The sequence below is a fragment of the Catellatospora chokoriensis genome (assembly GCF_011297315.1).
GTDB lineage: Bacteria > Actinomycetota > Actinomycetes > Mycobacteriales > Micromonosporaceae > Catellatospora > Catellatospora citrea.
Genome location: NZ_JAAOTI010000030.1, coordinates 1 through 56,099, shown reverse-complemented (window position 1 = coordinate 56,099; position 56,099 = coordinate 1). Strand labels below are relative to the sequence as shown.

General features: G+C 72.1%; 50 protein-coding genes (1 of these 50 running past the window's edge). 22 read left to right on the top strand and 28 right to left on the bottom strand.

The annotated features are described in order from the left end of the window. The 5 genes from HAV39_RS33990 to HAV39_RS33970 form a co-directional block, all read right to left on the bottom strand. Window positions 1-1,057 carry the 5' portion of an adenylosuccinate synthetase gene (locus tag HAV39_RS33990; protein ID WP_239120598.1) on the bottom strand. Its footprint begins 161 nt before the window's first position, so 1,057 of the gene's 1,218 nt are visible here — the first part of the coding sequence; the start codon lies at window positions 1,055-1,057; the stop codon falls past the left edge of the window. Next, complete coding sequence (locus tag HAV39_RS33985) at window positions 1,054-2,022, bottom strand: hypothetical protein (RefSeq protein ID WP_191843277.1); 969 nt, start codon at window positions 2,020-2,022, stop codon at window positions 1,054-1,056. The genes HAV39_RS33990 and HAV39_RS33985 overlap by 4 nt, the downstream gene beginning before the upstream one ends. Before the next feature lie 10 nt (window positions 2,023-2,032). Continuing rightward, complete coding sequence (locus tag HAV39_RS33980; protein ID WP_191843276.1) at window positions 2,033-3,016, bottom strand: molecular chaperone DnaJ; 984 nt, start codon at window positions 3,014-3,016, stop codon at window positions 2,033-2,035. 22 nt (window positions 3,017-3,038) lie between these two features. Next, on the bottom strand, window positions 3,039-3,770 hold the full coding sequence (locus HAV39_RS33975; protein WP_191843275.1) for an NUDIX hydrolase: 732 nt from the start codon (window positions 3,768-3,770) through the stop codon (window positions 3,039-3,041). 183 nt (window positions 3,771-3,953) lie between these two features. After that, window positions 3,954-4,745 carry an alpha/beta fold hydrolase gene (locus HAV39_RS33970; RefSeq protein ID WP_191843274.1) on the bottom strand — a complete coding sequence of 264 codons (792 nt, stop codon included), beginning with the start codon at window positions 4,743-4,745 and terminating at the stop codon, window positions 3,954-3,956. Between the two features lie 77 nt (window positions 4,746-4,822). Between HAV39_RS33970 and HAV39_RS33965 the strand changes: the two genes are divergently transcribed. Continuing rightward, window positions 4,823-6,058, top strand: a complete 1,236-nt coding sequence (locus HAV39_RS33965) for a threonine/serine exporter family protein (protein ID WP_239120605.1) — start codon at window positions 4,823-4,825, stop codon at window positions 6,056-6,058. A 176-nt stretch (window positions 6,059-6,234) separates the two neighbouring features. Here the strand turns inward: HAV39_RS33965 and HAV39_RS33960 are convergent, their stop codons facing one another. Both HAV39_RS33960 and HAV39_RS33955 read right to left on the bottom strand, forming a co-directional pair. Further along, a complete protein-coding gene (locus tag HAV39_RS33960) occupies window positions 6,235-8,715 on the bottom strand; it encodes a DEAD/DEAH box helicase (RefSeq protein WP_191843272.1) in 2,481 nt (826 codons plus the stop codon). Between the two features lie 15 nt (window positions 8,716-8,730). After that, complete coding sequence (locus tag HAV39_RS33955; RefSeq protein ID WP_203736256.1) at window positions 8,731-9,255, bottom strand: PadR family transcriptional regulator; 525 nt, start codon at window positions 9,253-9,255, stop codon at window positions 8,731-8,733. Window positions 9,256-9,334: 79 nt separating this feature from the next. Here HAV39_RS33955 and HAV39_RS33950 point away from each other — a divergent pair, with 79 nt between their 5' ends. After that, complete coding sequence (locus HAV39_RS33950; protein ID WP_191843270.1) at window positions 9,335-10,174, top strand: alpha/beta fold hydrolase; 840 nt, start codon at window positions 9,335-9,337, stop codon at window positions 10,172-10,174. Between the two features lie 32 nt (window positions 10,175-10,206). Here the strand turns inward: HAV39_RS33950 and HAV39_RS33945 are convergent, their stop codons facing one another. Continuing rightward, on the bottom strand, window positions 10,207-11,424 hold the full coding sequence (locus tag HAV39_RS33945; protein ID WP_191843269.1) for an MFS transporter: 1,218 nt from the start codon (window positions 11,422-11,424) through the stop codon (window positions 10,207-10,209). Window positions 11,425-11,482: 58 nt separating this feature from the next. On the opposite strand from HAV39_RS33945, the gene HAV39_RS33940 reads away from it, so the two are divergent. Next, window positions 11,483-12,481 (top strand): ArsR/SmtB family transcription factor, encoded by a 999-nt coding sequence (locus HAV39_RS33940; RefSeq protein WP_373311764.1) that lies wholly within the window; start codon window positions 11,483-11,485, stop codon window positions 12,479-12,481. 60 nt (window positions 12,482-12,541) lie between these two features. Here HAV39_RS33940 and HAV39_RS33935 read toward each other — a convergent pair whose 3' ends face one another. The 4 genes from HAV39_RS33935 to HAV39_RS33920 form a co-directional block, all read right to left on the bottom strand. Then, window positions 12,542-12,796, bottom strand: a complete 255-nt coding sequence (locus HAV39_RS33935) for a hypothetical protein (RefSeq protein ID WP_120320190.1) — start codon at window positions 12,794-12,796, stop codon at window positions 12,542-12,544. Window positions 12,797-12,919: 123 nt separating this feature from the next. After that, window positions 12,920-13,492 (bottom strand): TIGR03086 family metal-binding protein, encoded by a 573-nt coding sequence (locus HAV39_RS33930; protein WP_191843268.1) that lies wholly within the window; start codon window positions 13,490-13,492, stop codon window positions 12,920-12,922. A 29-nt stretch (window positions 13,493-13,521) separates the two neighbouring features. Continuing rightward, entirely contained in the window at window positions 13,522-15,537 is a 2,016-nt protein-coding gene (locus HAV39_RS33925; protein WP_191843267.1) for a PIG-L family deacetylase, read from the bottom strand. Window positions 15,538-15,539: 2 nt separating this feature from the next. Then, the gene (locus HAV39_RS33920) at window positions 15,540-17,255 is read right to left on the bottom strand and encodes a stealth conserved region 3 domain-containing protein (protein ID WP_223124443.1); all 1,716 of its coding nucleotides are present in this window, start codon (window positions 17,253-17,255) and stop codon (window positions 15,540-15,542) included. 237 nt (window positions 17,256-17,492) lie between these two features. On the opposite strand from HAV39_RS33920, the gene HAV39_RS33915 reads away from it, so the two are divergent. Next, complete coding sequence (locus HAV39_RS33915; RefSeq protein ID WP_223124442.1) at window positions 17,493-18,320, top strand: inositol monophosphatase family protein; 828 nt, start codon at window positions 17,493-17,495, stop codon at window positions 18,318-18,320. 145 nt (window positions 18,321-18,465) lie between these two features. Here the strand turns inward: HAV39_RS33915 and HAV39_RS42370 are convergent, their stop codons facing one another. Continuing rightward, on the bottom strand, window positions 18,466-19,635 hold the full coding sequence (locus HAV39_RS42370; RefSeq protein WP_203736257.1) for a nucleoside 2-deoxyribosyltransferase domain-containing protein: 1,170 nt from the start codon (window positions 19,633-19,635) through the stop codon (window positions 18,466-18,468). A 48-nt stretch (window positions 19,636-19,683) separates the two neighbouring features. Here HAV39_RS42370 and HAV39_RS33905 point away from each other — a divergent pair, with 48 nt between their 5' ends. Continuing rightward, entirely contained in the window at window positions 19,684-20,316 is a 633-nt protein-coding gene (locus HAV39_RS33905) for a nucleoside/nucleotide kinase family protein (protein WP_191843264.1), read from the top strand. A 62-nt stretch (window positions 20,317-20,378) separates the two neighbouring features. Continuing rightward, window positions 20,379-20,810 carry a CBS domain-containing protein gene (locus HAV39_RS33900; protein WP_191843263.1) on the top strand — a complete coding sequence of 144 codons (432 nt, stop codon included), beginning with the start codon at window positions 20,379-20,381 and terminating at the stop codon, window positions 20,808-20,810. Between the two features lie 54 nt (window positions 20,811-20,864). Here the strand turns inward: HAV39_RS33900 and HAV39_RS33895 are convergent, their stop codons facing one another. Together HAV39_RS33895 and HAV39_RS33890 are read right to left on the bottom strand one after the other, a co-directional pair. Then, the gene (locus tag HAV39_RS33895; RefSeq protein ID WP_191843262.1) at window positions 20,865-22,508 is read right to left on the bottom strand and encodes a solute symporter family protein; all 1,644 of its coding nucleotides are present in this window, start codon (window positions 22,506-22,508) and stop codon (window positions 20,865-20,867) included. Between the two features lie 67 nt (window positions 22,509-22,575). Further along, window positions 22,576-22,932: a DUF485 domain-containing protein gene (locus HAV39_RS33890; RefSeq protein WP_191843261.1), complete on the bottom strand. Its 357-nt coding sequence runs from the start codon at window positions 22,930-22,932 to the stop codon at window positions 22,576-22,578. Between the two features lie 282 nt (window positions 22,933-23,214). Between HAV39_RS33890 and HAV39_RS33885 the strand changes: the two genes are divergently transcribed. Further along, window positions 23,215-25,263, top strand: coding sequence for a PBS lyase (locus HAV39_RS33885; RefSeq protein ID WP_191843260.1), 2,049 nt, complete (start codon window positions 23,215-23,217; stop codon window positions 25,261-25,263). 49 nt (window positions 25,264-25,312) lie between these two features. Here HAV39_RS33885 and HAV39_RS33880 read toward each other — a convergent pair whose 3' ends face one another. Together HAV39_RS33880 and HAV39_RS33875 are read right to left on the bottom strand one after the other, a co-directional pair. Beyond that, window positions 25,313-26,095: a LytR/AlgR family response regulator transcription factor gene (locus HAV39_RS33880; protein WP_191843259.1), complete on the bottom strand. Its 783-nt coding sequence runs from the start codon at window positions 26,093-26,095 to the stop codon at window positions 25,313-25,315. After that, window positions 26,092-27,327 (bottom strand): sensor histidine kinase, encoded by a 1,236-nt coding sequence (locus HAV39_RS33875; RefSeq protein ID WP_239120600.1) that lies wholly within the window; start codon window positions 27,325-27,327, stop codon window positions 26,092-26,094. The genes HAV39_RS33880 and HAV39_RS33875 overlap by 4 nt, the downstream gene beginning before the upstream one ends. Window positions 27,328-27,367: 40 nt before the next feature. On the opposite strand from HAV39_RS33875, the gene HAV39_RS33870 reads away from it, so the two are divergent. The 4 genes from HAV39_RS33870 to HAV39_RS33855 all read left to right on the top strand — a co-directional run bounded on the left by HAV39_RS33870 (window position 27,368) and on the right by HAV39_RS33855 (window position 31,045). Further along, on the top strand, window positions 27,368-28,078 hold the full coding sequence (locus HAV39_RS33870; protein WP_191843324.1) for a hypothetical protein: 711 nt from the start codon (window positions 27,368-27,370) through the stop codon (window positions 28,076-28,078). An 80-nt stretch (window positions 28,079-28,158) separates the two neighbouring features. Beyond that, entirely contained in the window at window positions 28,159-29,091 is a 933-nt protein-coding gene (locus tag HAV39_RS33865; RefSeq protein ID WP_191843258.1) for a phosphotransferase, read from the top strand. Between the two features lie 51 nt (window positions 29,092-29,142). Further along, window positions 29,143-30,654 (top strand): sodium/solute symporter, encoded by a 1,512-nt coding sequence (locus tag HAV39_RS33860; RefSeq protein ID WP_191843257.1) that lies wholly within the window; start codon window positions 29,143-29,145, stop codon window positions 30,652-30,654. A 10-nt stretch (window positions 30,655-30,664) separates the two neighbouring features. Beyond that, entirely contained in the window at window positions 30,665-31,045 is a 381-nt protein-coding gene (locus HAV39_RS33855; RefSeq protein ID WP_120321961.1) for a hypothetical protein, read from the top strand. A 529-nt stretch (window positions 31,046-31,574) separates the two neighbouring features. Here HAV39_RS33855 and HAV39_RS33850 read toward each other — a convergent pair. Continuing rightward, entirely contained in the window at window positions 31,575-31,994 is a 420-nt protein-coding gene (locus tag HAV39_RS33850; protein ID WP_191843256.1) for a hypothetical protein, read from the bottom strand. 250 nt (window positions 31,995-32,244) lie between these two features. Here HAV39_RS33850 and HAV39_RS33845 point away from each other — a divergent pair, with 250 nt between their 5' ends. Then, window positions 32,245-32,961, top strand: a complete 717-nt coding sequence (locus HAV39_RS33845) for a hypothetical protein (RefSeq protein WP_191843255.1) — start codon at window positions 32,245-32,247, stop codon at window positions 32,959-32,961. A gap of 113 nt (window positions 32,962-33,074) precedes the next feature. Here HAV39_RS33845 and HAV39_RS33840 read toward each other — a convergent pair whose 3' ends face one another. From HAV39_RS33840 to HAV39_RS33830, 3 genes are all read right to left on the bottom strand, one after another. After that, window positions 33,075-33,542, bottom strand: coding sequence for a DUF1877 family protein (locus HAV39_RS33840; RefSeq protein WP_191843254.1), 468 nt, complete (start codon window positions 33,540-33,542; stop codon window positions 33,075-33,077). Window positions 33,543-33,986: 444 nt separating this feature from the next. Next, complete coding sequence (locus HAV39_RS33835) at window positions 33,987-35,162, bottom strand: hypothetical protein (protein ID WP_191843253.1); 1,176 nt, start codon at window positions 35,160-35,162, stop codon at window positions 33,987-33,989. A gap of 255 nt (window positions 35,163-35,417) precedes the next feature. Further along, window positions 35,418-35,894, bottom strand: coding sequence for a MarR family winged helix-turn-helix transcriptional regulator (locus HAV39_RS33830; protein WP_191843252.1), 477 nt, complete (start codon window positions 35,892-35,894; stop codon window positions 35,418-35,420). Window positions 35,895-36,142: 248 nt separating this feature from the next. Between HAV39_RS33830 and HAV39_RS33825 the strand changes: the two genes are divergently transcribed. From HAV39_RS33825 to HAV39_RS33815, 3 genes are all read left to right on the top strand, one after another. Beyond that, entirely contained in the window at window positions 36,143-36,982 is an 840-nt protein-coding gene (locus HAV39_RS33825; protein WP_191843251.1) for a DUF4262 domain-containing protein, read from the top strand. Then, window positions 36,975-37,874, top strand: a complete 900-nt coding sequence (locus HAV39_RS33820) for a hypothetical protein (protein ID WP_191843250.1) — start codon at window positions 36,975-36,977, stop codon at window positions 37,872-37,874. Before HAV39_RS33825 ends, HAV39_RS33820 begins: the two co-directional genes overlap by 8 nt. A gap of 154 nt (window positions 37,875-38,028) precedes the next feature. Then, window positions 38,029-39,195, top strand: coding sequence for an endonuclease (locus HAV39_RS33815; protein ID WP_191843249.1), 1,167 nt, complete (start codon window positions 38,029-38,031; stop codon window positions 39,193-39,195). A gap of 4 nt (window positions 39,196-39,199) precedes the next feature. On the opposite strand, the gene HAV39_RS33810 is transcribed toward HAV39_RS33815, so the two are convergent. The 5 genes from HAV39_RS33810 to HAV39_RS33790 form a co-directional block, all read right to left on the bottom strand. Next, a complete protein-coding gene (locus HAV39_RS33810) occupies window positions 39,200-39,880 on the bottom strand; it encodes a DUF1345 domain-containing protein (RefSeq protein WP_191843248.1) in 681 nt (226 codons plus the stop codon). Between the two features lie 36 nt (window positions 39,881-39,916). Then, entirely contained in the window at window positions 39,917-41,398 is a 1,482-nt protein-coding gene (locus HAV39_RS33805; RefSeq protein ID WP_191843247.1) for a GGDEF domain-containing protein, read from the bottom strand. A 147-nt stretch (window positions 41,399-41,545) separates the two neighbouring features. Then, window positions 41,546-43,897 (bottom strand): glycoside hydrolase 5 family protein, encoded by a 2,352-nt coding sequence (locus HAV39_RS33800; protein WP_191843246.1) that lies wholly within the window; start codon window positions 43,895-43,897, stop codon window positions 41,546-41,548. A 150-nt stretch (window positions 43,898-44,047) separates the two neighbouring features. After that, window positions 44,048-45,478, bottom strand: coding sequence for a GH1 family beta-glucosidase (locus HAV39_RS33795; RefSeq protein WP_191843245.1), 1,431 nt, complete (start codon window positions 45,476-45,478; stop codon window positions 44,048-44,050). A gap of 39 nt (window positions 45,479-45,517) precedes the next feature. Then, entirely contained in the window at window positions 45,518-46,540 is a 1,023-nt protein-coding gene (locus HAV39_RS33790) for a LacI family DNA-binding transcriptional regulator (protein WP_191843244.1), read from the bottom strand. Window positions 46,541-46,934: 394 nt separating this feature from the next. Here HAV39_RS33790 and HAV39_RS33785 point away from each other — a divergent pair, with 394 nt between their 5' ends. The 4 genes from HAV39_RS33785 to HAV39_RS33770 all read left to right on the top strand — a co-directional run bounded on the left by HAV39_RS33785 (window position 46,935) and on the right by HAV39_RS33770 (window position 51,733). Further along, window positions 46,935-48,245 (top strand): ABC transporter substrate-binding protein, encoded by a 1,311-nt coding sequence (locus tag HAV39_RS33785; RefSeq protein WP_191843243.1) that lies wholly within the window; start codon window positions 46,935-46,937, stop codon window positions 48,243-48,245. Window positions 48,246-48,381: 136 nt separating this feature from the next. Next, window positions 48,382-49,344 carry a carbohydrate ABC transporter permease gene (locus tag HAV39_RS33780; protein ID WP_191843242.1) on the top strand — a complete coding sequence of 321 codons (963 nt, stop codon included), beginning with the start codon at window positions 48,382-48,384 and terminating at the stop codon, window positions 49,342-49,344. Between the two features lie 14 nt (window positions 49,345-49,358). Continuing rightward, complete coding sequence (locus HAV39_RS33775) at window positions 49,359-50,258, top strand: carbohydrate ABC transporter permease (protein ID WP_191843241.1); 900 nt, start codon at window positions 49,359-49,361, stop codon at window positions 50,256-50,258. Continuing rightward, window positions 50,255-51,733: an MGH1-like glycoside hydrolase domain-containing protein gene (locus HAV39_RS33770; RefSeq protein ID WP_191843240.1), complete on the top strand. Its 1,479-nt coding sequence runs from the start codon at window positions 50,255-50,257 to the stop codon at window positions 51,731-51,733. The genes HAV39_RS33775 and HAV39_RS33770 overlap by 4 nt, the downstream gene beginning before the upstream one ends. A 468-nt stretch (window positions 51,734-52,201) precedes the next feature. Here the strand turns inward: HAV39_RS33770 and HAV39_RS33765 are convergent, their stop codons facing one another. Beyond that, a complete protein-coding gene (locus HAV39_RS33765; protein WP_191843239.1) occupies window positions 52,202-52,951 on the bottom strand; it encodes a DUF2071 domain-containing protein in 750 nt (249 codons plus the stop codon). Window positions 52,952-53,160: 209 nt separating this feature from the next. Next, entirely contained in the window at window positions 53,161-53,937 is a 777-nt protein-coding gene (locus HAV39_RS33760; RefSeq protein ID WP_239120601.1) for a pirin family protein, read from the bottom strand. 94 nt (window positions 53,938-54,031) lie between these two features. Between HAV39_RS33760 and HAV39_RS33755 the strand changes: the two genes are divergently transcribed. From HAV39_RS33755 to HAV39_RS33745, 3 genes are read left to right on the top strand one after another with little or no spacing between them, the layout of a single operon-like run. Next, entirely contained in the window at window positions 54,032-54,487 is a 456-nt protein-coding gene (locus tag HAV39_RS33755) for a MarR family winged helix-turn-helix transcriptional regulator (RefSeq protein WP_191843237.1), read from the top strand. Window positions 54,488-54,540: 53 nt separating this feature from the next. Beyond that, the gene (locus HAV39_RS33750) at window positions 54,541-55,353 is read left to right on the top strand and encodes an Fpg/Nei family DNA glycosylase (RefSeq protein WP_191843236.1); all 813 of its coding nucleotides are present in this window, start codon (window positions 54,541-54,543) and stop codon (window positions 55,351-55,353) included. Further along, a complete protein-coding gene (locus HAV39_RS33745) occupies window positions 55,350-55,889 on the top strand; it encodes a DUF1697 domain-containing protein (RefSeq protein WP_191843235.1) in 540 nt (179 codons plus the stop codon). The genes HAV39_RS33750 and HAV39_RS33745 overlap by 4 nt, the downstream gene beginning before the upstream one ends. Window positions 55,890-56,099: the final 210 nt, after the last annotated feature.

The window sequence follows — 56,099 nt, the reverse complement described above, 5'->3', positions numbered from 1 at the left end:
CGCCGGGCACGATCCGGTCCAGCCGCTCGTACGACAGGCACATCTTCAGCTCGTGGCGTTCGGCGACGTCGGTGTGGGTGACGGCGAGCGCGTCGACGCCGCCGCACACCTCGACGGCGTAGCGGTGGGCGACGGCGTCGAAGTGCCCGGCCCGCCACGCGCCCTGCCATCGGCCGTGCGCGTTGTGCCGCTCCGGCAGGGCCGCGGTGAGCCGCGGATCCTCGGTGACCAGCGGTCCGGCGCCGTGGCGTGTCGTGTAGGTGCGCACCACGCCCAGGCGCAGGGCGGCACCGTCGCCGGTCTCGGCCAGCAGCGTCTCGGCGTTGTCGAACGTGGTCGTCGACCAGGTCGTGTACGGGTGGAAGCCGCGCCACTCGTCCAGCAGGACACCCTGGGCGCCCTCGAACACGCACGGGCCGCGCAGCGCCTGCCGGGACGAGGAGACCAGCCGGATCGCGGTCCCGAACCACCGGAACGCCTCGGCCACGGCGGCGACGGGTGGCGCGTCGAGCGGACCGAGTTCGGCGGTGAGCGCGTCCCGGACCGCGTACAGCTTGCGCGCGAGCGTCGCCGGGGACGCGGTGTCACCGGCGCGGACGGCGAGGTCGGGGTGGGTGAGCGCGAAGGCGGCCGTCTCGCCGACGCCCATGCCGCAGGACCCGTGCCGGTCGTCACCGCGGGCGGTTTCCCGGGCTCGGTTGGCGGCCCGGTGCCACGGTGTCGTCAGCAGCGCCCGACGGTCGACGGTGAGCAGCTCGAACGGCGCCGCCACGCCCAGTTCGACCAGGTGGGCGGCTTCGGCGGCGAGCGCCAGCGGGTCGACCATCATGAACCGGGACAGGTGGGTGCGGACCCCGTGCAGGGTGCCGGAGCCGAACTGGGCGAACGTGTGGTGACGCCCGTCGGGCGTCACCACGTTGTGGGCGGCCTGCGCGCCCCCGTTGAACCGGATCACGGTGGTGACCGGGCGGGTCGCGCAGAGCCAGTCCACGATCGTGCCCTTGCCGGCGTCGCCGTAACCGAGGTCGACGACGATGACATGGCGGGGTTCGGTCACAGCCGGGTCACCGGGGTGGCCCGGCCGCCGCCGAAACCGGCCGGCAGCGCCGAGCGCACCAGCGCGCCGCGGGTGGTGCCGAGCGGGGCGAGCGCCTTGCCGACGGTCGGGCCGGCGGCCGACCCGGCCTCGGCGAGGTCGACCAGCCCGGAGTCCAGGTCGGTGGCATCCTCGCCGAGCCCGACGGTGAGCGCGATGGTCTCGCAGACGGCGTCGAGGTCGTCGAGTTCGATGACGTGCTGGCCGAGCAGCTTGCGCCAGTGTCCGAGGATCTCGGCGTCGCCGGTGTAGCTGGCCTGCGCCGGCATGATGAAGTACACGTCGTAGCTGCGCTGCAGCTCGGCGACGATCGCCGCGGTGCTGATCGGTTCGGTGATCGTGTCGCCGATGACGCGGCGCACCTCGTCGGGCTTGACCTTCTGGTACGCCATCTCGTCGCCGATGATGAACAGGTAGCCGCGCCGGCCCCGCGCGACGGCGTCGAGCGCGGTGTGCCGGGCCATGAAGTACATGGCGAGCTCGTAGGACTCGGTGCGCTGCCCGCCGCCGCCGCCTTCGAGAAGGATCCGGCCGAGGTCGTCGTCCGTGCGGTTGTCGGACTCGAACTGCCCGATCTGCAGCGGCGCGCGGTCGCAGGTGGCGTCACCGATCGCGCCGAAGAGGATCTGCGGGTCGGTGCAGTAGCCCTTGCGGATCAGCAGGCCGAACAGTTCCGGCAGCTTGGTCTGCAGCACGCGGGGCACCGCGCCCATCGACCCGGTGACGTCGAAGAGGATCGCGATCGGCGTCGACCGCGGGTGCTGGTCGCTGTCGCGGCTCTCCCGCACCGTGACGCCGTGCGGGTTGAGGGCGTCGTGCACGGTGCGCGCGCCGGAGTCGCTGTAGGCGAAGGCGCTGGCGCCGGTCGCCGCGCGGTAGCCGGCCGCGGCGGCGTAGACGTCGGTGGACCATCGTCCGCTTCCCATGATCTGCTCCTTAGAGGGTGAAGGGCCGGAAGGTGCGGGGCCCGTAGAGGGCTTCGAGCAGCTCGTCGAGTTCGGCGAGCAGCCGCCACGCGTCGTGCGGGCGGGCGTTCGGGTGGGGCAGGGTGCAGCCGTGGGCGAACCGGGCCAGCGCCGGCGGTGTCCGGTCGCCCATCAGCCAGGTCATGCACCGGGTGGCGAGGTGGATGTCGGTCGCCTCGCTTGCCGGGCGCCTGCCGGCGACCTCCGGCGGGTAGAGGTCGCGGTACTCCGTGACGATCGCCGGGACGGTCCGGTCCGGCTCGGTCACGCTGTAGCACCAGTCGACGAGCACGAGGCCGTGCTCGTCCGGGTGGATCAGCACGTGATCGGGGACGACGGCCCCGTGCACGACCCCGGCACGGTGGGCGTACCCGACGGCGACGAGCAGCCGCCGCCACATCCAGGCCGCGTCGCGGGGGTCGACGCCGTCCGGGTAGGACCGCCTCACCCGCGCGAGGGTCACGAACCCGCCCTGGTGCGCGAGGATCGTGGCGGTGCGCTGCGCGCCGCTGTCGGGGTCGCGGTGCGTGAACGAGTCGATCAGCCTTGGGGCGTACGCGCCGTGGCGTGCCTCGCCGTGGCTGCGCAGCCGGGTCAGGGCGCGTGCCTCCCGGCGCATCAGGTCGCTGTCGGCGGGATGCCGGGGCAGCTTCAGCAGTGCGGCGCCGCCGTCGACCAGGTAGAGATCGGCGATGTCGCCCGCATACGCCGGCGACCCGATGCGGTAGCTGCCGCGACGCGTGGTCATGGTGGTGCCGCCGCGATGCGCGGCCCACAGATCCGCCAGCCGGGCGAAGGCGTGCGTCGCGGTCGCGGTCGAACCGGCCGGTGCGGCATCCGGGTGCAGGACCTTGGCAAGCGTGCGGTACGCGTGCCCGCTGTCGCCGCCGCCGAACAGGTCACCGGGGGAGCGCGCCGCCAGCACACGGGTGACCGCGTCGTCGAAGCCACTCATGCCCGCTCCTCGCTGCGCTCGCTCATGCCCGCTCCTCTGGGGTGGGCCGCAGCAGCGCCGGGTGCAGGATGCGGGCGTCGCCCGCCCGGAACAGCTTGGACCGGGGGCCGCCGCGCTCGCCGCCGCGCTCGGTGGTCGTGCCGGTGGCCTCGACGAAGCCGGGCACGGAGAGCACCTTGCGGTGGAAGTTGCCCGCGTGCGGCTCCTCGCCCCAGACCGCCGTGTAGACGCCGCGCAGCTGCGCGATCGTGAACTCCTCGTCGACGAACGCGGTCGCCAGCGGCGAGTATTCGAGCTTGGCGCGGGCGCGTTCGAGCCCGGCGGCCAGCACCGCGTCGTGGTCGAAGGCGAGACCGGTCGCGTCGTCGACCGGCACCCAGCGGGCCGCGGCGGCGTCGCCGCCGACGGTGGGATCGGGCAGCCGCGGCGCGAAGGCGAGGTAGGCCACCGACACCACCCGCATGCGCGGGTCGCGGCCGGGGTCGCCGAAAGTGGCGAGCTGTTCCAGGTGGACGCGGGGCAGGATGCCGGTCTCCTCGGCGAGTTCGCGCAGCGCGGCCTGGTCGAGCGTCTCCTCGCGGACGAAACCGCCGGGCAGCGCGAGGCGGCCGGCGTAGGGCTGCTCGCCGCGCTCGACCAGCAGCACGTGCAGCACGCCGTCGCGGATGGTGAGCGTGACGACGTCGACCGTGACCGCGACCGCCGGGTAGTCCCGCGGGTCGTAGCCGTCGAGGAACTCGCGCTCGGAGACCATGTCACGTCCTTCTCAATCAGAGATTAACTCAATCTGAGAATGACTGTAAAGCCGAGTTCGGCCACTGTCAACGGAACGCCGTTTCGCGGACGTCCGACGTCCCGTCCAAGATGGATCGGGCTGCGCGCGACCGGGCTCGACGCGGAGGAGGCGGTTTCTCGCCTGGCGACGTGAAGCCGGGAGCTACGCGGCGGGCGCCTGGCCGTCCAGGTAGGCGCTGATCGCCGTCGCCGTCGCCGCGGGCTGGTCGAGGTGCACGTCATGGCCCGCGTCGAGCACGGTGACCAGGGTGGTGTGCGGTCGCTGCGTCATCCGGGCCACCTCGGCGTCGGTCATGATGCCGCGCTCGCCCCGCACCACCAGCACCGGGCCGGTGAGGCTGTCCCAGGCCGGCCACGCGGGCGCGCCGACGAGCGTGGCGATCGAGTCCACCATGGCGTCCCGGGCGAACCGCGGCCACAGCCCGCCGTCCCGCTCGACCAGGCCCGCGGCCCAGCCCGCGCCGACCGGCCCGCCGCCGAAGAACTCCGCGGCCTGCTCCCGGGAGGCGAACGGCACCGGCCACGAGTCCAGCCAACCGCCGATCTCCGCGGGCAGCTCCGGCCCGTCGGCCTCCGGACCCGCCTCGATCATCACGAGTCCGCGCACCAGGTCCGGCCGCGCGGCGGCGGCCAGCATCGCGGTGTGCCCGCCCAGGGACTGCCCGACGAGCACCGCCGGCGCGAGCCCCAGCTCCTCGATCACGAACACGACGTCCTCGGCGTACGCCGCCCGCGACAGGTCCGCGGGCACCGGCTGGCCGGGCACGTGGGCGCGCTGGTCGACCGCCACGCACCGCAGCCCGGCCGGCAGGCAGCGCCGCAGCTCGGCGAACTCCCCGGCGTGGCCCGCCAGGCCGTGCAGCAGCACGATCGCGGGGCCGTCGCCGCCGGAGTCATGGCAGTCCACCCGGACCCCGTCGCGTACCACCTGCATGTGTGTGTCCCCCCGTCCCACGGTCCGCAACGGGCCTTCTCTGCCGCGCCGCGGTGATCCATACTGCCGCAGTGACCATGCCGCCCGACAACCTGCTCGAATTCCTCCGCAAGTGCGGGGTCGCCCTGTGCCTGGCCGGGGAGACGGCCAACCGCATCCCGGACGAGCTGGTCGCGATCGCGGACGCGTACGGCGTGGGCGATGTCGAGTTCCTGGTCGTGCCGACCGGCGTGTTCGTCCGGGCCGGCGCCGAGGGCGGCGGGGTCACCGTCGACTTCGCCAACGCCGACGGGCCGCCGCTGCGCCTGGACCAGGTGGACCGGCTCTACACACTGTTCGAGCAGGTCAAGGCCGATCCGATCCCGCCCGCCGAGGGCATCGCGCGGGTCCAGGACATCCTCGACGCCCCGCCGCGCTTCGGCGCGGTGATCACGGTGTTCGGCCACGGCGTGCTCACTGTCGGCATCGGTCTGCTGTTCGTCCGCGACGGCCGGGCGCTGCTCAGCCTGGCCCTGCTCGGGCTGCTGGTCGGCGTGCTGCGCCTGCTGGCCGAGCGGGTGCAGGTGCTGTCGCTGGCGCTGCCGGTGGCGGCGGCGATGCTGGTCACCGTGCTGGCCTACCGGTACAGCCCGGAACTGGGCGCGGACCCGGCCAGCCTGCTGATCCCGCCGCTGGCCACGTTCCTGCCCGGGGCGGCGCTGACGCTGGGCGCGCAGGAGATGGTCACCCGGTCCATCATCAGCGGCGCGAGCCGCCTGGTCTCCAGCGTGTACGTACTGCTCCTGCTCACCTTCGGCATCTACGCCGGGATGCAGATCGCCGGGCCCGCGCAGGCGATCGCCGCGAGCGAGCCGCCGCTGGGCGTGTGGGCGTCGTGGGTCGGCGTGCTCGTGTTCGGCGTCGGCATCTACCTCAACAGCTCCGCGCCGCCCCGCTCGCTGCCGTGGCTGCTGGCCACGCTCGTCCTGGCGTACGGCGGCCAGTACCTGGCCGGCCAGGTCGGCGGCGGTGTGTTCGCCGCGTTCGTCGGCGGGCTGCTGATCGTGCCGCTGGCCAACGCGGTGCAGCGGCTGCACGGCCCGCCCGCGCAGGTCGTCTTCCTGCCGTCGTTCTGGCTGCTGGTGCCCGGCGCGCTCAGCCTGGTCGGGGTGACCGGCCTGACCGGCCTCGTCGAACTCTCCGGCACCGGCCGCTCCAACCTGGTCACCGCGTTCCTCACCGTCGTCGCGGTATCCCTCGGCGTCCTCGTCGGCTCCAGCCTCCTCTCCAACGTCACCGCCACCTCCCGCCTCCTCACCTCCCGCTCCGCCTGACCCGCACCTGGGCCACCGCCGTGTGCGCGGCCGCGCCGACGAGCGACCCGTCCCTAATAGACGTTGGCCTATTACATCGACTGAAACGAGATCAAAGTCGATGTGATAGGCCAACGTCTATGAAAAAGCGGGCGGGCAGGCGGGCAGGCGGGCCGCGCTCGGCGGACCGGGTCTGGTCAGCTGCCGAGTTGGCCGACGTCGGTGATGGTGACGATCGCCTGGCCGTGCTCGTCGGAGGCGGCAAGGTCGACCTCGGCGCTGATGCCCCAGTCGTGGTGCCCGTCGGGGTCGTCCAGGATCTGGCGCACCTTCCACACGTCCTTGCCCTGCTCGATGATGATCCGCGCCGGCCCGCGGGCGTCCGGCCCGATGCCGATCTCGTCGTACAGCTCGAAGTACGGCTCCAGCGCCTCGCGCCACGCCGCGCTGTCCCAGCCGTCCGCGGCGTCCAGCTCGCCGAGCGCCTCCCAGCGCCGGCGGGCGGCCAGCTCGACCCGGCGGAACAGGGCGTTGCGCACCTGCACCCGGAACGCGCGCACGTTGCGGGTGACCGCGGGCGGGGCCGCCTCGACCGGGGCGTCACCGGGGTTGCTCAGCTGCTCCCACTCGTCGAGCAGGCTGGAGTCGACCTGGCGGACCAGCTCGCCGAGCCACTCGATGACGTCGTGCAGCTCCTCGGTCTTGCTGTCCTCGGGCACGGTCTGGCGCAGCGTGCGGTACGCGTCGGCGAGGTAGCGCAGCACCAGGCCCTCGGAGCGGGTCAGGCCGTAGAAGCTGATGTACTCCGTGAAGGTCATGCCCTGCTCGAACATGTCCCGGACCACGGACTTCGGGGACAGCCGCTGGTCGTCGACCCACGGGTGGCCCTTGCGGTAGGACTCGAAGGCGACCTCCAGCAGCTCCTCCATGGGCTTGGGCCAGGTCACGCCTTCGAGCAGCGCCATGCGCTCCTCGTACTCGATGCCGTCGGCCTTCATCTGCGCGACGGCCTCGCCCTTGGCGCGGTCCTGCTGCGCGTAGAGGATCTGCCGCGGGTCCTCCAGCACCGCCTCGATGATCGACACGACGTCCAGGGCGTAGCCGGGCGCCTGCACGTCGAGCAGCTCGATCGCGGCCACCGCGAACGGCGACAGCGGCTGGTTGAGCGCGAAGCCGAGCTGCAGCACGTCGGTGACCCGGATGCGCCCGTCGTCGCCCTGCTCCACGATGCCCGCGGTGCGCAGCGCCCGGTAGATCATGATGGCGCGGCGGATGTGCCTGCGGCGCGCGGTCGGCGTCTCGTGGTTGTCGGTGAGCAGGTGGCGCATGTTGGCGAAGGCGTTGCCGCCGCGCTCGATCACGTTGAGCACCATGGCGTGGCTGACGTTGAAGCTGGAGGTCAGCGGCTCGGGCTCGGCGGAGACCAGGCGTTCGAAGGTGGGCTGTGCCCAGCCGACGAAGCCCTCCGGCGGCTTCTTGCGCACCAGCTTCTTCAGCTTCTTCGGGTCGCCCGCGGCCTTCGCGGCGGCCTTCTCGTTCTCGACCACGTGCTCGGGCGCCTGCACGATGACCGTGCCGAGGGTGTCGTATCCGGCCCGCCCCGCCCGTCCCGCGATCTGGTGGAACTCACGTGCCTTGAGCAGCCGCATGCGCTGCCCGTCGAACTTGTTCAGGCCGGTGAACAGCACGGTGCGGATGGGCAGGTTGATGCCCACGCCCAGGGTGTCCGTGCCGCAGATGACCTTCAGCAGCCCGGCCTGGGCCAGCTGCTCGACCAGGCGGCGGTACTTGGGCAGCATGCCCGCGTGGTGCACGCCGATGCCGTGGCGCACCAGCCGCGACAGCGTCTTGCCGAAGCCCGCGGTGAACCGGAAGGTGCCGATCAGCTCGGCGATGGCGTCCTTCTCCGCGCGCGTGCACATGTTGATGCTCATCAGCGCGCTGGCCTGCTCCAGGGCCGCGGCCTGGGTGAAGTGCACGATGTAGACCGGGGCCTGCTTGGTGGACAGCAGCTCCTCGATGGTCTCGTGCAGCGGCGTGGTGACGTACGAGTGGATCAGCGGGACGGGCCGCTCGCCGGAGCTGACCACGGCGGTGGGCCGCCCGGTGCGCCGGGACAGGTCGTCGACGAACCGGGTGACGTCGCCCAGCGTCGCCGACATGAGCACGAACTGCGCGTCGGGCAGCTCGATGATCGGCACCTGCCACGCCCAGCCCCGGTCGGGCTCGCTGTAGAAGTGGAACTCGTCCATGACGACCTGGCCGACGTCGGCGTCCGCGCCGTCGCGCAGGGCGAGGTTGGCCAGGATCTCCGCGGTGCAGCAGATGATCGGCGCGTCCGGGTTGACCGCGGCGTCGCCGGTCATCATGCCGACGTTGTCCGGGCCGAACGCGGCGCACAGCGCGAAGAACTTCTCGGAGACCAGTGCCTTGATCGGCGCGGTGTAGAAGGTGCGCCGGTTCTCGGCCAGGGCGGCGAAGTGCGCGCCGAGCGCGACCATGCTCTTGCCGGAGCCGGTCGGCGTGCTCAGGATCAGGTTCGCCCCGGAGACGATCTCGATCAGCGCGTCCTGCTGCGCCGGGTACAGCGAGATGCCCTGCTCGGCCACCCAGCCGGAGAAGGCGTCGAAGAGGGAGTCGGGATCGGTGTCGCGGGGGAGGTGATCAGTGAGCGTCATGGTCCGTAAATGGTCTCACGTCGCGAGCTCTGCCAGCGCCTCGCGTAGCCACGCCCGCTCCGCCCGGCTGGTGGCGCGCGCCACGGTGAGCATGCCCCGGCGGAACAGGTCGGCCTGCTCGTCGGCGCGCTGGGGCCGGTCTCCGGCGTAGAAGAAGCTCGCCGGGGCCTCCAGGAAGTCCAACCGCCGCCGCAACACGCGCGCCTGCGCGGCGGGGTCGCCGAGCCGGCCGAGGAAGGCCAGCAGCACGTTGAACCGGGTGCTGTCGGTGATGTCCAGTTCGCCGGGTTCGGCCAAGCGCCGCAGCAGTTCCGCGCGTCCGGGGCCGGTGAGTTCGAGGGTGTGCCGCTGGGCCGCGGCACTGCCCGCCTCGCGGCGGCGGACCAGCAGCCCGGCCTTCTCCAGCCGGGTGATCGCGGGGTAGAGGCTGCCGTCGCTGATCGGCCGGGCGTGCCCGGCGAGCTGGGCGATCCGGGTGCGCAGCTCGTATCCGTGCAGCGGCTGCTCGGCCAGGAAACCCAGGATGGCGAGTTCGATCACACCGCTCATTCTGCCTTGCCTCGTTTCGAGGTATCCACTACCTTCATGCCTCGAAACGAGGTACGCCGAGGAGGATGTCATGGAGATCGAGGGCGCATACGGGACCCGGCTGCACGTGACCGAGTTCGGCGGGACCGGGCCGGGCATCCTGCTGCTGCACGGGCTGACCGACCACGCGGGCACCTGGGCGTCGACGGCGTCGTGGCTGACCGCGTACGGCCGGGTCGTCGCCTACGACGCCCGCGGCCACGGCACGAGCGAGCGCCCCGACGGGCCGTACACCCGCGACGCCTACGTGGGCGACGCCGCGGCCGTGATCGAGCGGCTCGGCCTGGGCCCGGCGCTGGTGATCGGCCACTCCATGGGCGGGCTGACCGCCTGGCAGCTCGCCGGGCGACGCCCCGACCTGGTGCGCGGCATCGTCGTCGGCGACATGTCCCCGGTCACCCCTGTCGACGCCGTACGCGGCTGGCGGGACTGGCTGGCGAGCTGGCCCGTGCCGTTCGCCTCGCTCGACGAGGTGCGCGCCCACTTCGGAGCCGACCGTCCGGCGCTGGGCGAGGTCTTCGCCGAGGTGATGCGGCACGACCCGGACGGGTGGCGGCCGCGGGCGCACACCGAGCACGTCCTCGCGACGGTCGAGCACTGGGCCGCCCGGGACCACCGTCCGGAGCTGGCCCTGGTCACGTGCCCGGCGTTGGTCGTCGCGGGCGGCCGCAGCGACAACCCCGTGCCCGGCCAGCGCGAGGCCGCCGACCTGCTGCCGTACGCCACGTTCGCGCTGCTGCCCGAGTCCGGGCACGTCCTGCACCGCGAAGACCCCGCCGGCTGGCGGGCGGCGGTCGAGCCGTTCGCCGCCGTGCTTTGCGGCCGCGACGGTGGCCGGGCTCGGCTGACCTCGGGCGGCGGCTCCGCCTGACGGCCGCTCGGCCGACCCCGACCGAGCGCCCGCTACCCCGCCGTCGCGGTGGCGGGAGTGGACAGCGTGCGCCGCAGCGCCAGGGTGGCGGCGAGCGAGACCGCGCCGCACAGGGCGATCACGGTGGCGGGCGGCAGCGCCTCGCCGAGGGCGCCGCCCGCTGCCGCGCACAGGCCCTGCATCGTCATCGTGCCGGTCAGGGCCAGGCCGAACGCCTGGCCTCGGGACGCCTCCGGGACCGCGTCGAGAAACCTTCGGGCCAGACCCAGCTGGTACGCGACGCCGAAGCCGGACGCGGCCAGCAGCGCGGCGGCGGCCACGGGACCGGGGGACAGGGCGAAGCCGAGCAGCGGCGCGCCGAGCAGCAGCGCCAGCGGGGCGGCCAGCCGTTCCCGGCGGTCGGGGGTGAGCAGCCGCCCGACAACCAGGTTGCCCGCGAGCATGCCCGCCGCGACGGCGGTGAACAGCAGCCCGGCCGCGTCCGGCAGCCCGGCCTCGGCGGCGTACGGGACCAGCACGCCCTCCGCGCCGACCACCAGCGACGGCGGCAGCCACTGCGCCAGCAGCAGCGACCGGACCTCGGGCCGGGCCAGCAGGCTCCGGTTGACCCGCCAGGTGGCGGCCACGGCCCCGCCGCCCGAGCCGCCGCGGCGCGGGTGGTCGGCCAGCCGGAACCGGATCAGTGCGGCCGACAGCAGGCAGGTCGCCACGGTGATCCACATGGCGCCGGCGGCGTCGACGGCGGCGATCAGGACTCCGCCGACGGCGAAGCCGAGCACCTGGGTGCCGCCGGCGGACACGGCGAACGCGGCCCGGCCGAGCACGTAGTGGTCGCCGTCGAGCAGGTCGGGCAGCAGCGCGGTGCGGGCGGCGGAGGCGACGGCGCTGGGCACGCCGGTGACGAACACCAGCGCCAGCATGGCCGGGGCGGGCAGCACGCCGATCGCCAGCACCGCCCCGACGACGGCGCGCAGCAGGTCGTAGCCGACCATCACGGCGCGGGGCGGCCAGCGGTCGGCGTACGCGAGCAGCAGCGTGCCGCCGATCGCATAGGGCAGGAAGCCGGACACGTACGCCAGCGCGGACAGCAGCGCCGAGCCGGTTCCGGCGTAGACGAGCACGGACAGCGCGAGCATGCGTACTGTCTCGCCGACCAGGAACAGCGTGTAGCCGGTGAACAGCACCCGGAACTGGCGTACGGCGAAGACCTCGCGATAGGTGGCCCGCGCAGGCGCGGCGGTGACGGTCATGCCCGTCAGCATCGGGGTGCGCGCCCGGCCTGGCTAAGCTTTCGCGAGGAGGCGAAACATGCTGGCCATCGACGTGGGCCCGGTCGACGTGGCGCACACCCGCTACGCGATCTCGCCGCTGGGCGAGGCGATGCAGGCGCTGCGGGTGGCGGCCGGGGCGCAGGCGGCGGGGGTGCTCCGCCCGTGGGCAGACCGCATCGCACCGCGCTACCAGCGGCTGCGCCGCGAGGCGCCTGCGGTCGGGGCGCTGACCGCGCTGATGCGGCGCGGCGCCTACAACGCCGACTTCATCCACCCGCCGCCCGCCGGTCCGGGCGTCGACTTCGCCGCCGAGCTGGCCGCGGTACGTGCCACGCCGCTGCCCCGAGCCCGGCTGGAGCTGGCCCGCAACCTGGTCGGCCTGCGCCCGCCGAGCCGCCACGTGCGGCAGGTGCTCGACGCGCCGGACGTGGTCGGCCGGCTCGCCGACGCGATCGAGGCGGCCTGGCACGCGCTGGTCGAGCCCGACTGGGCGCGGCTGCGTACGGTGCTGGAGCGCGACCTGGTCCGCCGCGCCGGGCACCTGGCGATGTACGGGTGGGCCGCGGCGCTGTCGGATCTGGATCCACGGGTGAGCTGGCGTTCGGACGGGTTCGCCGGGACGATCGAGGTGCGGACCGGTTCGCGGACGGAGTGGGAGCGGCACCGCCTCGGCGGCCGGGGACTGCTGCTGATGCCCACCGTGTTCGGCTCGCTCATCACGTACGTGGAGCCGCCGTGGCCGTACGCGCTGGTGTATCCGGCCCGGGGGATCGCGGACCTGCTCGGGCCCCCGGCGGCCGAGGCTGGCGGACCGAGTCTGGGCAGGCTGGTCGGCCCGCACCGGGCTGACGTGCTGCGGGCTCTGGCCGTGCCCGCGACGACTACGCAGCTGGTGCGCCAGCTGGGCCTGAGCCTGGGCGCGGTGGGCGGGCACCTGGCCGTGTTGCGTGACACCGGCCTGGTCAGCCGCACCCGGACCGGCCGCGCGGTCCGCTACGAGCGCACCCCGCTGGGCGACGCCCTGTCCGGGACATGACAGAGCCGACCGCGGACACGCGGGTGGCGGGCCGGGTCGCGGCCCGCCACCCGGCCGGGGCTACCGCTTGGGCTGGTTGTGCTTCGGCTGGTTGCCCTTCTTGGACTTCATCGAGGTGGGCGAGTTGCCCGCCTGCTCCTTCTTCTGCGGCATCGTCGCGGTTGCCGCGGCATGTTGTTCATGCTCGGACTCGTCGTGGTTCATGGAATGCGCGTTCATGCCACCGGCCGCCTGGTGCTGCGCGGTGCCCGCGTGCGGGGCGTCCTCGTGACGGGCTTCGCGCGGGTCGCGGTCGGGTCGGTTGTTCTTCGCCATGCTGCCGTGCCTCCTCGGGCTGGGGCCTCAGCGCCCTGCTGACACCCACGGCCCACGCTAGAAGAGCGGCCGCGGTCCTTGCGGCAGAATGGACATACTAGGCATACCGGTCGGTAACGAAGGTCAGCCTGCGTCCCGCCCCAGGTAGGCGGCCAGTCGGTCGGCTTCGGTCGCACCCGCCGGGGCCGCTCGTTCCGGCCCGAACGGGCCGCCGTCGCGGGGCAGACCCTCCAAAAAGGACCGCCAGCTCGTGAGCACGCGAGCGGCCAGCTCAGGGGAGAGGTCGGTGCTCACGCCGAGGGCGCGGGCCAGGTCCCAGCCGTGCACGGTGAGCTCGTTGACGACGTGCTGCACGGTGACCGCGCCCGGCTGCGGCCCGATCGGCGTCGGCGCGACCTCGGTCAGGTAACCCGGTCGGCCGAACGCGGCCCGGGCCCGCGCCGCGTGCTCGCCGAACGCGGCCACCGGGTCGGGGTAGTCGGGCTCGTCCTCGGGCGGTGGCGCGCCCTCGGCCAGGGTCGCGTACCGGTCGCCGACGAACGCCAGGTGGCACAGCAGCCGCCGGACCGTCCAGCCCGCGCACGGTGTCGGGTCGTCCATGCGCCGCGCGGTGACCGTGCCCGCCAGCGCGCCGACCTCGGCGGTGATCGTGTCGTACGCGGCCAGCGGGTCGTCCAGCGTCAGATAACCGTCCATACCCCGATCCTGCCCATGCCCGGTGACATTCACGCCTGCGCGGGGCGCAGCGTGCCGGGGGCGGGCGCGCCCTGCCAGCGGGTGTCCTTCGCGGTGCCGTCGAGGGCGCACGTCCACAGCCTGCCGTCCGCGCCGACGGTCGCCGCCCAGGCCCGCCCGCGCGAGTCCACGGCGACCGCGGGCGCGCCGGTGAACAGCGCGCCGGACGGCGACCAGGCCGCCGCCTCACCGGGCCGGTGCGCGTCGGTCATGCCGACCCGGCCCGCGTCGTCGCGGCGCAGCAACTGCAGGCGGCCGTCGCGGAGCAGCCCGGCCACCGCGCCCGTGCCGCCGCCCGCGGGCACCGTGGTCCCGGCACCGGCCTGCAGCACGGTGAGCGTCGCCCCGTCGGCGTGCCCGACCAGCACCGGGCCGTTCCCGCCGGCGGCGGCGCGGGCGGCCGACAGCGCGCCGTCCATCACCCCGCGCAGCAGCACCTGAGGCTGCCCGAAGCGGCCCGCCGGGTCGTCGCGCCGCCAGCACAGCAGCTCGTCCTCGGTCACCGCGTACAGTTCCGTGCGCGGCCCGGCCGACACCGCCACCAGCGCGTCGCGGATGCCCTTGCCGCCCAGCCGGACCCACGGACCCCACCGCCCGTCGGCGCTCCGCCGGCGCAGCGCGGCCCCGCGCTCGAAGTCGCGGGCGAACACGCTCAGGCCGCCGTCGGCGTCGGCGACCGCGACCGGCATGCCGACCTCCCGCGCCCGCGCCGGGTCGCCGCCCGCGTCCGGATTACCCAGCTCCGCCCAGGTGACCGGGCCGCCGGGCACGGCCTGCTCGCCGTGCACCACAGCCAGGCGCGGCCCGGCCACGGCCAGGTCCTGGCGTACGCCGAACAGGTGCGTGCGGCCGTCCGGGGTGGACACCGCGCACAGGTGGGGGAGCAGGTTCTCCCCGCCCACGGGCTCCGGCGCGGACCAGGAGCCCGGGTCCGCGCCGCGCCGCCACCTCAGCGCCGTCCCGCCGAACACCGCGAAGGCGGCCAGCCCTTCGCCGTACGGGACCAGCCACGTCGTGCCGCCCGGGTGCCGGTAGGTCTGGCTGCGCCCGTAGCGCTTGGCCCGCGCCCGGGTGCCCACCTGCAGGTCGCCGCAGCCGTACGGCACCGCGCAGGGGTGCTCGTCGGCCCAGCCGTAGATGTCCAGATAGGAGAACTTGCGCTCGTACACGGCCGGGCTGAGGTTACGCGGCCACTGCTTGTTGAAGTAGCCGCGGTAGCTCTGCACCTGCACCGCCTCGCCGGCCCGCCGGTGGCGGCGCACCGCCTCGAACGCGAACCACGCCGCGTACAGGTGGTCGGTGTGGTCGGAGTACTCCACGTCGCCCTCGGCGTACTTCAGGTGCTCCGGGGCCGGGTCCAGGGTGCGCACCACCGTCGGCTCGGCCGTGTCCAGCAGCGAGGCCAGGATGGCGAGCACCTCGTCGCGGGTCAGCTCCCCGGCCGCGGGCAGCGGGCTGTCGGTGGGCCGCAGGTAGGGCTGCGCGTCGCGGCGGCCGTCCCACAGCCACTCCAGCCGGTTGCCACCGGGCCCTTCCAGGGGCGCGCGCAGGTTGAGGAACGCCAGCGTGACGTGCGGGGCGGCGGCCAGCGTGGCGGTCTCGTACACCGCGTCGCCGACGTGGCGGACCTCGCGCCGCCACGCGCTGTCCCGGTCGCCGGTCGCCATCGCCGCGTACGCCGACCGGATGCCGTACTGCCGCGCGGCCGCGTACCCCTCGAAGTCGGGCTTCGGCTTGCGGCCCTCGCCCAGCGGCGCGTTGATCCCGTTGGCCTCGCCCGCGGTCAGGTAGACGCTGGTCACCGCGTTTCCGCCGTCCAGCGCCTGCATCACGTCCGGGTTGAGGAAGTACAGGTCGTCGTCGGGGTGCGCGCAGATGTTGAGGAACGCGGCCGGGCGGGGCGGCGCGCCCGCCGACCAGACCCGTTCCCAGGGCCGGGTCAGGCCCAGCCCGATCACCCCGCCGCCGGCCAGCAGCAGGGCGCTGAGCGCTGTGCGCCGGTGCAAGGTCAACCGTCCTGTCGCGCGGCGGACGGCTCCGGCAGCTCCCACGGCGCCGCCACCGGGAAGTAGGCCGTCAGGAAGTCGCGCAGCAGCCGGCCCCCGACCTCCCGCTGCCCGGGTGCGCCGTCCTCGTCGTTGACGCAGAAGACGTCGAGCGACCTCCGGGCCAGCACCTGCGCCAGCTGCTTCTTCGCGTCGGCCGCGGCCAGGCTCACGTAGGTGCTGGTGATCCGGTCGATGGCGGCGCGACCGGTGGCCAGCGCGTAGTAGTGGTACGCCGAGGACACCAGCGAGACGTCGGTCGGGTCCCGGAACCGGTTGCCCGCGGTGCGCTCCAGCTCCTGCGCGTACCGTTCGGACATCTCGGCCAGCACGTCCCGGCGCAGCGCGTGCGGCACGTGCTTCATCTTGTAGGTCAGGTGCCGGCCGAAGTCGCGGGCGATGAGCGCGCGGTTGTTCTTGCCCGCCACCGTGGACGCCAGGTCGGCCGCGTCCGCCGGGCCCGGATCGACCTTCCCGCGCGACGGGAACAGCTTCGACAGCCCGTTGGGCTGGAAGAACTTCAGCGCGTTGACCGGCCGGCCGACGAACACGTCGTCGTTGAAGTAGACGAACTGCTCGCTCAGCCCGTCGATGTGGTGCAGCCGGCTCTCGATGGCGTGCGAGTTGAACGTCGGCAGCCGCCCGTGGTCGCCGAACAGCTCCTTGTGGCTGACCACCCGCACCCGGTCGTGGCAGATGTCCAGCCAGGACGGCACCTGGTCGTCGGTGACCAGCCAGATCCGGCGCACCCACGGCGCGTACAGGTGCAGCGAGCGCATCGAGTAGCGCAGCTCGTCGTGGTTGGCGAACCGCGACTCCCCGGCGGCCTGGGCGGTCAGCGGCCGGTCCTGCGCGGCCAGCGCGGCGTCGCGGCGGGCCCGCCAGGCGGGGTCGTTGTCGTCGACCCAGGTGTAGACCACGTCGACCGGGAAGGTGATGTCGTCGAGCAGGGTGCCCGCGAACTCCGGCCGGGTCGGGCGCTGCGGCTGGCCGGGCACGTGCGCCGACGTCATCCGGGTGAAGGCGGACTCGTCGAGCGTCAGCGAGGGTCCGGTGGCGGGGACCCGGTCGGCGACCCGGTTGGGCCGGGGCGCGTGCAGCGGACCCTGCGGGGTGCGCGACCACACCTCCAGGTCGCAGCCGTGCGCCTCGCCCAGCAGCAGCGCCCCGGACGGGTCGCAGACGTACTGGATCAGCCGGATCACCCGGTGCCCGGCCAGGGTGCGCCAGGCGTGGTGGGAGGTGGCGGGCATCGGGGTCTGCATGCCCTGCTCGGTCACCGCGGCGACGAACAGCGGACGCCGCAGCGCCTCGCGCCGCAGCGCGGCCCACGCCTCGCGCCGCCCGCCCGACCCGATGGCGACCGCGGACGCCTTGTCGTCGTACCCCCGCACGCAGAAATGCTCGACGCCCGCGTCGCGCAGCACCGTCAGCACCGTCTCCAGGGTGAACCGGCGCGCGGCCAGCGGCGTGGCCTCGACCATCGGCCGGGCCAGCACCGGCCCGTGCGCGGTCGGCACGAGCCGCAGTTCGGTGGTGTCGTAGCGGCTGGTCAGATGCCAGCGCACCGCCGAGCGCGCCCACCGGTCGGCCGGACCGCCGGCCCGCCGGGCGCGCGGCAGGAGCAGGTCCACCGACCTGCGGGAGAGCGCCGCCATCGCGGCCGACCGTCGGGGCACCTGGAAGATCACGCCCGAATAACGATCGTGACCTGCAAAACGAGACTCCTCCGGACGGCCGACCTGTGCGTTCGCTGTGAGCGCAGGCAGGGCCGGTCGCCTGCGGATACAGCGTCCTCGGCGGCGACCTGCCGCGCGGGGCCGCATTGTCCGGTCGCCGACACCGGCGCGGTGACCCCTTCCACGCGGGCCGGGGCCGCGCTGCGGCACCGTCGGCCGGGGTGGCAGGCTGGGCCCGTGCTTGACGCGACAGAGGTGGCCGAGGTCGAGCGGGCGGTACGCCGCGTCGCCGAGGAACAGATCCTGCCCAGGTTCGGCCGCCTCACCGCGGCCGACATCGCGTTCAAGTCCTCGGAGACGGACTTCGTCACCGTCGCCGACCGCGCCGCCGAGGAGGAGCTGGCCAAGCACCTGACCGCGCTGGTCCCCGGCTCGATCATGGTCGGCGAGGAGGCCGTCGCGGGCGACCCCGCGCTGCTGGGCGCGATCGACGGCGACGCCCCGGTGTGGATCGTGGACCCGATCGACGGCACGCACAACTTCGTCAGCGGCAGCCCCCGGTTCACCACGCTGGTCGCGCTCGCCCACCGCGGGCGCCTGCTCGCGTCGTGGACCTACGCGCCGGTCATGGACCTGATGGCGGTGGCCACCGCGGGCGGCGGGGCGTACGTCGACGGCCGGCGGGTGCGGGTGCGCCCGGTCGAGCCGACCCTGCGCCACCTCGACGTCTGCGTCTCCCCGCCGATCTGGTGGAAGCCCGCGCACCGCGACGGCTTCCACCGGCTCAGCCGGCATGGCGTGGCGCTGTCCTTCTTCGACACCTCCGGGCTGGAGTACATCCAGCTCGCCAGCGGGCGGCGCACCGCGATGGTGCTCACCTGGGAGCTGCCCTGGGACCACGCGGCCGGGCTGCTGCTGCACGCCGAGGCCGGCGGGGTGGCCATGGCCGCCGACGGCAGCCCGTTCCGGATCGGCGGCGGCAACCCCATGCCGTTCCTGGTCGCCCCGGACGCCGAGACGGCCCGCCTGGTGCTCGCCGCCCTGAACCCAGGCGACGCGGCCTGATCTGCTGAACCCTGGCCGCGCGTCGTCCGGCTCTCCTTTTTCATAGACGCTGGCCTATGACATCGAGTTCGATCACGCCCCAGTCGATGTAATAGGCCAGCGTCTATGACGGGGTGGGTCGGGGCAACCCGATCCGTGCGGGAGGTCAGCGGTTTGACAGGGCCGCGGCGACCAGGCCGACCGTGGTCCAGTCCACGTCCGGGTCGGACAGCAGCTGCCTGTAGGTGGTGAACTCCAGGGACGTGTGCTCGCCGTCCGCGGTGACGCCGTGCTGCTGCGGGCCGGACTCCAGTGCGGTCAGCTCCGCCGCCGTCAGTTCCAGGCTGAACAGGTGCACCCGGTGCGCCGACAGGGTCGCCGCGGGCTGGCGTACGCCGTGCGAGCGAAGCCGCGCCGCGTCCACGACCAGGCCCGTCTCCTCGGCCAGTTCCGCCAGCGCGACCTGCCGGGGATCCGCCGTGCCGGGCTGCGAGCCGCCCGGCAGCTCGTGCACGTAGCCGTCGGAGGTCACCGCGCTGGAACGGAACTCGCGCACCAGCACGATCCGGGTCTCGGCCAGGCTGTCGGCGGGCAGGTGGGCGACGACCGCGCTGACGTCCGGCCGGCCGAGCACCACCTCGTTGTCCTTGACCCGGCCCTCCGCGGCGACCTCGACGCCGACGTGCGCCGCCCACCAGAACGGCCGCCCGTCCGCGCCCGGCCACGTCCAGGCGACCCGGGCCGAGCGCAGCCGGTTGCCGGCCCCCTCCTGCGCGCCCAGCCAGGTCCGCACGCCCTGGTCGTGCCACAGGGTCAGGGGCAGCTCGCGGTGCGCGCCCGCGCGCGGGGACCCGCCGCCCACCAGCGTCAGCGCGGCGGCCAGCGTGTCGGCGAGGGTGTCGGCGACGGGCGCGCCGTGCAGCTGCGCGTAGTGGGACAGGTAGCGCAGGCCGGGGGCGTCGGGCGGCGCGCCGAGCACCACCCGGCCGCTGGACTCCCAGCGGCCCCACTCGACGTTGGTGGTGAAGCCGGGCAGCGTGGCCAGGTCACGGGGCACCCAGAACAGCACCGCGTCGGACAGGTGCAGGCAGGCGTCCTCCCACTGCACCTGGCGCAGCCAGCCGTGCGGCATGCCGCCCTCGGGCCGCTCCGGCACGAACACCACCAGCCGCCCCGGGCCCTCCCACTGCTGTCCCAGCAGCTCCAGGGCCTCCGGCCGCCAGGACGCCACGTCGGGCGAGCGCGGGGTCGGCCCGGCCAGGAACAGCGCCGCCGCCCAGGAGTCGGGGGGCGATTCTCCGGCGTACACGGGGACGACCTCGCGCGCGATCTCCATGCCGGTGATCGTCCCATGCTCCACAGTGGCCGTCGGTAGGGTAGGCGGATGCGTGTGCGGTCGGTGACGCCCGAGGGCCTGGTGGACGAGCTGGTCGAGCGGATCGCCAAGATCGCCGAGCCGGACGGGTGGACCCGGGTGGCGGTGGACGGGGCGCCCGCGGCCGGGCCGGACCGGCTGGCCGAGGCGCTGGTCGACCCGCTGCGCGCGCTCGGGCACGAGGTGCTGCACGTGCGCACCGGCGACTTCCTGCGCCCGCGGTCGGTGCGGTTCGAGTTCGGCCGCACCGACCCCGACGCCTACTACGAGGGCTGGTTCGACGAGGCCGGGCTGCGGCGGGAGGTGCTCGACCCGCTCGGGCCGGGCGGCACCGGCCGGGTCCTGCCGACGCTGTGGGATCCGGTGCGCGACCGGGCGACCCGGGCCGGCTACCTCACCCTGCCGCCGGGCGCGGTCCTGCTGGTCAGCGGGGACCTGCTGCTCGGCTCCGGGCTGCCCTTCGAGCTGGCCGCGCACCTGGTGATGTCCCCGGCGGCGCTGGCCCGGCACACCCCGCCCGAGCTGGCCTGGACGCTGCCCGCGTACGCCCGGTACGCCGCCGAGGTGGCTCCGCAGACGTTCGCCGACCTGGTGGCGAAGGTCGACGACGCGCGCCATCCGGCGATCATGTCCGTCGATTAGGCCGCGCCGCCGTAGGCTGGAAGTGGAGGATGACCCCAGGGGACTGGCTACAGGGGGTAATCATGACCACGGCTAAGCAGATCATGCACCTGGGCGCGCAGTGCGTGCCCGAGAACGAGACACTGGCCCGCGCCGCCCAGCTGATGCGTGACATGGGCGTCGGCTCGCTGCCGATCTGCGGCAGCGACGACAAGCTGCGGGGCATCATCACCGACCGTGACATCGTCATCAAGTGCATCGCCTCAGGCGGCGACCCGAACACGATGACCTGCATCGAGATGGCCAAGGGCACGCCGATCTGGGTCGATGCCAGGGCCGACGAGGACGAGGTCCTCAAGACCATGGAACAGCACAAGATCCGCCGGGTGCCGGTGATCGAGGACCACCAGATCATCGGCATGATCAGCGAGGCGGACCTGGCCCAGCACCTGTCGAACGAGAAGCTGGCGCACTTCGTCTCCACCATCACCGCGGCGCCGCCGACGCGCGGCTGAGCGTACGAGAGAGGGGCGCCCCAGGCCTGGGGCGCCCCTCGTGCCGTGCCGGGGTCAGTGCGCGCCGACGCCGGTCAGCGAACGCACCTCGAGCTCGGCGTACTTCTGCGCGTCGGCGGGCTCGCGGGACATGATGGTGCCCAGCCAGCCGCAGAGGAAGCCGACCGGGATCGAGATGATGCCCGGGTTCGACAGCGGGAACCACTGCCAGTCCGAGTTCGGGAACATCGCGGTCGGGCTGCCGGACACGACCGGCGAGAAGAACACCAGCACCACGGCGGTGATCAGGCCGCCGTAGATGGCCGCGGTCGCGCCCGCGGTGGTGAACCGCTTCCAGAACAGGGAGTACAGGATCGCGGGCAGGTTGCCCGAGGCCGCCACCGCGAAGGCCAGCGCGACGAGGAACGCCACGTTGAGGCTCTGCGCGAAGATGGCCAGCACGATCGCGACCGCGCCGATGGCGAACGCCGAGATGCGGGCCACCCGCACCTCGCCGCCCTCGCTGACCTGGCCCTTGCGGATGACGCTGGCGTAGATGTCGTGCGCCAGCGAGCTGGACGAGGCCAGCGTCAGACCGGCGACGACGGCCAGGATGGTGGCGAACGCGACCGCCGCGATGATCGCCAGCATCGCCGCGCCGCCGGTGGTGCCGCCGAGGAAGCGTTCCCCGAGCACCTGGGCCAGCTGCGGGGCGGCGGTGTTGCCGCCCTTGTCCTGGGCGGTGATGGCCTCGCCGCCGACCAGCGCCGCCGCGCCGAAGCCGAGCGCGAGGGTCATCAGGTAGAAGGTGCCGATGATGCCGATCGCCCACAGCACGCTCTTACGCGCGGCCTTGGAGTTGGGCACCGTGTAGAAGCGGATCAGGATGTGCGGCAGGCCGGCCGTGCCGAGCACCAGCGCGATGCCGAGCGACAGCAGGTCCATCTTGTTGTAGAAGGTCTGCGCCGCGTCCCCGGCCACTTCCTTGCCGTAGCGCAGGCCAGGCTCCAGGAAAGCCGCGCCCTTGCCGGACTTGGCCGCGGCCTCGCCGAGCAGTCCGGACAGGTCGAACTTGAACGCCGCCAGGACCAGCACCGTCATCAGGGCGGCCCCGACCATCAGCAGGAACGCCTTGACGATCTGGACGTAGGTGGTGCCCTTCATGCCGCCGACGGTCACGTACACGATCATGAGAATGCCGATGAAGATGATCGTGGCGATCTTCGCGGTGTCGGCGTCCATGCCCAGGAAGTGCGCCCCGGGCTTGATGCCCAGCAGCAGCGCCACCAGCGCGCCCGCGCCGACCATCTGCGCCAGCAGGTAGAAGATCGACACCACGATGGTGGAGATCGAGGCGGCCACGCGCACCGGCGTCTGGCGCATCCGGAACGCCAGCACGTCGGCCATCGTGTACTTGCCCGAGTTGCGCAGCAGTTCCGCGACCAGCAGCAGCGCCACCAGCCAGGCGACCAGGAAGCCGATCGAGTAGAGGAAGCCGTCGTAGCCCGACAGCGCGATGATGCCGGCGATGCCGAGGAAGCTCGCCGCCGACATGTAGTCGCCGCCGATCGCCAGGCCGTTGGAGAACCCGGAGAACGACCGGCCACCGGCGTAGAAGTCCGTCGCCGTCTTCGTCTGCCGGCTGGCCCAGATCGTGATGGCCAGCGTGATCAGCACGAAGACCACGAACAGGACGATGGTCAGGGTACGTGCGCTCATGCCTTCTCCTCGCTTCGCTCGTCGGCGGCACGAGTGGCCGACAACTTGATTCGCTCGCTGCGCTCGCTCATGCCTTGACCTCCTCGGGCTGCGGGTCGGCGTCGAACTCGCCGGACTGGATACGGGCGTTCAGGTCCTCGGCGACCGGGTCGAGCTTGCGGTCGGCGTAGCGGGCGTACAGCCAGGCGATCAGGAACGTCGTCACGAACTGCAGCAGCCCGAAGACCAGCGCCACGTTGATGTTGCCGAACAGGATCGTGCCCATGAAGTCGCGTGCGTACGCCGACAGGATCACGTACAGGGCGTACCAGCTGAAGAACGCGATCGTCATCGGGAACACGAAGCGCCGCAGCGAGCGGCGCAGCCCGGCGAACTCGGGGCTTTCCGCGATGCGCTCGTAGCGGTCCGGAGCGTCGGTGCTCATATATCACCAGCCTCGGTTTGGGGAGGGTGCGACGTGGCACGTCGCCGTGAGTGTGCGGCGCGCCACAGTGCGGTTGCCCGCAGGCTAGGGACCGGTGTGACGATCTGTGAACCGGCTGAAGCGGACATGCGCGGCGTTCGCGCCGAGCGGTCGCCCGCACGCGCCCAGCGGCGCATGCGCGCGCGCCGAACGGCAGCGCTCCCACCCCGCCACCGGCCCGCGCCCCCGTGCCGACAGCAGCGGGTGCCGCGAATGTCGGTGGCGTAGAGCATGATCCTCCGCGTGACGGATGGTGGGGAGCTGCTGGCCGGGGTCGACGAGGTCCGCTGGGGCCGGATGCGGCACGCGTACGGTCCGGCGGTGGAGGTGCCGGACCTCCTGCGCGGCCTGGCCGACGCCGACCCCGCGGTACGCGAGACCGCACTCGACGCGATGTACGGCGGCATCCACCACCAGGGCGACGTGTACGCCTGCACGATCGCGGTGATCCCGTTCCTGCTGCGGATCGCGGCCGACGCCGGCAGGCCCGGCCGCGCCGAGGTGATCGGACTGCTCGCCGGCATCGCCGGCGCGGACGATCCCGAACCCCGGACCGGGCTCTACCGGCAGGCGCGGGAGGCCGTCTCGGGCGCATATCCGCTGTGGTGCGCGCTGGCCCATGACCCCGACCCGCAGGTCCGTGCTGCTGTGCCCGCGGTGCTGCCCGTGTGCGCCGAGCACGCGGCGGACTGCGCCGGCCTGTTGCGGGACCGGTTCGCGCTGGAACCGGACGTGCGGGTGCGGGTGGCGATCATCGAAAGCGCCGCGCGACTCGCCCGCCGGGGCGCCGACGCGCAGGGGATCGTCGGCTGGCTCGCCGACCTGCTCGCCCACGACGAGGACGTGCAGGTGCGGCTGACCGCGCTCACCGCGCTGGCGCCGCTTCCCGCACAGCCCGGCGTGCCACCGGTGCCGGTGCGGACGGCGCTGGACCTGCTCGACGCCGTGTACGCGCAAGGAACGCCGATCTCCGAGCCGGCCGGATTCGCCACCGACACGCTCCTCGGATCGGTACGCCGGCGGCAGGAGGCCGCGGCTGCGGGACGCCGCGCTCCCGATGCGGCGCAGCTGGTGCGCGCGATCAGCGACGGTCTGGCCGACCGGGTGGAAGATCGCATCACGCTGCTGTCGGCGCTGCTGGCCTCGCCGGACTGGGAGTGCCGGTGCGACGCGCTGTATCCGGCGAGCAACCTCATCAACGGGTGGCGGGGGTCGTTCGCGCAGGTCGTGGCCCTGGTCGGCGAACAGCTCCACGACGGACACCATGGGCTGCGCCCCCGCGCCGCGCATGTGCTGGAAGACCTGGGCGAGCTGGCCCGCCCCGCGGCCGACGCCCTGTTCGAGGGCCTTTCCCGGTCGCCGCGCGCCGCGCACCACCCGACGATGAGCGGCCGGCTGCCGTGGGTCGTGGCGTGGGCGCGAGAGCAGCCGACCATCGGACCGGCCTTGAAAGCGCTGGCCGGTGCCGGCGACCCCCGGGCGCTGCCGATGTTGCAATGGGCGCTCGAGCAACGCCAGGTGCCACGCGATGTCGGGCAGCTCATCGCGCCGTACGGTGCGGAAGCCGGGCACCTGCTGCCGCTCCTGCGCCGCCGCCTGCGCCGGCTGCGCAGCGACGACCGGTGCGACAACCTCGCGTACGCGGTCGGCGCGATCGGCCCCGCTGCCGCGGACGCGGTGCCCGATCTGCTGAAGTTGCCGGTGAGCTCGGCGGTCATCAGGGCCGTTGCGGCCATCGGCCCTGCCGCGGCCCCGGCCATGGGCTGGCTGCGCGAGCAGGCCGCAGCCTCCGAAAGGCGCGTCGCCGCCGCCGCCGCTGACGCGCTGTACACCGTCGGCGGTGACGCCGCCGCGGCGCTGGCCGTGTACGACAGGTTCCTCACGGGTGACTCGTATGATCAGCGCGCCGCCGCCGAAGGGCTCGGCCGCCTCGGGCCGCATGCGGCCGAGCGTGCCGGCCGGCTCCGCAAGCTCCTGCGCGGCAAGGACTCCCACGGCTGGCTGCGGCTGAACGCGGCCCGTGCGCTGTGGCAGGTCGCCGGCGAGGCGTCCACGGTCATGCCCGTGCTGGAATCCGTCTGGACCGCCAACCCGCACACCCGCACCGCGATCGCGCAGGTGTGGTCCGGCATGGGAGCGGCCGCCTCGGCTGCCAGACCGCTGCTCGCCGCCGAACTCGCCCGCGTGCGCAGGCACAACGCCAGCCCGGACGGCTACAGCTCGAGTCAGGTCGTCGACGATGAGCACCTTCTCCGCGCCTGCCGGGCAGCGCTGGCGGCCCTGGACGGGTAGCCCGCAACGGAGACGCCTCCTGGTAGCCGGAGGTCGTGTGCGGCCGCCGTCAGCCCCAGTGCTGCTTGGCGGGGCGGATGAGGCGGTCCTTGAGCACGCGGGTGTGGCGGCGGGCGACCGGCAGCTGGCGCCCGCCGACGGACACCACATACCCGGATCCGGTCAGCCGAAGCTCGGTGACGAGGTCGAGGCGCACCAGGTAGGAGCGGTGGATGCGCAGGAAACCCGCGTCGGTCCAGCGCTCCTCCAGCTGGGTCAGCGACACGCGCACCAGGTGCGAGCCGTCGGTGGTGTGCAGGCGGGCGTAGTCGCCCTGCGCCTCCACCCAGCACACCGACGAGCGGGGCAGCAGCCGCACCACGCCGCCCAGCTCCACCGGGATCATCGGATCCCCGCCGGCCGGGCTCGCCTCCGGCGGGGCCGCGGGCCGGTCCTCGACCGCGGCGCGCTCGGACAGCACCCGGCGCAGCGACTCCGCGATGCGCTCGGCGCGCACCGGCTTGCGCACGTAGTCGACGACGCCCAGGTCGAAGGCGTCCGCGGCCCGGTCGTCGTACGCGGTGACGAACACGACGGCGGGGGAGCGGGCGAAGCGCTGCAGCACCCGGGCCAGGTCCATGCCGTCCAGGCCCGGCATGCGGATGTCGAGGAACGCCACGTCCACGTCGTTCTCGTGCAGCACCCGCAGCGCCTCGGCGGCGTCGGCGGCGCTGTGCACGTACTCCACCCGCGGGTCGTTGCGCAGCAGGTAGAGCAGCTCGTCGAGGGCCGGGGGCTCGTCGTCGACGGCGAGCACCCGCAGCCGCGGCGGAGTCGCGGGACGGCCGGTCACGCCCGCCTCCCGTCGCGCCCGGCGGCGGGCCGCCCGCCCGTGGCCGGCTCGCTCATCACCGTGCCGCCGCGGAACTTCGGGATACGCAGGCTCACCCGCGTGCCGGCCTGCGGCGCGGTCTCCACGACCAGGCCGTACGCGTCGCCGAACACCGCCCGCAGCCGGTCGTCCACATTGCCGAGCCCGACGTGCTGCCCGCCGTCGCCGTCGGCCGTGCCGTCGCCGTCCAGCAGCACCGCCGGGTCCATGCCCACGCCGTCGTCCTCCACGATGATCTCGCAGTCCGCGCCCGCGTCCGCGGCGATGATCCGGATCGTGCCCACCCCGGGCTTCGGATGCAGCCCGTGCCGCACCGCGTTCTCCACCAGCGGCTGCAGGCACAGGAACGGCACCTCCACCGGCAGCACCTCGGGCGCGACCCGCAGCCGCACCTGCAGCCGCTCGCCGAACCGGGCCCGTTCGATGGTCAGGTAGCGGTCGATCGAGCGCAGCTCCTCGGCGAGCGTGGTGAACTCCCCGTGCGCCCGGAACGAGTACCGGGTGAACTCGGCGAACTCCAGGATCAGCTCCCGGGCCTGCTCGGGATCGGTGCGCACGAAGGAGGCGATCGCGGTCAGCGCGTTGTAGACGAAATGCGGGCTGATCTGCGCCCGCAGCGCCCGCACCTCGGCCCGCGCCGAGCGGGCCCGCTCCTCCTGCAGCTCGGCCAGCTCCAGCTGCAACCCGACCCAGTGCGCGGTCTCCAGCACCACCCGGACCAGACCCGGCGTCGGCCGGGCCTCGGTCACCGCGACCAGCGCCCCGGCGGTGCCGCCGTCAGGTTTGGACACCGGCGCCGCGACGGCCCCGCGCACCGGACAGTCCAGCCGTACACAGGTCAGCTCCTGGGGTCGCAGCAGCACCGGTCGGCCGCTGGACAGCGCCCGCTGCGCCGCGGCCAGCAGGGCCTCGCGATGGTGGCCGCCCGCGCCGTCGTGCGCCAGGAAACCGGTGCCGTCGGCGAGCGCCAGCCCGGCCGCGCCGACCAGGGTGCGCAGGTGCTTCAGCGCCGCCGCCGCGGTCTCGTCCCGCAGACCCTGCCGCAGCGGCTCGCTGGCCAGCGTCGCCAGGTGCAGCACCTGGTACGTCGCCCGCTCCTCCGGTGTCACGACCCGGCGCCGGCCGCGCATCATCACCACCGCGGTCGCGGCGATGACGGCCGCCACGGCGGCGGCGCCCAGCGCTGGGTACATGGCAGCGATCGTGCCACGCCCCGCTCCCACGCTCCACCCCATGCGGGGCAGGGACGACCCGACATCGCCGGTTCCGATCAAGGTCATCGATGCGGAGAATGTCGAGATGACCTTCACCCTCGGCATCTTCGAGCTATTCACCTACGCGATCCCGGGCGCGATGCAGCTGGGGGTGTTCCTGTACGTGGCGCTGCGGCTCGACCTCGTCCAGCCGGCGGATCTGGACGCCGTGCCGGGCCTGCTGCTGGCGGTGGCGGCGGCCGTGGCGAGCTACCTGCTCGGCTACCTGACCTACGTGTTCGCCATTCTCGTCGACAAGGTGTACCCCACTCGCAAGGACAGCGGTAGCGCGTGGGCTGCCGTCGCCGCCGATGCCGCCATGCTCGGCGAGCGCCGGGTGCCCCGGGTCAATTCGAGCTTCCTGCTGGCCGGGGTCGAGTTGCGCGACCGGGAGGTCGCCCAGGAGGTGGGCCGGTTCCGGGCGACCGGGCTGATGCTTCGCGGCGCGGTCGTGCCGAGCTTCCTGGGCGTGCTGGTCGCCCTGACCGAAGCCGTCGTCGGCCCGCACCACTGGCTCGGTGCCGCCGTCGCAGTCGTGCTCGGCGCGGCGGTGGCGGCCTTCGCGCGCCACGGCCGGGAGCTGCGGTACTGGGCCAACACCAAGACGTACCAACTCGCCTACTGGTTGGAGCTGCCCGAGGACGTGCATGATTCGCCGGCCTCCGCGCCGCACGCCGCCCCGCGCGAATAGGACGACCGGTCGCGTCGCCGTTCCCCCGACCGGGGATAAAGGGGCTGCGGCGCAGGTCGCGCCGGTGCGAGGATCCTGCGATGGCAGTGGCGAGCGGCGTACGCATCGAATGGCCGGACGTGCCGGAGCATGTCAGGGCGGAAGTGGAGACGATCCTGGGCGACCGGGTCGTGCAGACGGTGTCGCAGCAGGGCGGTTTCTCGCCGGGCACCGCCGACCGGGTCCGCACCGCGAACGGCGGCCGGGCCTTCGTCAAGGCCGTCAGCTCCGCGCAGAACGAGCGCTCGGTGCAGCTGCACCGCCAGGAGGCGCGGGTCAGCGCCGCGCTGCCGCCGGGCGTGCCCGCGCCGCGGCTGCTCGGCTGCTTCGACGACGGCGACTGGATCGCCCTGGTACTGCAGGACGTCGAGGGCCGCCACCCGGTGACACCGTGGCACCGGACCGAACTCGACGCCGTGCTCGCCACGCTGGGTGCGCTGGCGGCAGGCACGACCCCGTGCCCGATGCCGGAACTGCCTACGGTGGCCGCCTCGCTCGGCGACGACCTGTCCGGCTGGGAGCGGCTGGCCGCCGACACACCCGACGACCTCGACCCGTGGGCGGTCGCGCGCCTGCCCGAGCTGGTCGCGCTCGGGGCGGCCGGGGTGGCGGCGCTGGCGGGCGACACCGTCGCGCACACCGACATCCGCGCCGACAACCTGCTCGTCGGGCCGGACGGCACGGTGACGGTGGTCGACTGGCCGTGGGCCTGCGTCGGCCCCGCCTGGCTCGACACCGCAATGATCATGGTGAACGTGAACCTGTTCGGTGGCCACGACGTGGACGCCCTGCTGGCCGAATACGCCCACCCGCTCGGCGCGCGCCCCGCGGACCTCACCGCGCTGCTGGCGGGCATGACCGGCTACTTCCTCGACGCCTGCCGCCGCCCCGCCCCGCCCGGCCTGCCCACGGTCCGCGCCTTCCAGCGCGCCCAGGGCGACGCCACCCTCCGCTGGCTCCGCACCCGCCTCTGACCCGCAGAAGGAAGGTGCCCTTCCTCTACTCCGGTGTACGATCCAGCGGCTGTGGATGCCTACGCCCTGTTCGCGATCGCGACCGTCACCGTGGCGACGGTCGCCATCGGCGCGTGGGGGATCCGGCTCGTGCGTGGCACCTCGGACCTGCTCGTCGCGTCGCGGATGGTCAGCCCGACCCAGAACGCCGCCGCCATCGGCGGCGAATACCTGTCCGCCGCGAGCTTCCTCGGCGTCGCCGGACTGATCCTGGCGTACGGCGCGCAGATGCTCTGGTATCCCGTCGGATTCGCCGCCGGTTACCTGGCGCTGCTGCTGTTCGTGGCCGCGCCGCTGCGCCGCTCGGGCGCGTTCACCCTGCCCGACTTCTGCGAGGCCCGCCTCGCCTCCCCCCGGCTGCGCCGGCTGGCCACCGCGTTCGTGCTGTTCATCGGCTGGTTCTACCTGCTGCCGCAGCTGCAGGGCGCGGGCCTGACGTTCCGCATCGTCACCGGCGCGCCGAGCTGGGTCGGCGTCGTGCTGGTCGGCGCGGTGGTCACCGGCAACGTCGCGTTCGGCGGCATGCGCTCGGCCACCTACGTGCAGGCATTCCAGTACTGGCTGAAGCTGACCGCGATCGCGGTGCCCGCGTTCTTCCTGCTCGCCCGCTGGAACGACGACGGCCGCCCCGCCATCCCCGTCGACGACGCCTGGCTGGCCCCCGCCGGCGGCATGGTCGCGACCTACTCGCTGATCCTCGCGACGTTCCTCGGCACCATGGGCCTGCCGCACGTGCTCGCCCGCTTCTACACCAACCCCGACGGCGGCTCCGCCCGGCGCACCACCACCATCGTGCTCGGCCTCGTCGGCCTGTTCTACCTGTTCCCCACGGTGTACGGGGTGCTCGGCCGCGTCTACACCCCCGAACTGGCCAGCGGCCGCAACGACACCGTCGTGCTGCTGCTGCCCGCCGCCGCCCTCGGACCGGGCCTGGCCGCCGACGCGCTCGGCGCGCTCGTCGCCGCGGGTGCCTTCGCCGCCTTCCTGTCCACCTCCAACGGGCTGCTCACCAGCGTCGCCGGGGTGCTCGCCAACGACGTGCTCGGCCGGGGGCGGCTCGCCGTCTGGGGCCCGCTGCCGCTGTTCCGGGTGGCGGCGCTGTTCGCGGGCGCGGTGCCGATGGGCCTGGCCCTGGCCGTACACGGGCTGAACGTGTCGCAGGTGGTGGGGCTCGCGTTCGCGGTGGCCGCGTCGAGTTTCTGCCCGATGCTGGTGCTCGGCATCTGGTGGCGGGGACTGACCGCGGCAGGCGCCGCCGCGGGCATCCTGGCCGGGGGCGGGAGCGCCGTCGTCGCCGTACTCTGGACGATCTTCCTGCCGCCCTCGCCGGGTCTCGCCGCGGACCTGCTGGCCCAGCCCGCCGCGTGGACGGTGCCGCTGGCGTTCGCGGTCATGGTGTCGGTCTCGCTGGCCACCCGGCGGCGCGTGCCCGGGGCGGTCGGCGCGATGCTGCTGCGCCTGCACGCGCCCGAAACGCTGCACACCCCGGAGACGCAGCGCAAATCCGAAACATCGCGGCTGTAGCGTGGCCGATGTGAGTGATCGAGTACGCGTCGACCTCGCCGCACACCGCCGGGTCCGGCCGCGACCCGGGGCGCACGACGAGCTGGTCGACCAGACGGCAATGGGTGACGCGCTGGTGCGTGAACTGATGCGCGTGCAGCTCGGGCTCGCGCTGCGGCTGGCCGCGGTCGTCGCGGTGGCGCTCGGTGGGCTGCCGCTGCTGTTCAGCCTGTGGCCTGCGGGTACGCACGTGTCGGTGGCGGGGATGCCGTTGCCGTGGCTGCTGCTCGGGGTGCTGTCGTTCCCGTTCCTGGCCGGGGCCGGGCTGGTCTACACGCGGCTCGCCGAACGCAACGAGGCCGACTTCGCGGCCCTCGTCGGCCGCCCGGCCGAACGCGGCACGACCCCCTGAGCGCTCTGTGCTCCCGCCGTTGGCCGGACCGCCCGGCGCGGGTCGGAGGCAGCAGGTTTGCTGACTTGCTGCTGACTCACAGCGGGTGCCGAACGCCTCGTCTCGAACGCGCCCACGCGTGGAGGCGGCGGGCCCGGTGGGGGAATGGCGAGATCGAGAGGGCATAGTCGCAACGCGGCGGACCGTCGATGCCGTCGGTGAGGCCTCCCCACATCTCGTAGGCAGCGCCCGCGAAGTCGGCATCACACACTGGCATCAGGTTCCCCATGAGGTCCATGCCCAGGCTGTACGGAGGGTCGTCCCCGCGCGGTATCCGACGCGCAGCGTCCGTCATGATCCGACGGAACCGCGTCTCGGCGTCGTTGTTCTCCGTTTTCACCGGGCGATTATGAGCGACCCCCCGACCTGATCACAGGGAGTTCCGGCGCAAAAGGTCGGGGACCCCTCCTTCACCGGGACTTGCGGCCCGTGGATGGCCCTCTGGACCGCAACCCTGCGACCCCGGCGACGGGCACGGAGCCGGTACGCGCTACGGACTGGCGTCTTCGTCGTCGAGTTCTTCCGCCAGCAACGCGTCCCACTCGGCGCGGCGCGCCGAGTACGCGGCGAACACCTGGCGTAGGCCGTCGCGCTGCTCCTTCACGGCGAGGAACTGGTCGAGCAGATCGAACAGCCGGTCATGGGCCGCTGCCTCAGCTTCGGCAGACAGCTGCCGGGCGGATGGGCGTTCGGTGCCAAGGGTCAGTTCGAGGATCAACGCTGACCACGTCAGCGAACTCTCCGCGTCGAGCTGGACCATGAGCCACTCGTGGAAGCCCTCCAGCAGCAGCCAACCCGTCGCGGCATCACAGCCGGTCACGAACGAGGCGGTCTCGGCGTAGGTCTGCACGCCATACATGCCTGGCCTCAGGCGTACGTGCCCGAACAAGTCACGGAAGTGGCTGATCACGCACGAGATCATGCCGCGCTGCCACGCAGTTGGCCGTGCTGGCCGCCGGCAAGGAGATCACCACCCGGGACCACCCAACCAACCTGCTCTTTCCGGCCGAGACACCCCTCGTTCCGCCCGCCGCCACCGTCAGGCAGTCCGCCGAAGTCACGCACCATCCGACGACGCAGGACGGTATGGTACGCCGACGCGAATCGGCTCCAGCTCCACGGGAATTCACATGTATCGACGCTCTGTATCCACGCTGGCCATGATGCTGGCAGGCGCGGCGCTCGGGCTGACCGGCTGCTCGGCATCTGCCGAGCCGGCCGTACCGTCCTCGTCATCGACCGCCACCGACGCACGTGCCGCTTTCCACGCAGCGACCTCGGCTCTCACTGCTCAGCCCTTCGGCTTCGAAGTGGAACTGCAGGACAAACTCACCCTGAGTGGCCAGTTCGACCCGGTAACCCGCAAAGGATCGGTGTCCGGCCAGATCCCGATCAACGGCAAGCTGGACGACTTCGAGTTCATCACGCTGGGCGACGACGTATGGCTGCGCCTCGGAGGCGCCACGGCCGGCTCGGCATGGATGCATGCGCCAGCCGACAGGCTCACCGAGAGCTCCTTCAACCTCGCCAACCCGGCCAACCCGAACGGCGTCATGTATACGGCTCGGGCGGTCCAGACCCTCTGGCGCGAGGGAACCAACACCTTCGGCGGCGAGGTCGACCTGACGGGCTCCTGGACCGGACCCTCCATCGTCGGCCCCACGGGCACATGGAACACCTCGCGCGGAATGCCCTTCAACGCCCGCTTCGATGCGAGCGGACGATTCGACCAGTTCGCCATCGATCTCAACACCGTGCTTCCCGGAGCCTTCCTGGTGACCAGGTACCGGTACGGCGTGACCGTCCAGACGCAGGCCCCGCCGGCGGCCGAGGTCGTCGAGATGCCGGAGCGACTGCTGCAGCCGACCACCGCCTGAGGTCTCCGCTTCACCTGCGTAGCCGTCTCCGCGACCGACCCGACGGCCGAGGCGAACCGGCCAGCCGACAGCATCGGCAGACATCGGACCGAGGACCGAGGACTGAGGCGTCGTCAGCCGTACCAGTAGCCCACCGCCTCATCGTTGCGGGCGGCTTCGGAATAGAAGCTGCCGAGCGGTTCCAACAAGGACAGCAGCTGGCCGACGGTCCGGCCGGGCTGAGTTTCCGGGCCGGAGCTGTAGGCCCCGGTGAAGTCGGCCTGTTCGTAGCGGCGTCGGAATTCAGGCTCGGTCAGGTCGGACAGAGCGCGGCTGATCTCAACCACACGTTCCGGTGGGATCAGCCTCACGCCCCCGTAGTCCATGTTGTCGTCGTTGGGCAACACGTCCCCGCCGCAGAGCGCCTGGGCCTCCAACGGCGGGTTGTCCATGTCACCGTCAGCGAGGACGCGTTGCAGCTCGTCCCAAGCCTGGCTGATGTCGTCGAGTTGCTCGGTGTGCTCGGCGTAGAGCACCCCGTCGCGGTGGGCACGTTCATAGTCTGCCCGCGCTATCCGGCGCAGGACCAGATGGATGCTCATGCGGGTCCTATCTGCGCTCACCAGCGCGTCAGGCTGCGAGCCCGAACATACTCGACGACGGCGCTCCGGGCGTGCCCGCCGCCGAGGCGTTCGTCGGCGGCGTTGAACGCGACCGTCATCTGCCGTACCGCGTCGATCTCGCCCTGCCCGACCGTGCCGGCGGGACGAGAGCGTGCGGCGTGCGCGCGCCGCGATCTCCGGCTGCTGGAGCGGCAGCACGAGCGCGGCGACCGAATACGCGGCGCCCGAGATCAGCGTGCGGCGGTCCGCGCCCGCCGGCCCGAGTCGCGCGGCGGCTGCGACCGGGGCACCGGGCAGGACCGCCGGGTCGTAGACCGGTTCATCGCCCGAGCGTAACCCGAGATCCGCCGGCGTGAGTGGACACGCGAGCCGTCGCGACAGCGCCTCGGCCAGGTAGCCGGCGGTGCGCGGCTGCGACGGCTGCTACGTTCGGCAGTGGCGAGCCGGCCGACAAGTCCTGGCCAGCCAGCCCTGCCGATGCTGTGTCGTTTCCTGGTCGGCTGCCCGCGTCCGCGTCTGCGAAGCCGCGCTGTAGGGTGCGTGCCCGGCTGGGGGTCGATCACCTCGGCTGAGCATGGCATGCGCGGAAACGTGGACGGTGCCTCTCGGCAGCGTCATCGCGTTGCCTGTCGCGTGGACGGCCGACACGGGCGGTGTCGCGCGGTCGCGGAAGTGCCCGAGCGCCGTCAGTACGAGGCCGGCGGCAGCCCAGTTGACGAGGATCCACAGTGGCTGGGCGGCACCGGCGCCGTCGAAGAACGCGACTGAGCGGAGCAGGCCGGCACCCGCGCCGGGGGGCAGGAAATGGCCGATCGTTCCCCAGGGCGCAGGCAGCAGTTCCGGTGCCGTGGCGAGGCCGGAGATCGGATTGCCGGAGAAGAACACCAGCAGCGCGCCGAGGCCGATCCCGGCTTTGCCGAGCACCGCGCCGAGGCCCGCGACGGTGGCGCTGACGGCGAGCGCGAGCAGGGCGATCGCGCCCGCCGTGGCCGGGTAGGAGCCGGTGAGTACGCCGATGCCGCGCATCGCGCCGGCTGCGATCCCACCCGCGAGTACGGCGAAGACGATCTGCCCGGCTACCCGCAGGCCGTGTGATCTGACGAGGAACAGCAGAGCCACCCCGCAGGCGAGGCTGGTCAGCAGTAACGGCAGGAAGGCAGCGCTCAGCCCTGCGCCGCGCGGGTCGTCGACCGGTGTCGCGACGACATCGGTCACGGTGAGGAGGTCGTCGTTGTCCATCTCCTTGGCGGCCTGGCTGACCAGGGTGGACACGGTCGGGCTGGCGGCCGAGGCGACGTGCAGGCTGACCCCGGTCGGTTCGACGATGAAGGCGGCATAGGCGAAACGACTACGCAGGTCCGCGTCGGCCGCCGTGGCGTCGGGCACGGTGTAGATGTCGAACGCGCCAGGCCGCGCGGTGCGCAACTGGTCGACGACGGCTGCGGTCGCCTGGGTCGAGCCGGCGACGATCACCGGTAGGTCGCGTGGGGCGGCCTTCTGGGTCGGCCAGGCGAACCACATGACGAGCAACGCCTGAAGCAGCACCATGCCGGCGACCAGGACGCTGGCACGAGCCAGTGGCTTCGGCTTGCGGGACATCTCTTCTCCTTACGAGCAGGCGGCCTCCCGGGCACAGCACTGTGATCTTCCGCCCAGCCGGCCAACGCATTCAGCGTCGTCACGAGATACGGTATCATTCAAGACGGTTTCATTCGCTACTAAACGAACCTCTGGGCGGATTGTGAGGAAGGCAACTGATGTGGCGGCCGACCGTGTCATGCGTCGTCGACCGCGTTCCGCCAGGCCGGCAGGGCGAAGATTGTCGAACTCGGGCCTCGGCGGTCGGACCGAAGATCAAGCTGAGGGATGGATGAACCGGGTCAACAGATCCACCAGTTGTTCGAGTTCGCCCGGCTCCAGCGCGGCGACCAGGCGATCGGTCAACGGCTTCGCGGCCACCTGAGCTGCGTCGAGAAGTTCGAGGCCCTGCGGAGTGATCTCCACTGCCCGCACCCGTCGATCACCCGGAACGGACTTTCGCACGGCCAGCCCCATGCGTTCGAGATCATCGACCACCCGCATGATTCCCGCCTTGTCCGACCCCGTCGCGGTGCCCAGGTCCCGCTGCACAGTGGCCCCGCGGTCGACCAGCACGATCAGTACGGACAGGTGGCGCAACTCGATGCCGAGCGGCCGGAGGGCCTCCGTCATCGCCGTGGCCGAGCGCCAGTGCGCCTGGCGCAGCAGCAGGCCGAGCGCGAAAGGCGCGGCACCTGCACCGCGACCGGCCGTAAGTGAAGGGGTGGTGGGGTGGGGGCCGTCGGCGGTCATGGGGGCATACTAGCTGCTGTCATTTCATTCGAAACGGTATCGTTTGAGCCGAGTTCGTCGAACAGCCGGCCGGCGGGCGGGACGCCTTCGACGCGGCCATGGGCGCGATGCTCGACGAGGTGCGCGGCTGGCGGCTGGCCGAGATGCGCAGGCGACGCGGTCTTCATCCTGAAGCTGATCGCCGACTTCGGCGACGAGCAGCTCAAGGTCGCCCAGGCGGGCCACCTGCCCCCGCCTAAACTGCACCGATGCCCCGCGACCTGCGCACCCTCCCGTGTCACTGCCACGTCTGCGATCCGCCCGCGCAGTCGACCGAGCGCCAAGCCCGCATCACCGGCGACGTGAACTCCCACGGCTGGCACGTCGTCGGGGTCCGGGAGCAGGAGCACGTGCCGGGCTGGGGCTACTCGATCGGCCTGTGGCACACCCACCGCAGCCTGGAACTCGCCGTCTTCGGCCTGCGCACGGAAACCTGCATGCAGGTGATCAACGCGGCAGGTGACCTGGTCAAAAACGGTCGCGAGTTCCGCCCGGACGACCTCGTCGACGACGTGATCAACAACTACCGGCTGGCCGTCAGATACATCCACAACAGCTGGTACGGCGACCTGTTCGGCCAGGCGCTGGACTTCTACCAGCAGCCGCCGCTGGCGTTCCTGCAGCTGGTCTGGCCGGACGAGCAGCACCGCTTCCCCTGGGACGACGGCGTCGACGAGCACTGCCGCGACGTCCAGCCGCAGCTGTGGCTGCCGCACGACGAGCACCCGGACGGGCCGTGGCGGAGGCTGCGCGACGAGGGACCGTGGCTGTTCACCGGCGGCTGCCCGGACGACATGGTCTATACGACGAAACGTGTCATGGCCGGTGAGACGACGGTGACGGGCGTCGTGCACGATTCGGACGGCGACTGGCAGTTCCTCGACGGCGGCAGCACCGAGGAGGGCGACGCGGTCCTGGTCCACCTGCGGCACGTGGTCGAGCGCCAGCCGCACGTCGTGGCGCTCGCCGACCTGCCCGAGGGCACCCAGTCCTGGCAGCAGCACGACGGCCGGTGGGTGCGGTTCCCGCACGCGTTCGCCGATGAGTGACCTGGCGGGCGGCACGGTCCGGGTCGACCGGAGTGCGGCGTTCCGGGCCAACGGCGTGTGGAGCCGGGAGGGCACGCTCCCGTTCCCGCTGTCGTTCCACGCCACGTCCGCCGGCGGCGTGCACAGCGTCGACGCGACCGCCGCGAGCATCTCCGAACTGGTGGACCTGCTGGCGGCCCATGCCCGGGGTCAGGCCCTGGTGCTGAACGTGAGCACGAACGACTGGCTGGACGGTGACTACCAGCAGCTGCCGCTCGGGCGGATCGCCGAGGAGCAGGGCGTCGCCGCGGAGGTGCACGACATCCGGTGGGCGGCTACCCGGCACATGTCCGACGATCTGCTGGTGATGCCGTGGTCGCGGATGCCGCGGTTGCTCGGCGGCTGGTATCCGTACGACATCGAGATCCTCGATGTGGCCGGGCCACTGACGTCGGCCGAGGTCGAGGAGCTGGTGCTGACGGTCAACACGCACAATGTCGGGAAGGCGCCGATCCTGCCGGTGCTGGCGAACGCGAGCCTCTGGTTCAGTGGACACGACGACTGCTATTTCAGCCTGGAGACGACGTCGGCCGAACTCCCGCCGCTGCTGCTGGCCAGGCTGCTCGCGGCGCAGGCCGGCGCGGCGCTGATCGAGGCCGCGGACCCGGCGGGGACACGGGAGGACGCCGTCGTCATGGTGCCGCAGCCGCCGGCGGGGCTCGCCGCCGAACTGCTGGGCATCGGCGGCCACTGGGTGGGAACGGTCGCGCAGGTCCAGGCGGGCGAGCAGGTCACGCTCGCGCTCGCGCCCACGAACGCCCGCTGGCGAGTGGCGGACTGGCTGCCCGACGTCATGCCCCATGAGCTGACGTTGGACGTGGTCGCCGGGACGTGGAGCCACCGCCTGTCGTAGCGGTGCGGGTGCTGGGCAAGGCACCGCCGCGTGATGCTATGACCAAACTGGAATGCCGGGCGGAGCAGGGCGTACTGGCTCCGGGAGAGTGAACCGTCGCGATGCGACAGCAGGCCTCTTCTGTCCGCGCGCCGCGACCCATAGCATTCTGGCCATGAGTGCGTTGAAGGTGACCAGGATCGGCGGCCGGCGGCTCGCCGTGGCGCTGGCTGTCGCGGTCGCGGTGGCCACCGGCGTCGCCACCATGTCGGCCTCGGCGGCGGCCCCGCTGACGGTCGCCGCGGCGCTGTCCGCTCAGGACGGACGGTCGGCGACGGTGGCCGGCTACATCGTCGGGCAGCCGACCGCGACGAACACGGTGATCAAGTCGGGATTCACCGGCGACACCGCGATCGCGATCGCCGACGCGGCGGCCGAGTCGAGCACTTCACGCATGCTGTACGTCCAGGTCACCGCGGCTTACCGCAGCGCCTTCGGGTTGCAGAGCAATCCCGGGCTGATGGGGCGGCAGGTGACCGTCACCGGGACGCTGACCGCGTACTTCTCGCACGGCGGGCTGAAGGACCCGACCTCGATGAGCCTCGGTGGCGGCTCGTCGCCGTCGCCCGCGCCGACCGGGTCGACCGGGCCGTACGACCCGACGTACTACGCGAGCGCGCTCGGCAAGACCGGTCCGGCGCTGCGCACCGCGCTGCACAACATCATCAAGGTGCAGACGAAGATCACGTACGCGCAGGTGTGGGAGGGGCTGAAGGCCACCGACCAGGACCCGAACAACTCCGCCAACGTCATCCTGATCTACAGCGGGCGCTCGCAGAGCAAGACGACCAACGGCGGCGGGGTCGACGACTGGAACCGCGAGCACGTCTGGGCGCAGTCGCACGGCGACTTCGGCACCGCGACCGGCCCCGGCACCGACCTGCACCACCTGCGCCCCGAGGACGTGACGGTCAACTCGACCCGTGGCAACAAGGACTTCGACCTGGGCGGCTCGGCGGTCGGCGAGGCTCCGGGCAACTACACCGACACCGACTCGTGGGAGCCGCGCAACGCGGTCAAGGGCGACGTCGCGCGGATGCTGATGTACATGGCCATCCGGTACGAGGGCGAGGACGGCTGGCCCAACCTGGAGCTGAACAACTCCACCAGCAACGGATCGGTGCCCTACATCGGCAAGCTGTCGGTGCTGTTGCAGTGGAACCAGCAGGACCCGCCGGACGCCTTCGAGAAGCGCCGCAACCAGGTCATCTACGACAGCTGGCAGGGCAACCGCAACCCGTTCATCGACCACCCGGAGTGGGCCGCGGCGATCTGGGGCTGACCGGTCAGCTCACCAGCCCGGCGATGAGGTTGATGGCGCCGGCCACGATGACCACGCCGAACAGGTACGCCACCAGCGCGTGCACCAGCACCGTGCGCCGCATCCGCCGGCTGCGCAGCGTCGTGTCCGACACCTGGTAGGTCATGCCGATGGTGAACGCCAGGTAGGCGAAGTCGCGGTAGTCGGGCTGCTCCTGCTGCGGCTCGCCGAACTGGACGGCTCCGCCCGGCGAGCGGAAGTACAGGTGCGCGTAGCGCAGCGTGAACACGGTGTTGACCACGACCCAGGAGACGAGCACGGTCGACCCGGCGACGGCGACGAACAGCCCGCGCAGCGAGCCGCTGTTCAGCCCGGCCAGCCGGAGCGCGACGAAGACGCCGGTCAGGCTGGCCACGCTCGCCGCGAGCAGCAGCAGCGTGGCGGAGCCCCGGCTCTCGTCCTCGCGTACGGCGAGCTTGCGGGTCGTGGTGCCGTTCGCCCTGATGATCATCGGCCAGGTGGCGAGCAGGAACGTCAGCGCCATCACGTTCCAGCCGCCGATGGCGGCCAGTTCCCAGGTGGTCAGCATGGCCAGCCCGGCGGCCGCGAGCGCTCCGAGGCAGGCGACGACGGCCGCGCGGCGCAGCGCGGGGGCGTGCCAGCCCAGCCACCGGTGGTAGAACGTGGGGGACGGGACGTCGGCCATGCACCCAGTGTCCACGGCAGCCCCGTGGACACCAGGTCATTCCGCGGACCACACCGAGTGCTGCGGGTCCTGCTTGGCGGTGTACATCGCCTGGTCGGCGCGGCGCAGGGTGCTCTGGGCGGGCTCGCCGGGCCGGCGCAGCGCCATGCCGACGCTGACCGCGCTGCCGCTGTCCCGGGCCGCGGCGACCAGCCGGTCGGCGACCCGGACGGCCTCCGCGGCGTCGGGCACGTCGAGCACCGCGACGAACTCGTCGCCGCCGACGCGGAACAGCTCGTCTCCGTGGCGCAGGGATTCGCGCATCGCGGCGGACAGTTCCATGAGCACCCGGTCGCCTTCGGCGTGGCCGAGCCGGTCGTTGATCTGCTTGAAGTTGTCGACGTCGATGACGAGCAGGGCGGTGCGGCCGGGCCGGGTCGCGGCGAGGCGTTCGGTGAACGGGCCGAGGTGGCGCAGGCCGGTGAGCGGGTCGGTCTCGGCCAGAGCCTGCATCTGCTGCAGCGTGCCCAGGCGCTCGTAGCATTCGGCGGCGTTGGCCATCAGCAGTTCGAGCACGGTGACGGTGCTCGGGTCGACGCGCACCGCCAGCTCGTCCATGACCAGCATCGCCACGTCGAGCCGGGGCTCGGGGGCCGAGGCTCGCACGGGGAAGGCGAGCAGGGTGCGCACTCCGGCCTGCACGAGCGGTTCGAAGCCGCGGACGTCCTCGCCGGCCGGGTCGCCCAGCGTGTGCGAGGCGCCGTGCCGGCATACGGCGTCCACCAGCTCGGCCAGGGTCTGCGGCGGGAGGTCGGCGACGCGCGCGGGCAGGTCGTGCGCGCCGGCGGCGGTGTGGGCGGCGGTCTGCCGGAGCGGATAGCGCGGCTGGCCCACCGGGACGACCCGCCGGGTGAGGACGGTCGCGCTGCCCAGGCCGGTGAGCTCGACGGCGGCCCGGCAGGCCATCTCGGCCAGCTGCGCGCCGCTGTGCGCGGTGGCGAAGCCGAGCGTGTGGCGCAGCAGCAGCTCGGCCCGTGTCTCGGCGGGCAGGCCGCCGAGTTCGTCGATGCGCCGCCGGAGCCGCCGGCCGACTTCGGCGAGCTCGTCGGCCCAGCGGGCGGGTTCGGCGACGACGTGGTCGAACTCGATGTTGAGCACGCCGATGGGCAGGTCGGCGGCTTCGCTGAGCGGGGCGCAGACCACGGAGCCGACGGGGCGTCCGGTGTGCAGGCCCGCGTACGCGATGGAGGCGTCGTCGATGGTGGTGGGCCGGCCGGTGGCCAGCACGTGCCCGACCACGCCGTAGTGGCTCGGCACCGCGGTGGGGGCCTGCCACGCGCCGCTGAACGCGACGACCGACAGCTGACCGGGGCTGAGCAGCAGCACGTCGACCGCGGCGCCGAGGTGGCCGTGCAGCACCGACACCGCGGCGTTGCAGGCGCGCACCACCGAATCGCAGCCGGCGGCGACCTCGGCCACGTCGGCGATGACGTCTTCACTGAGGTGGCGCACCATCACATCCCGCCGTACCAGGTACATCCCGACCCCGCGGACCGCTTTCCAGCCTAATGCCGCAAGAAAGATCGCCGTCTCGTATCGGAGAACGAGGTCAGTCCTCAGGCTCCGATACGAGACGGCGATCTTGGGGAAGGTGCCGGCCCGCACGGGGCGGGCCGGCGGGGCGGGTCAGATGCGGTAGATGGCCAGGCCCATGATGGCGGGCTTGCCGTAGGCGCCGGTGACGTTGATGTTGAGGACGCCGTCGGAGACCGTGACGGTGTACGCGCCGTTCTCGCGCCAGTGGCTCAGGGCCAGGTCACCGAGGTTGCTGGCCTTGAGGATGCCCTCCAGGGTGACGTTGAACCGGCGGGTGTTGCCCTGCACCGACTCCATCTCCCACACGTACACCTGGTAGGTGCCGTTGGCCACGGTCTGGCTCATGGTGATGGTGCCCAGGTCCGTGCCGAGCAGCCCGGTGTGGAGCATGTCCACGGTGGCGGCGTCGGGCAGCGGGCTGGGCGTGACGGTGTTGGTGTGGGCGGTGCCGCCGGAGACGGTGAACCCGGTGGACTGGGCCTGGGTCTGGCTGACCCACTGGTTGCCCTCGATGACGACCGCGGGCCCGTTTAGGTTGATGCCCTTGACGAAGCCGGTGGCCGGCGGGCTGGTCGATGGCTGCGGCGACGGCGAGGCCGGCGGCGCGGACGGCGACGGGGAGGTGGTGGACCCGCCGGTGACCACGGCCCGGTCGAGGGTGACGACCGTGCCGGAGGCGCCGGCGTTCTTGGTGCCGGTGTTGCGGATCCGCAGCGTGTGGTTGCCCGCGGACAGCACCGGGCTGGTCCAGACCGCGACGTCGCCGGTCTTGGTGGCGGCGTAGAGGTCGACGCTGACTTCCGTGCCGCCGTCGATGGACACCGCGGCGATGCCGTGGTGCGAGCCGGTCACGGCCCGGTAGACGACCTGGGTGCCGTTGAAGGCCATCGTCGCGGTCTCCCCGCTGTTGAGGCTCCAGCTCTGGCTGGCGTTGTAGTAGACCGCGGGTGCGGTCTCGTCGCAGGCGGTGCAGTGGTTCCAGCCGCTGTAGTTCCACTGGTTCTGCCCGGTTCCCTGCACCGAGTCGTCGACGTTGACGGTGCCCGGCGGCTGCGGTGAGGCGCTGGGCGACGGCGACGGCGAGGCCGGGGGAGAGGGCGGCGGCGACGACGGCAGGACGCCGCCGTTCTTGGCGATCAGGCGCGCGGCCTGGGTCGCGAACATCTGGTACGCCGGGTCGTACTGCGACTTGGACGTGTCGGGTTCGCCGTAGATGGAGAAGCCTTCGCCGTTGTCGGGCGGCCAGATGAACGTGGCCGGGTCGACGTTGTCGTCCTGCGGGTGCGGCTTGGTCGCCGGGGGCACGACCTTGCCCTCGACCCGCCAGGACAGCCAGCCCGCGCAGTCGTTGTTGTTGTAGATCGTGTCGGCCCAGCCGCTGTAGATGCCGGACCGGGTGACCTTCTCCGCCGCGCTGCGGGCCGGGTAGGCGAACTCCTGCATGAGCACGGGTTTGCCGCTGGCCGCCGCCGTCGCGCAGTGCTGGTTGATCAGGTTGTTGACCTGCGCGGGGGAGATGTTGTGGTACGTCGGGTAGGTGTGCCAGGTCTGGAAGTCGATCGCCGGCACGTTGGCGGCCTCGGTGGTCGGGTCGGAGCCCGCCTGACCGCCGTAGAAGCCCTCGCTGCCGGTGGTGACCAGCTGCTGGGCGCCCTGCGCCTTGATGTAGGACGCCATCTCCTGGTACCAGCCCTGGGCCAGGGACACCGAGCTGACCTCGGGCTCGTTCATCAGGTCCCAGGCGAAGATGGTCGGGTCGTCCTTGTACTTCACGCCCGTGATGCTGTTCGTGCGGTTGAGCACGAAGCTGACCCAGTCCTTGTACAGCTGCTTGGTGCGCGAGTCGCTGTAGAAGAACGTGTAGCGCTGCGCGTGGCTGGACCCGTTGTAGCCGGGGATGTACCACGAGTTGATCTGCTGGGTGCCGCCCGCCCACTGCCAGAAGTCCATCATCGCGATGTTGAGCTTCAGGCCGAGCTGTCCGGCCTTGGCGATGACGTAGTCCCAGCGGCCCAGCCCGTTGGTGGTGCTCGGGTTGAAGGCGTACGTGTTGGTGGCCGTGTCCCAGTAGATCAGGTACGTGCCGTGCATGCCCATGTTGGACGCGTCGCCGGTGCTGGCCGGGTTCCAGATGTGCGGCTTGGTGGTGCCGTCCAGCGACCCGGTGACCGAGTGCAGGATGCCGCGTACGACGTTGTAGTTGCTCGCGTCGGCGTAGCCGAGCACGGAGTCGACCTCGGCGCGGGTGCCCCAGCCGAGGTAGTGGCTGTTGGTGCCCGCGACGTAGAAGGGCTTGCCGTCGAGCATGAACTTGGTGCCCGACGTGGTGACGAAGCCGGGGGCGGCGTTCGCCTTGTTGCCGACCATCAGTGGTAAGACCACGGCGAGAACCATCGCCATCACGAGGGGAACGGTGAGCCGGTTGAGCCGAAGAGCTTTCATGCCAGGTCTCCTACCTGTGTCTCTCCTGGTGCTCTGGGGGGAGCGCCGCGTCCGGGGCCGGGCGCCCCGAACGCGACGTGCTTCGATTAATGCGCATCTTTGAACCAATACGGACACAGGCGTCCCCGGGTCCGCTCCTTGCTACGCCCGTCAGCCGGCTGCGGGCGGGTCCAGGGGTGGGAGGGCGTTCGCGGCGATGACCTGCCGGAACCAGTGGCCGCTGTTCTTGATCGTGCGGCGCTGGGTGTCCCGGTCGACGTGGATGAGGCCGAAGCGCTGGCTGTAGCCGTACACCCACTCGAAGTTGTCGATCAGTGACCACATCACGTAGCCGCGCACGTCCACGCCGTCGGTGATGGCGTCGTGCAGCGCGGCCAGGTGGGCGTGCAGGTAGGCGACCCGGCCCGCGTCGTCGACGCGCCCGTCCGGGCCGACGGTGTCGGCCGACGCCACGCCGTTCTCGGCGATGACGATCGGCACCGGGCCGTAGTCGTGGCGGATGCGGTTGAGCAGCTCGCGCAGCGCGCCCGCGTCGACCACGCCGTGGATGGTGGACGGGCCGTCGGCGGGGGCGACGTGCACCAGGCCGTCGCTGCCGACCCAGCGGTTGTACGGGTCGGCGGGGCCGGGACCGGCGGCGACGTACAGCGGCGTGTAGTAGTTCACGCCCAGTACGTCGATCGGCGCGGTGACCGTGGCCAGGTCCCCGTCGCGCACGAAGCCCCAGTCGGTGATGTGCGCGGTGTCGGCGATCAGGTCGGCGGGATACTCCCCGCGCAGCAGCGGGTCGAGGAAGATCCGGTTGCGCAGCGCGTCGGCGCGGCGCACCGCGTCGCGGTTCTCCGGCGTGTCCACGGGGGTGCGCACCGGGGCCGGGTTGAGCGCGACGGACACCTGCGCGGTGCGCGGCAGGGCCGCCCGCAGTGCCTGCACGCCCAGGCCGTGGGCCAGGTTGAGGTGGTGGGCCACGGTCAGGGTGGTGGCGTCGTCGGCGATGCCGGGGGCGTGGATGCCGGAGGCGTGCCCCAGGAACGCGGTGCACCACGGCTCGTTCAGGGTGACCCACAACGGAACCCGGTCGCCGAGCCGCGCCGCGACCAGCGCGGTGTAGTCGGCGAAGCGCCCGGTCATGTCCCGGTCGGCCCAGCCGCCCGCGTCCTGCAGCACCTGCGGGTGGTCCCAGTGGTACAGGGTCAGCATCGGCTCGATCCCGTTGGCCAGCAGCTCGTCCACCAGCCGGGAGTAGAAGTCCAGCCCCTTGCTGTTCGCCGCGCCGCGTCCGTCGGGCTGCACCCGCGGCCAGGACACCGAGAAGCGGTAGGTGTTCAGGCCGAGCTGCGCCATCAGCGCCACGTCGTCGCGGTAGCGGCGGTAGTGGTCGACGGCCAGGTCGGCCCGGTCGCCGTTGTCCACCCGGCCGGGGACGGAGGTGAAGGTGTCCCAGACCGACGGCGTACGCCCGTCGGCGTCCAGGGCGCCCTCGACCTGGAACGCCGCGGTCGCCGCGCCCCAGCGGAATCCCGCGGGGAACTCCGGGGGTGCGTGGCGGCGGTCGGGCGCGGTCTCCGTGGGGGCGGTCATCGGCGGCACTCCTTGCGGGTGAGGGCCCTGTCGGGCGGTTCAGCGCGTGCGGTAGACCCCGGTGCTGCCGCGCGGCAGCAGCCGGTAGGGCTCGGCGGGCTGGGAGTCGGCCCCCGGCCCGCCCTCGATGGCGGCGAAGAGCATGCGCGCCGCCTGCGCGCCCCGGCCCGGGATGTCGTGGGCCAGCGCGGTGAGCTTCGGGTTGACCAGACGGCACAGCCGGGAGTCGTTGAACGCGACCAGGGACAGCTCGTCCGGCACGGACAGGCCCATCTCCAGCGCCACTTCCAGGCCGGTCACCGCGGTGAGGTCGGTGTGGTAGATGATCGCGGTCGGCCGGTCCGGTGAGGCCAGCAGCCGCCGGGTGGCCTGCGCGCTGTCCTCGTCGGAGTAGTCGGCGCGCACCGTGGCCGGCTCGGGCAGGCCGCGCAGGCGGCACACCTCCCGCAGCGCCTCGGCGCGGTCCACGATGTGGCGCATGTTCGGGTCGCCGGACACGTGGGCCAGCCGCCGGTGGCCCAGCGCGGCAAGGTATTCCACGACGTCGGTCATGCCGGCCGCGTCCTGCGACCAGATGCTCGGCAGGCTTCCGGTGCCGGCGGGGCCGCCGATGACGACCGCGGGCAGGTGCAGGTCTTCGAGCACGCCGACGCGCGGGTCGTCGTCGCGCAGGTTGAGCACGATGACCCCGTCGACCCGGTGCTCGGCCCACCACCGGCGGTAGGTGGCGATCTCGGCCTCGGTGTCCTCGACGACCTGGAGGTTGAGCCCGCAGGAGCGGGCCGACAGCTCGGACTCCAGGCCGCTGATCAGCTCCATGGTGAACGGCTCGGCCCCGAGCAGCCGCGCGGGCCGCTGCAGGGCCAGGCCGATCGCGCCCGCCCGGCCGCCGCGCAGGGCGCGGGCCGCGCTGTGCGGCCGCCAGCCCAGTTCGGACGCCACGGCGAGGACCCGCTGCCGGGTCTCCTCGGAGACGCCGGGCTGGTCGTTGAGCGCGAACGAGACCGCGGACCGGGACACACCCGCGCGGCCGGCGATGTCGGCGATGGTCGGGCGCTTCACGGCCGTCCTCCGTTCCGCATGGGCAGCTCCCTGGCTGTTGCTACTAAACCGATTTCGTTACGGACCGGGACAGTAGCAGTGCGCTCCGTCGTGCGGAAGACCCCGGTCGATCCGAGGCGGAACCCGGCTGATCGCCGACGCAGGAGGGGATACAGGCTCATCTGCGGTAATGCTCCTCTACGGACATGGCGCAAAAGTTTCCGGCGTAACACGGTGTTGACGTACTTGCGGGGGCGGGCTATGGTCCCGGTCACTGTTTCGATTTAGTTCGCCATCGCGTCTAGATGGATCGCGACAGGACCGCCGGGGGATCGCTCCGGGGGCCCGCCCGATGCCGGCCGGACGCAACGCTTCCGCACCTCTCCACGCGCATCGCACCTCACAGGAGTTCACTATGGAGCATGCTCGATCCAGGAAGTCCCGCCGGAGGCCCGGCGTCGTCCTGAGCGCGCTGCTGCTGGCCGCGTCGCTCGTCACGGCCGCCTGCGGCAGCTCCGACGAGCCCGAGGCCGACAGCGGCCCGGTCACCATCAGCTGGGGCTGGTGGAGCAACACCCCCGAGAAGGACGCGCTCTACCGCAAGTGGCTCGACGGCTTCGAGGCCGCCAACCCCAACATCAAGATCAAGTCTGAGTTCCTGCCCTGGGACGCGTACTGGGACAAGGTGAAGACCACCACCGCCGGCGGCAACGCCTACGACGTGGTCGGCCTGTGCTCCTGCTTCGCGGCGTCGTACTTCGACAACGAGGTCTTCGCCGACCTCAAGAAGATGGACGGCTACGCCGACGCCATCAAGGGCGCGCAGCCCGGCCCGGTCGGGGTGTTCGGCTGGCAGGACAAGCAGTACGCGATGCCCGTCGGCATTTCCGTGCCGCTGATCGGCTACAACAAGGACTTGTTCAAGGCCGCCGGGGTGGCCACGCCCGACCCGGCCGTGCCGATGACCTTCGACGCCTTCAAAGAGATGGCGAAGAAGCTCACCAAGGTCAACGGTTCCGGCAAGGTCACCCAGTACGCCCTGCACCCGGGCAGCCTCAACTTCTGGGAGTCGCTGATCGGGATGCGCGGCGGCTCGATGTACGACAACTTCGTCAGCCCGAGCAAGGTCACCGTGAACAGCCCGCAGGGCATCGCGGGCCTGGCCGACTACGCCAGCCTGTTCACCGACAAGATCGTGCCGCCGATCGACGAGCAGCGCGAGAACCAGTGGCTCAACGGCGACCTGGACAGCCTGCGTACCGGCAAGGTGGCCATGGCCCGGGTCGGTCCCTGGAACTTCGCCGACATCGCCGCCAAGTCCCCGAACATCGGCGTCTTCCCCCTGCCGAAGGTCGGCGACAGCCTGGTCCTCTACTCCGGCGCCAACGGCTACGCCGTCTCCGCCGAGAGCGAGCACCAGAAGGAGGCCTGGGCGTTCCTGAAGTGGATGCTCAAGACCGAGAACCAGGTCGAGTTCGCGAAGTTCAGCGACGTGCCGGTCGACGCCGAGGCGCTGAAGAAGCTGCCGGACTTCATCACCCCGAAGGACTTCGCGCCGACCCTGCTGGCCTCGGTGCCGGCGTTCCGCCCCGGTCTGCTGACCGTCAAGGAGGAGCTGGGCAAGGACGTCGGCCTGATCATCGACGACCTGGGCCGCGGCAAGCTCACCCCCGAGCAGGCCGCCGGTGAGATCGAGAAGAAGGGCAACGCGCTGCTGGCGCAGTAGCCCTTTCCCTCCCGGCGACGCCCCACACGCGCGGGGCGTCGCCGGCCGGGCCCGGCCACCACGGGGGTGGCCGGGCCCACCCCGCCCGACCCCCATCCGCGCCCGTTCCCGCAGGTCCCGACCGGAGGCGTACCGCATGACCATGGCTCTTCACCCGCAGCGGCCCAAGCGCCGCTGGTGGCGGCGGGAGGGGGTGCAGGGATACCTCTACATCAGCCCGTGGCTGCTGGGCTTCCTGATGTTCGGCGTCGCGCCGCTCATCGCCGCGTTCATGACCAGCCTGTCCAAGGCCAACGTGTTCCGCACGATCCGGTTCGTGGGCACCGACAACTACTCCAAGATCCTCACCGACGACCCGGTGTTCGCCACCATCGCGGGCAACATGCTGATCTACGTGATCGGCTCGACGGTCATCTCGATCGGCCTGGGCCTGATCCTGGCCCTGCTGCTGTTCAAGGACTTCCGCGGCAACCACGTCTTCCGCACCCTGATCTACGTGCCCAGCCTGCTCGTCGGCATCGCCACCGCGTACCTGTTCAAGCAGGTGTTCCGGGGCGGCGAGGTCGGCCTGGCCAACATGTTCCTGAGCCTGTTCGGCACCGAGCCGATCAACTGGCTCGGCGACTCCGACAAGCCCTGGCTCGCGCTGGTCGCGCTGATCCTGGTCAACGTGTGGTTCGCCGGCGGCACCATGCTGATCTTCCTGGCCGGCCTCAAGGGCATCCCGGCCAGCTACTTCGAGGCCGCCCGGGTCGACGGGGCCGGGCCCTGGCAGATGTTCCGCAAGGTCACCCTGCCGCTGCTGTCGCCGGTCATCGTGTTCAACACCGTCATGGCGCTGATCGGGCACATCCAGGTCTTCGAGACCCCGCTCGCGTTCGCCAACAGCGGCGGCGTGGCCACCGGCAACCCGCTGGGCTACGAGAACAGCCTCGGCACGTTCGTGACCTACCTGTACGTCAAGGGCTTCGTCTACCAGGACATGGGCTACGCGTCGGCGCTGGCGTTCATCATGTTCGCCGCGACCCTGGTGCTGACCGGCCTGGTGCTCTGGCTGGCCCGGCGCTTCACCGCGTACGGCGACGCCGACCAGAACTGACCCGGAGGACTGCCATGCAAGACGTGTTGGAGCGCCCCGCCGCGACCACGCCCGCCCCGCCCGCCAAGAACACGCTCAAGCGCCGCCGCAACCCGCGGGCGCGCTGGGAGCTGACCGCGCGGATCGCCGCGCTGAGCCTGTTCTGCCTGCTGCTGCTGTTCCCGTTCGTGTGGCTGGTGTCGCAGTCACTCAAGGACACCAACCAGTACTTCGCCGTGCCGTTCGAGTGGATCCCCAGCCCGTTCCGCTGGGAGAACTTCACCGACGTCATCTTCAAGTACGAGTTCCTGCACTACATCGGCAACAGCCTGTGGCTCGCCGTCTACGCCGTGGTGGTCAACATCCTGTCGTCGTCGTTCGTCGCGTACGGCTTCTCCCGCTTCCGCTTCCCCGGCCGCAACGCGCTGTTCATGGTCGTGCTCGCCACCATGATGCTGCCCGGCCAGGTCATGACGATCTCGCTGTACCGCTTCTACCGCGAGATCGGCTGGATCGACACCTTCTACCCGCTGCTGATCCCGAAGCTGTTCGGCGCGGCGTTCGAGATCTTCCTGTTCCGCCAGTTCTTCCTCAGCCTGCCGCGCGAGGTCGACGAGGCGGCCCGCATCGACGGCTGCGGCACCCTGCGCACCTGGTGGCACATCATCCTGCCGCAGTCCAAGCCGGTCATCATCGTGGTCGCGGTGTTCACGTTCCTCGGCAGCTGGCGCGAGCTGTTCGGCCCGCTGATCTACCTCACCGGGGAGGAGAACCGCACCCTGCCGCTGGGCCTGCTCTACTTCACCTCGCCGTTCGGCTCGTCGCTGCCCATGCTCATGGCGGCCATCGTCATCTCGCTCATCCCGCCCGTCGTCCTGTACGCCCTCGGGCAGAAGTACATCGACAAGGGCGTCGCCATCGCGGAGATCAAATGAACCTGCCCCAGCCTGTAGCTCTCGACCGGCCGCTGGACCGGTCCGCGCTGCCCGCGCCCGTCCTCGACGCCGCACCGGAACTCGTCGAGCTGTACTGGGCCGCCTGGGAGCTGGCGTACCAGCACGTCGTCACGCGGGAGGGGGCGCCGCGCTCGCCGTACATGGACGAGGGGTTCGACCCGGACACCATCTGGATCTGGGACACGTGCTTCATGGCGCACTTCTGCAAGTACGCCCCCGACCTGTTCCCGGGCGTGGAGAGCTTCGACAACTTCTACCGCCCGATGTACGACGGCGCGCCGACGTCCCTGAAGATCCACCACCCGGACAACCCGCCGCTGTTCGCCTGGTCCGAGCTGGAGTACGTCCGGCACACCGGCGACCTGGACCGGGTCCGCTGGCTGCTGCGGGATCGTCGCTATCTCCAGCAGCACTTCGCCTTCATGGAGGGCACCCCGGCGGGCAGCCGCTTCCCGCACAGCAACATCGCGACCACGGTCGAGCGCGTGCCCCGCGGCTACCTGTGGGAGGGCGTGACCAGCGGCATGGACAACACGCCCCGCGCGCCGATCCAGGGCGAGCACGGCACGTCCGGCGGCATCCTGTGGTTCGACGTCGCTGCGCAGCAGGCCCTGTCGGCCCGGTCCATCGCCACGCTGGCCCGGCTCATCGGCTCCGACGACCTGGCGGAAGAGTACGACGCGCATCACGCGCGGCTCGTCGCGCTGGTCGACGACTTCTGGTCGGCGGAGCACGGTTCCTACTTCGACCGTTTCGCCGAGGAGCCCTACAACTTCCACCGGGTGCGCACGCCCGCGGTGTACTGGCCGCTGCTGGCCGGCGCCTGCGACGCGACCCAGGCCGACGCGCTGGCCGCGGCGCTGGCCGACCCGAAGTGCTTCGGCGGACCGGTGCCCTGGCCGTCGGTGGCCCGCGACGACCCCGAGTTCCGCCCCGACGGCATGTACTGGCGGGGCGGCGTGTGGATCCCCGTCGCGTACGCGAGCGCCCGCGCGCTGGCCGACTCCGGCCACGCCGACCTGGCCCACCGCGCCTCGCTCGACCTGATCCGGCACATGGCCGACACCTGGTCGTCGTACTCGCCCGCGACGATCTGGGAGGCCTACTCACCCACCCGCCCGGCGCCGTCCACCGCCAAGGACGACCGCACCCCGGTCCGCCCCGACTTCTGCGGCTGGTCGGCCCTCGCTCCGATCTCCATGCTCATCGAGCACGTGCTCGGCTTCCGCGTGGACGCCCTCACCCGCACCGTCCACTACCGCCCCCACCTGCCCGGCCGCACCGGCATCCGCAACCTCCGCGTGGGCGAGACCCGCGTCACCGTCATCGCCGACGACTCCACCCTCACCGTCACCACCGACGCCCCCATCACCTTCTCGCTCCCGGACCGCGACATCCCCCTGGCCCCCGGCCACCACACCCTCGAAAGGAAGGGCACCTTCACATCGCTATAGGTAGCGGAAGGGCACCTTCTTAACGTGGCGATGGGGCTGAGCTGCGGCGGTATGCGCGGCGGCCCGCGATGGGCGTGGCGGCCGGTGTTCGTGATGCGTGTGCCAACCGGCTCGTGGTGGGCGTGTCGGCCGGTCCGTAATGGCATGCCGGCCGAGCCGGCTACGTTGCCGCCGGGCGAGACGCGGCAAGATCTGTTTTTGTGGACGCCTGACGTCGTCATGACGACACCCAGCGTCCACAGAAACAGATCTTCGCTTGTCGCCGCCGCTCTCGCGGTGGCCCTCGGCTCCCATCGCCTGCTTGGCGAGGTCGACCACGTCACCGACGAAGCCGATCATCAGGTCTTCCCGGTTCCAGGTGTCGGGTCCGTCGTGACGCCGCAGGCTATCGCGCCGACCCGCCAGCGCACCGCCCGAGAGCGCTCCGACGCGGCTCACCCCAGGCGTCGCGTTAAGAAGGTGCCCTTCCTATACGGAAACCGATGTGAAGGTGCCCTTCCTTTCCAGTGGGGGGAGGGCTTGCCAGGTCACGGGGAGGTGGCGCATGACGAGGGCTCCGTCCAGTTCGATGGTGCCGATGGGGAACAGGCAGTGGTCGTCGTAGAAGGACGAGCGGGCGTGCAGGACCTGGGCGGGTTCGACGTCCCAGCAGTGGGAGAGCAGGCGCAGGCCTTCGTAGACGCCGGGGCGGCGGGACACCGAGTAGCCGTCCGCACCGGTGCGGAAGAAGCGTGCGGCCTCGTCGAGGTCGGCGAAGAGCGCGCTGCCGGTCAGGTGGTCGGTGATGCGGGCGTGCACGTCGACGGACGCCTCGTCGTCGGTGGACCGGAAGGACACCCGCAGGTCGGTGTCCGTCTCGGCGACGGTGAAGACGGATCGGTGGTGCCAGCCGGGGTAGAGCCGCCCGCCGAGCGCGACGGTCGCCCGGGAGTGGCTGTCGCGGCGGGGGATGAAGACGCCGCTGCGGACCCCGTCGGGGGTGTCCCACTCGACGGCGAGGCGGTGCGCGCCGTTTTCGGTGGCCGGTAGCCCGGTGACGTGCGGCATGCCAGGCAGCCGGGTGCCGGCGAGGCGGATCAGGCAGATGCCGACCACGGCCGCGCCGCGCACGAGCTGCGGCCGGAAGGGCTCGGGCAGCAGGCGGGCGACCAGGTCGGGGTCGGCTCGGTAGTTCACCAGCAGGCGACGCTGGATCTCGCTCTGTACGCGCGGCAGCATCTCGGCAGCTCCTTCAGCATTTGAGCATATGCTCAAGTCGCACTGTAGGCCAGTTTGAGCAAATGCTCAAGATGCCTGCGGGGCAGACGACGGCGGCGGCGGTGCAACCCCGCGAGGGTGCGCCGCCGCCGTGTGCGGGAGCGGTTGGGGACCGGACCCCCGGCCGCGATTGGGGCGCAGGGTCGGGGATCCGGCAGTTGTGGGGGCGGTCAGCCGGCGATGGTGGCGTGCATCTCCCAGATCATCACTTCGGCCGGACCGCTGGCGGTGATGCGGTGGCCGCCGCTGCCGGTCAGCCGCACCGAGTCGCCCTGGGCGAGGGGGCCCGCCTGCTCCATGGTCACCGCGCCGCGGGCCACGAACACGTGCAGGTACGGCGCGTTCGGCAGCTCGACGCTGCCGCCCGCCTCCAGGCGCGCGACGTGCAGCGCGGCGTGCCGGTTCTTGATCCGGATCGCGGAGGCGCCGGTGTGCTGCTTCATGCCGGAGGCCACCGTCACCAGGCCGCCGCGCAGCAGCTCGTCGTCGATCTCCAGCTGCTCGTAGCCGGGCTTGATGTTGTCGGTGTCGGGCACGACCCACATCTGGATGAAGTGCACCGGGTCGGCGTGCTTGTTGCCCTCCAGCCGCCAGGAGTCGTTCTTCTCCGAGTGCTGGATGCCGGTGCCCGCGCTCATCCGCTGGGCCAGGCCCGGGTAGATGATGCCGGAGTGGCCGGTGGAGTCCTGGTGCACCAGCGAGCCGCGCAGCACCCAGGTCACGATCTCCATGTCGCGGTGCGGGTGGGTCTCGAAGCCGAAGCCGGGCTTGACGATGTCGTCATTGTTGACCAGCAGCAGCCCGTGGTGGGTGTTGCGCGGGTCGTAGTGCCGACCGAACGAGAACGAGTGCTTGGAGTCCAGCCAGCCGATGCGGGTCTTGGCCCGCTCGTCGGCGTACCGGACGTCGATGAGCTCGCGGCGGGGCTTGGCGGTGGAGGTCTTCACGGCCGTTGCCTTTCGATCGGGTCGTTGCGTTGTCAACGAGTTCAGCATACACGACATTGTTGCGTGGTCAACTATTCCCGGTAGAGTGTGAGGCATGGCTGAGACGCGGTGGCTGGACGACGACGAGCAGGCGACGTGGCGGGCATACCTGGAGGGCACCCGGCTGCTGATCCACGCGCTCGACCGGCAGCTCGAAACGGACTCCGGGGTCTCTTTCGCCGATTACGAGCTGCTCGTGCTTCTCTCCGAGGCGCCGGGGCACCGCCTGCGCATGCGCGATCTCGCCGACGCCAGCTTCACCTCCCGCAGCGGGGTGACCCGCGCGGTGACGCGCCTCGAAGATGCCGGGTGGGTGCGCCGGGTCGAGTGCGACGCCGACCGGCGCGGCATGCACGCCGAGCTCACCGAGGCCGGCGCGGCCAAGCTCGCCGAGGCCGCCCCCGGCCACGTCAGCGCGGTGCGCGAGCACATGTTCGACCACCTCGACGAGGCCGACCGCGCGCACATCCGCGACGCGTACACCCGCATGCGGGCGCACCTGCGCGGCTGACTCCGGCTGGGCGCGCCGCGAGCTTGGCGCGGTCCGCCGACTATCGTGTACCGATGCCCGAGGGACACACCGTACGCCGGCTCGCCGACCGGCACCGTGAGCTGTTCGCGGGGGAGCCGGTCGCCGTCACCAGCCCGCAGGGCAGGTTCGCCGAGGGCGCGGCCCGGATCAGCGGCGCGGTCCTGCTCGACACCGAGGCGTACGGCAAGCACCTGCTGCACCACTACGGCGACGTCACCCTGCACGTGCACCTGGGGCTCTACGGCAAGTTCGCCGACGGGGACCTGCCCGTCCCGCCCCCGGTCGGGCAGATCCGGCTGCGGATGGCCAACACCCGGCACTGGCTCGACCTGCGTGGCCCGACCGCCTGCGAGCTGCTCGACCCGCCCGAGGTCGACGCGCTGCGCGCCCGCCTGGGCGCCGACCCGCTGCGGGCCGACGCCAAACCCGAGCAGGCGTACGAACGCATCCGGCGCAGCAACAACGCGCTGGCCGCGCTGCTGCTCGACCAGTCGATCGTGGCCGGCACCGGCCTCATCTTCGTGCTGGAGGCGCTGTTCCGGGCCGGGCTCGCGCCGACCGCGCCCGGCCGCACCCTCACCCCGGACGGCTGGCGGGAGCTGTGGGCCGACCTGGTCGACCTGATGGGCAAGTCGGTGCTCAGCGGCCGCATCGACACGGTGCGCCCCGAGCACGAGCCCGAGGCGATGGGCCGGCCGCCGCGGGTGGACCGGCACGGCGGCGAGGTCTACGTGTACCGCCGCCCCGACCAGCCCTGCCTGGTCTGCGGCACCTCGGTCAGCCGCGGCGAGCTGGCCGGGCGCAACTCGTACTGGTGCGCCACCTGTCAGAAGGGTGCCTCGTGAAGCGATACGCCGGGCTGCTGCGCGGGATCAACGTCGGCGGCCACAAGAAGATCTCCATGGCCGACCTGCGCAAGCTGGTCGAGGGCCTGGGCCACGAGGACGTGAAGACGCTGCTGCAGAGCGGCAACGTGGTGTTCGGCAGCGCGAAGTCCGACCAGGCGGCGCTGGCCGCGGAGCTGGAGCGGGCCATCGAGGCCGAGCTGGGCATGTCCGTCGGCTGCCTGGTGCGCGACGGGGCCGACCTGGCCCGGATCATCGCGCACGACCCGCTCGGCGACGTGGCCGACAACCCGTCCCGCCACTTCGTGGTGTTCCTGTCCGGCCCCGTCGACCCCGCCAAGCTGGCCGAGGTCGAGGCGCTGGCCAAACCGGGGGAGCGGCTCGCGGCAGGCGAGCGTGAGGTGCACATGTGGCTGCCCGACGGCGCAGCCGAGACCAAACTGACCCACCTGCTCTTCCAGAAGCGCCTCGGCGTGACCATCGCCACCGCCCGCAACTGGAACACCGTCACCAAACTCGCCACCCTCCTCACCTGACCGCCCACGCCCCGCCCCGCCGCGTTGATCATGAACTTACGGCCGTGTTCGACGGCGTGTCGCCACCCTGCCACCGTGATCACCAAACCGGGTTGCGGGCCTGTCCGGTGATCACGGCGTTGAGGTAGGGACACGCCGGTGAACACGTCCGTAAGTTCATGATCAACGCGGCGGGGCGGGGCGGGGCGTGGCGGCCGACTTCATCAGCCG

Excerpts from the sequence above, each read along its gene's own strand:
- HAV39_RS33985 (WP_191843277.1), bottom strand. The coding sequence starts at position 2,022 with ATGGGAAGCGGACGATGGTCCACCGACGTCTACGCCGCCGCGGCCGGC.
- HAV39_RS33980 (WP_191843276.1), bottom strand. The coding sequence starts at position 3,016 with ATGAGTGGCTTCGACGACGCGGTCACCCGTGTGCTGGCGGCGCGCTCC.
- HAV39_RS33975 (WP_191843275.1), bottom strand. The coding sequence starts at position 3,770 with ATGGTCTCCGAGCGCGAGTTCCTCGACGGCTACGACCCGCGGGACTAC.
- HAV39_RS33970 (WP_191843274.1), bottom strand. The coding sequence starts at position 4,745 with ATGCAGGTGGTACGCGACGGGGTCCGGGTGGACTGCCATGACTCCGGC.
- HAV39_RS33965 (WP_239120605.1), top strand. The coding sequence starts at position 4,823 with ATGCCGCCCGACAACCTGCTCGAATTCCTCCGCAAGTGCGGGGTCGCC.
- HAV39_RS33960 (WP_191843272.1), bottom strand. The coding sequence starts at position 8,715 with ATGACGCTCACTGATCACCTCCCCCGCGACACCGATCCCGACTCCCTC.
- HAV39_RS33950 (WP_191843270.1), top strand. The coding sequence starts at position 9,335 with ATGGAGATCGAGGGCGCATACGGGACCCGGCTGCACGTGACCGAGTTC.
- HAV39_RS33945 (WP_191843269.1), bottom strand. The coding sequence starts at position 11,424 with ATGACCGTCACCGCCGCGCCTGCGCGGGCCACCTATCGCGAGGTCTTC.
- HAV39_RS33940 (WP_373311764.1), top strand. The coding sequence starts at position 11,483 with ATGCTGGCCATCGACGTGGGCCCGGTCGACGTGGCGCACACCCGCTAC.
- HAV39_RS33935 (WP_120320190.1), bottom strand. The coding sequence starts at position 12,796 with ATGGCGAAGAACAACCGACCCGACCGCGACCCGCGCGAAGCCCGTCAC.
- HAV39_RS33930 (WP_191843268.1), bottom strand. The coding sequence starts at position 13,492 with ATGGACGGTTATCTGACGCTGGACGACCCGCTGGCCGCGTACGACACG.
- HAV39_RS42370 (WP_203736257.1), bottom strand. The coding sequence starts at position 19,635 with ATGGAGATCGCGCGCGAGGTCGTCCCCGTGTACGCCGGAGAATCGCCC.
- HAV39_RS33905 (WP_191843264.1), top strand. The coding sequence starts at position 19,684 with ATGCGTGTGCGGTCGGTGACGCCCGAGGGCCTGGTGGACGAGCTGGTC.
- HAV39_RS33900 (WP_191843263.1), top strand. The coding sequence starts at position 20,379 with ATGACCACGGCTAAGCAGATCATGCACCTGGGCGCGCAGTGCGTGCCC.
- HAV39_RS33895 (WP_191843262.1), bottom strand. The coding sequence starts at position 22,508 with ATGAGCGCACGTACCCTGACCATCGTCCTGTTCGTGGTCTTCGTGCTG.
- HAV39_RS33890 (WP_191843261.1), bottom strand. The coding sequence starts at position 22,932 with ATGAGCACCGACGCTCCGGACCGCTACGAGCGCATCGCGGAAAGCCCC.
- HAV39_RS33875 (WP_239120600.1), bottom strand. The coding sequence starts at position 27,327 with ATGTACCCAGCGCTGGGCGCCGCCGCCGTGGCGGCCGTCATCGCCGCG.
- HAV39_RS33870 (WP_191843324.1), top strand. The coding sequence starts at position 27,368 with ATGCGGGGCAGGGACGACCCGACATCGCCGGTTCCGATCAAGGTCATC.
- HAV39_RS33865 (WP_191843258.1), top strand. The coding sequence starts at position 28,159 with ATGGCAGTGGCGAGCGGCGTACGCATCGAATGGCCGGACGTGCCGGAG.
- HAV39_RS33845 (WP_191843255.1), top strand. The coding sequence starts at position 32,245 with ATGATGCTGGCAGGCGCGGCGCTCGGGCTGACCGGCTGCTCGGCATCT.
- HAV39_RS33840 (WP_191843254.1), bottom strand. The coding sequence starts at position 33,542 with ATGAGCATCCATCTGGTCCTGCGCCGGATAGCGCGGGCAGACTATGAA.
- HAV39_RS33835 (WP_191843253.1), bottom strand. The coding sequence starts at position 35,162 with ATGTCCCGCAAGCCGAAGCCACTGGCTCGTGCCAGCGTCCTGGTCGCC.
- HAV39_RS33830 (WP_191843252.1), bottom strand. The coding sequence starts at position 35,894 with ATGACCGCCGACGGCCCCCACCCCACCACCCCTTCACTTACGGCCGGT.
- HAV39_RS33825 (WP_191843251.1), top strand. The coding sequence starts at position 36,143 with ATGCCCCGCGACCTGCGCACCCTCCCGTGTCACTGCCACGTCTGCGAT.
- HAV39_RS33820 (WP_191843250.1), top strand. The coding sequence starts at position 36,975 with ATGAGTGACCTGGCGGGCGGCACGGTCCGGGTCGACCGGAGTGCGGCG.
- HAV39_RS33815 (WP_191843249.1), top strand. The coding sequence starts at position 38,029 with ATGAGTGCGTTGAAGGTGACCAGGATCGGCGGCCGGCGGCTCGCCGTG.
- HAV39_RS33810 (WP_191843248.1), bottom strand. The coding sequence starts at position 39,880 with ATGGCCGACGTCCCGTCCCCCACGTTCTACCACCGGTGGCTGGGCTGG.
- HAV39_RS33805 (WP_191843247.1), bottom strand. The coding sequence starts at position 41,398 with ATGTACCTGGTACGGCGGGATGTGATGGTGCGCCACCTCAGTGAAGAC.
- HAV39_RS33800 (WP_191843246.1), bottom strand. The coding sequence starts at position 43,897 with ATGAAAGCTCTTCGGCTCAACCGGCTCACCGTTCCCCTCGTGATGGCG.
- HAV39_RS33795 (WP_191843245.1), bottom strand. The coding sequence starts at position 45,478 with ATGACCGCCCCCACGGAGACCGCGCCCGACCGCCGCCACGCACCCCCG.
- HAV39_RS33785 (WP_191843243.1), top strand. The coding sequence starts at position 46,935 with ATGGAGCATGCTCGATCCAGGAAGTCCCGCCGGAGGCCCGGCGTCGTC.
- HAV39_RS33780 (WP_191843242.1), top strand. The coding sequence starts at position 48,382 with ATGACCATGGCTCTTCACCCGCAGCGGCCCAAGCGCCGCTGGTGGCGG.
- HAV39_RS33775 (WP_191843241.1), top strand. The coding sequence starts at position 49,359 with ATGCAAGACGTGTTGGAGCGCCCCGCCGCGACCACGCCCGCCCCGCCC.
- HAV39_RS33770 (WP_191843240.1), top strand. The coding sequence starts at position 50,255 with ATGAACCTGCCCCAGCCTGTAGCTCTCGACCGGCCGCTGGACCGGTCC.
- HAV39_RS33765 (WP_191843239.1), bottom strand. The coding sequence starts at position 52,951 with ATGCTGCCGCGCGTACAGAGCGAGATCCAGCGTCGCCTGCTGGTGAAC.
- HAV39_RS33755 (WP_191843237.1), top strand. The coding sequence starts at position 54,032 with ATGGCTGAGACGCGGTGGCTGGACGACGACGAGCAGGCGACGTGGCGG.
- HAV39_RS33750 (WP_191843236.1), top strand. The coding sequence starts at position 54,541 with ATGCCCGAGGGACACACCGTACGCCGGCTCGCCGACCGGCACCGTGAG.